This is a genomic window from Pseudonocardia asaccharolytica DSM 44247 = NBRC 16224 (assembly GCF_000423625.1).
GTDB lineage: Bacteria > Actinomycetota > Actinomycetes > Mycobacteriales > Pseudonocardiaceae > Pseudonocardia > Pseudonocardia asaccharolytica.
Genome location: NZ_AUII01000012.1, coordinates 52042 through 108171 on the forward strand (window position 1 = coordinate 52042; position 56130 = coordinate 108171).

Here is a 56130-nt window from a genome sequence, read left to right on the forward strand (position 1 = left end):
GCCTCCGGCGGCGCGGAAGCGGCGGCGCAACGCCGACCCGGTGCCGCAGCGGACCTTGCAGGCAGACAACCGGACCCGCGGCCCACGGCTGCCCGGCGATGTGCTTCCCGACGGGGAGGAGTGGCATCCGCGGACGCAGGAGTGGTGGTCGACATGGCGAAAGTCGGCGCAGGCGCGCGAGTTCACCGCCACGGACTGGGATTTCCTGCTCGACACGGCGTTGATGCACCACACGATGTGGGCGAAGGCGCGGTGGGAGTTCGCGGCGGAGCTGCGGTTGCGGGCGGCGAAGTTCGGGGCCACCCCGGAGGACCGGATGCGGCTGCGGATGACGGTGGAGACACCAGGCTCGAAGCCGCCCACGGCCCGACCGCCGGCCGGGGGTGACGGTTCGGTGACGGATATTCGGTCGCGCCGGGCCCGTTTGAGCGGATAGCCGGGTGCCGCGCACGTTGGTGCGCGCCCCCGAGCACGACCGGGCCCGGTCGCTGGGTTGGCTGGCGCTGGCGTGGATGGAGTTCTTCGTCGTCCACGGTCCCGGTGATGTGCAGGGGCAGCCGGTGCGGCACGGGGACGAGTTCTCCGGGTTCGTCGCGGACTGCTACGCGCTGTCGCCGACTGGGCGGCTGCTGTACGACTCGGCGTTCTTGTCTCGCCCGAAGGGGGCCGACAAGTCCGGGATGGGTTCGCGGCTGGGGCTGTTCGAGGCGCTCGGGCCGTGCCGGTGGGCCGGGTGGGCTGAGGGCGGCGAGGTTTACGAGGACCCGTGGGGCCTCGGGTTCGTCTACGAGTACGAGCCGGGCGAGCCGCTGGGCCGCCCGATCACCGCGCCCTATGTCCGGATCATGGCCACCGAGGAAGGCCAGACCGGCAACGTCTACGACTCGATCTACTACAACCTGACCGACGACGACGCGCCGCTGGCGCACGTCCCGGGCATCGACGCCGGGCTGACGCGGGTGTTCCTGCCCGGCGGTGGGGAGATCACCCCGTCGACGTCGGCGGCGGCGTCGAAGGACGGCGGTAAGGAGACCTTCGGCGTCTTCGACGAGACCCACCTGTATGACCAGCCCGAGCTGCGGCGCATGTACGCGACAGTGACCCGGAACCTGCGGAAGCGGAAACGGGGCGCCGGCACGTGGTACCTGGAGACCACGACGATGTTCGCGCCAGGTGCGCAGTCGGTGGCCGAGGCGACCTACGAGCTCGCCGAGGCGATCGGGGAGAAGCGGGTACGACGGCAGCGGCTGCTGTATGACCACCGGTGGGGCGAGTGCGAGGACCTGCGGGACGAAGCGGCGCTGCGCGCCGCGATCGTCGACGCCTACGGCGAGGCGATCGACTGGAACGACCTCGACGGGATCGTCGACGAGTTCTACGACCCTCGGAAGGACCCGACCGATTCGCGGCGGTTCTTCCTCAACGCGCGCACCTCGGCGGCGGACGCGTGGCTGGACTCGGGGGAGTGGGCGGCGTGCGCCGACCCCGAGCGGGCGTTGGCCGACGGGGACGTGGTGACGCTCGGGTTCGACGGCTCGGTGCGCTCGGACTCGACCGCGCTGGCGGTATGCCGGGTCACCGACGGGCATATCGAGCTGTTCACAGTCGGGGATCGGGTGGCGTGCTGGGAGTGCCCCGAGGACGCCCCCGAGGATTGGCAGGTTGACCGCGAGGAGGTCGACGCCGCGGTCGGAGTGGCGTTCGACCGGTTCAAGGTGGTCGGGTTCTATGCGGACCCGGCGCACTGGCAGGACTACCTGGACCGGTGGAACAAGCTGTACGGGTCGCGGATGCGGGTGAAGGCGACTCAGGCGCGGCCGCTGGAGTGGTGGACGAACCGACCGGCGGTCATGGTCAAGGCGCTCGAGCGGTTCCACGAGGCCGTGCTGGGCAAGGAGTTGACCCACGACGGCGGCAGTGTCCTGACTCGGCACGTGTTGAACGCGCGCCGGCGGATCGGGCGGTCCGGGCTGACGATCGCGAAGGAGACCCCCAGCTCGCCCCGCAAGATCGACGCGGCGATGGCGGCGGTGCTCGCTTACGAGGCACGCGCGGACGCGGTGGCGTTGGGGTTGGACCGGCCGGCGAGGAAACGCCGAGCCCACGGATTCTGAGCAGGGGGTGAGCGTTGGCCGAGTCCACCGACCTGTCCCCCGTCGAGTGGCTGGGGACGCTGGGCCCGAAGCTGCTGGCCCGCCGCGAGAAGGTCGAGGTGTGGCGCCGTTACTACGAGGGCGACCACGATCTGCCGGTCGGCCCGGGGCAGCACAAGGACGCGTTCATCCGGTTCCAGAAGCTGGCCCGGACGAACCTGTGTCGACTGTGTGCCGAGTCGATGGTGCACCTCACCCAGGTCACCGGGTATCGCGACGTCGACAGCTCGGATGATGCGGTGTGGCGGCTGTGGCAGCAGGCCCGGCTGGATGGGCGGCAGTTCGGGATCTGGCGGAAGGCGTACTCGCGGTCCGCGGCCTACGTGGTGGTCGGGGTGGATCGGCGGGACCGGCGGCGGCCGCTGGTGACGATCGAGGGCCCCGAGAACGTGATCGTGGAGACCGATCCGGCGGACGCGCGGCGCCGGTTAGCGGCGCTGCGGCTGTGGCACGACCCGCTTGCCCGCCGCTGGTTCGCGACCGTCTACCTGCCGGGGTGGCGCTACCGCTACCGCACGAAGGCGCAGTACAAGACCGCCGAGGTGGGCGGGCCGCTGCGGTTCACCCCGGATCGGTGGGAGGCCACCGCGGAGCCGGCCCGGTCGCTGGCGGAGGTGCCGGTCGTCCCGTTCCTGAATGGGGATGAGGGGGAGGAGCCGGCCGCCGAGTTCGCCGCCGGCATGGACGTGCAGGACCGGCTGAACCTGACGGTGCTCAACCGGTTGACCGCCGAACGGTACGGGGCGTTCCGGCAGCGTGGGTTGTTGAACTTCGACCCGGAAGAGGACCCGGTGACGGGTCTGCCGGTGCCGCCGTTCAACCCGGGCGCGGACGCGGTGTGGACGGTGCCACCACCGGAGCCGGGTGACCCGGAGCCGAAGCTGTTCGACTTCGCGCAGACCGAGACGTCGGGGATCCTGCGCGGCGCCGAGGCGGACATGCGGGCGTTCGCCGCGATTACGATCACCCCGGTCTATTACCTGCCGGGCGATCTGGTGAACATCGGCGCGGACGCGGTCGCCGCCCTCGCCGCCGGCCACCAGGCGAAGGTCCGCCAGCGGCACGCCCAGTGGGGGGAGGACCTCGAAGAGGTCATGCAGCTGATGGCGGACGTGGCCGGCCTGGACCGGGACCTGTCCAACAGCGAGATCGTGTGGGCCCGCCCGGAAAACCTGAACCCGGCGCAGGTCGCTGACTACGCGGTGAAGCTGGTGGGGGCGAAGTTCCCGATCACGATGGTGGCCGAGGAGATCGGGTGGTCGCCGCAGCGGGTGCAGCAGTTGCGGGCCGAGCTCGCCGCGGACGCCCTGCGCGCCGGGTTCGCCACCCCGCAGGCGGAACCACAGACCGAAGCATCCGGGTCTTCCGCAGACGACATTGCCAAACGTGTCACCGCTGCTGGCGCTCTGATCCGCGCCGGGTTCGCCCCGGAAGCGTCTCTGCGCGCGCTTGGGCTCGACCCGATCGAGCACACCGGGCTGGTCCCCGTGACGGTGCGGTCGGACGCTGAGTGACGATGGTGTCGGAGGGATTCGCGCAGCGGCGACGGGCGCTGTCCGAACGGCTGATTGACGCTCTGGTCGCCCTGTTCCTCGGGTTGGGGTCGTGGCGCGACGAGGACGCCGCCCGATTCGTCGCACAGGCCGTCCCGCTCGTCGAGGGCGCTCAGCACACCCTCGCCGGGCTGGTCGCGTACTTCACCGCGGTCCAGGCCAGCGAAGCGGTCGGCGTGCCCGTCGCGCCGCCGCCGATCCCGGCCGAGGACGTCACCGGCCTGCGGGCCGGGGTCACACCCGCGGAGGTGTACCGGCGGCCGTTCACGACCGTCTACACCGGCCTCGGCCGCGGCCTGGACCTGCCCACCGCGGTCGAGCGGGGCGCGACCCGGCTCCAAGAGATCACCGAGATGGACCTGCAGCAGACCTACGCCCGCGCGGCCCGTTCGGCCATGCGGTCCCTGCCCGGACGTGCGCGCCCGACGGGGTGGCGGCGGGTGCTGGTTGGCCCGGGGAACTGCGCGTTGTGCGTGGTCGCGTCCACCCAGCGGTACACCCTCGCTGACCTCAACCCGATCCACCCCGGCTGCGACTGCACGGTCGCGGCGCTGTACGGCGGCCAGGAGCACGTGATCGAGCCCGAGCTGCTGGAGCGGGTGCACGGCGCGGTGGAGGAGCTCACCGGACAGGCCGACCGGGGCGCCCGCGCCCCCGACTACCGCAAGCTCGTCGTGTCGATGACCCGTGAGCACGGCGAGCTCGGCCCGCTGTTGGTGCGCCCCCTCGACCGGTTCACCACGGCGGCCCAGCTGCCGACCTGAGTCTCCGCGCCCGACACGGGCGCGGTCACATCCCGACATGGGAGCGAACATGAGCGACGACAACACCACCCCCACCCCGCCCGCCGGCGATGGCGGCGGGACCACCCCGCCCAACGGCGGGGCAGCGCCGGGCAAGCCCGACACGGGCGGCGAGCCGGACTGGCAGGCCAAGGTCGCGGCGGCCGAGCGGGAGGTGGAGAAGTGGAAGAGCCTCGCGCGTAAGCACGAGGGCAACGCCAAGGCCAACGCCGATGCCGCGTCCAAGGCCAAGACCGTCGAGCAGCAGCTCGAGGAGCTGCGGGCCCAGCTGGCCGAGCGGGACGAGCAGGACCTGGTGCGCAACGGCCGGCTCGCGAAGGCGCAGGTGCGCACGAAGCTCGCCGAGGCCGGGATCCGCGGTGACGCCGCCGCCGGGCTGCTCGATCTCGTCGACGCCGCGGCGCTGCTGCGCGACGGCGAGCCGGACGACAAGGCCATCGCCAAGTTCGCGGACTCGCTGACGAAGCTCACCGGCCAGGCCGTGCCCGACCCCGATCAGGGGCGCAGGGGCGGTGAGGCCCCGGCGGACATGAACAACCTGATCCGGCGCGCTGCCGGGATCAAGACCAGCTGATCAAGCCAGCGGCACGTACGTCCGCTGCGCGAGTAAACGGAGGTAATCGTGCCGTTCGACAACGTCGTGTCCCGCACCGATGCGGAGGCGCTCGTCCCCGAGGAAGTGTCCAAGGTCATGCTCGGCAAGGCGGTCGAGGACTCGGCCGTGCTGAGCCTGTTCCGCCGTGTCCCGGTGTCGCGCAAGCAGCTGCGCTTCCCCGTGCTGTCGGCCCTGCCCGTCGCCTACTTCGTCGACGGCGACACCGGGCTCAAGCAGACCACCGAGACGGCGTGGGCGAACAAGTTCCTCAACGTCGAGGAGATCGCCACGATCATGCCGATCCCGGAGAACGTGATCGAGGACATGGACGCCAACGTGTGGGACGACGCCGAGCCGTACCTGCGGGAGGCGTTCGCGCGTTGCCTCGACAACGCCGTGTTCTTCGGGGTCAACGCCCCCTCGTCGTGGCCGACGAACCTCCGGGCAGCGGCCGTCGCGGCCGGCAATGTCGTCACCGAGGGCACCGCCTCGGCCGCCGAGGGCGGCTACATGGGAGACCTGGACAATCTGATCGCCACCGTCGAGGAGGACGGCCACGACGTGTCCGGGTTCGCGGCCGCCGTGTCGGCGCGCCGGAAGTTCCGCGCGGCCCGCAACACCCAGGGCGACCGGCTCGACCCGGGCCGCATCGGACCGGACCTGCGAAGCCTCGACGGCTCACCGATCATCTACCCGCTGCGGGGGCTGTGGCCCGACGGCGGCGCGGCGGGTGAGAACACCCGCATCATCGCCGGGGACTTCGCCGGCCAGTTCGTCGTCGGGGTCCGCCAGGACATCACGATGAAGATCCTCGACCAGGCGGTGATCACCGACAACACCGGTGCGATCATCTTCAACCTGCCGCAGCAGGACATGATCGCGGTCCGGTTGAAGTTCAGGGTCGGCTGGCAGGTCGCGAACACCATCAACAACGATCAGCCGAGCGAGGCGCAGCGCTACCCGGCCGCTGTGATGGCGTACTGATGGTCGCCGTCGCAGTCGCCGGGCGGGGCCCCGAGGCCCGATCCGTGGCGGGGGTCGTCACGACCGCCGACACGGATACGGTCACCGCACCGGCGGGGAGCTTCCAGGCCGGGGATGTCGGCCGCGCGGTCACCGGTGCCGGCATCCCGGACGGTACGACCGTGGCGTCGGTGCAGAGCGCCACCGCGGCCACGCTTTCCACCACCGCGACGGCATCCGGGACCGTGACCGTGATGCTCGGCGCGGGAGCACCGGCGGTGTACGGGTTCCGCGGGTGGGCCCCCGAGTCCGCCGCCGAAGCGGGCACCTACTCCATCGCCGGCGGGGCCGGGGCGAGTGCCCCGGACCGGATCACCGACCCCACGACGCCGATCACCCGGCGAACCAGGAGCAGCTGAGATGGCCGACACGACGCAGGACCACGGGGCCACGCGGGTGGTGCCGCCCGCCGACGGGGCGGTCCACGGCTACGTGGGGACGGTCCCGGACAACACCCCGAACGCCGCCTACACGCACCCCCGCGAGGAGCCCGCTGCCCCCACCAAGGCGGGGGACAAGCCCAAACCGGCGCGGGCCACGACCCGCACCTGACCCAGACGAGGGGAGGTGGGGCTGATGTCGAGCTACGCGCAGATCGAGGACGTCGCGCTCCGCCTCGACCGGCCGATCCCGCCGACCGAGCAGTACCGGGTCCAGGTGCTGCTCGACGAGGCCGAGGTCGAACTCGCCCTGGCCGCCGGGGACATCGCCGCCCGGATCGCGGCCGGGAAGACAACCGCCGAGCGGGTGCGGCGCGCGGTGTGCGAGATGGTGCTGCGGGTACTGCGCAACCCGTCCGGGTTCCGCCAGCAGTCGGTCGGCCCGTTCTCGGTCACCGCGGACCGGCAGGTGGCGTCCGGGCTGCTCACGGTGTCACGCCGGGAGCGTCGGCTGCTCGGGCTGCGTGTCGGCGCGGCCACGGTGTCACTGTCGGACGCCGACAACGGGCTGGCCGTGCTCGGCCGGACCCCGCGGCGGTGGCCGGCCGAGACCACGCTGCCGCTGCCGTGACCATGTTCCGGTACACCCAGACCGTCACGGTGTGGGTGGAAATGCGTGACCGGACCGGGGACTTCGTCCGCTCCGGCGAACGGGACCTCCCAGGCTGCGTGATCTCCCCCCGATCAGTGTCCGAGGTCGGCAGCACCGAGCTCGACACCGGTCGCCGCGGCACCGTGAGCACCGGGCTGAACCTCTACGTCCCACCCGGGTCCGGGCTGACCCCCAACCATCGGGTCCGGCTCCCCGACGGCACCGTGTGGTCCGTCGTCGGCCACCCCGCGCTGTGGCAGTCCCCGTTCACCGGCTGGCACCCGGGCGACCAGGTCGAACTGCAACGCGTCGAGGGGTGAGAGCTGTGGCCGTCGAGTACCGGGCGAACGTCCGGAGCATGGGCGCCTACCTGCGCCGCTCGGAGGCGCTGCAGACCGCGACGATGGAGCTGGCCGCCGACATCGCCGCCGCCGCGCGGCGGATCGCCCCGGTCGACTCCGGTGACTACCGGGCCGGGATCCGCACCCAGCCACGTGCCGGCCGGGACCGGGTCGGCGCAGCGGTGGAGGCCACCGCCGCGCATTCGGCGGCGCTCGAGTTCGGCACCAAGCGCACCGGGCGCCGCGGCCAGCATGTGCTGTCGCGGGCGGCGGAGTCGACGTGACCCTGCCGCCGTTTCCCGATGCCGAGCTGCTGCTGCTCGACCTGCTCGAACCGATCGCCGGGGACGGCACCACGGTCACGCACACCGATACCGATCTGGCCGCGCCGTGCGTGCAGGTGATGCGCACCGGCGGCCGGGACGACGGGGTGACCGACCGGGCCCGCATGCAGATCACCTGCTACGGGGCCGACCGGCGGGCGGCGTGGGAGCTGAGCGCCCGGGTCGCGCAGGTGGTGCTGGCGGCCGGGGGGACCGCCGTGACCGGTGACTACGTCACCAACGTGTTGATCGACTCCACGGCGACGATCATCGCCGGGCGGGAGCTCGGGCAGCGGAACCCGGACCTGCGGATCGTGATCTCCGAGTTCTGGGTGTCGTTCCGCCGTCCCTGGTCGGTCTGACCGCAATCCGATTTCAAGCCGCCCCTGTTGGGGCTGTTCACCAACGCCCTGGGAGAGGGAGGAACCTGCTGTGCCGCTGCTCGAGGACATCCAGCAGAAGCAGAACGAGTTGATCCGTAAGTGGGTCGCCGCGTCCATGTTCGTGGCGCCGGAGACGGCGGCTGTGCCGACGACGCTCACCACCTACACCGCCGGGCCGCCGGAGACGATCGAGCTGGCCGCGCTGCCGGTCGGACCCCCGGCCTACGTGGACCTCGGCCTGGTGACGAAGGACGACGGCTACTCGTGGGGTAACGAATGGGACGTCTCCGAGACGACCTCGCACGGGTACGCCGACCCCACCCGACGCGACATCCTCACCAACACGAGCACCGTGGGTTTCACCGCGCAGGAGACCAAGAAGACCGTCCTGGAGATGTTCCACAACGTGGACCTGTCCGCGGTCACCCCGGACACCGACTCGGGTGAGGTGACGTTCGCCAAGCCGCTGCAGCAGGCGACCCGCTACTACCGGGCGTTCTTCATCGGCCGGGACGGGGTGGGCCCCCAGACGATCTACATGGGGGCGCTCTACCCGCGGGCGATGGTGTCCGAGACCGGGGAGCAGACCGGGTCGGAGGAGTCGGAGTACGCCTACCCGATGACGTTGACCGCGACCCCGGACCAGGCGTTGGGAACGTCGGTGCGGTTCTTCTTCGGTGGCCCGGGCTGGAAGGCGCTGCTGACGAAGATGGGCTTCACCCCGTGACCGACCGCGACGTGAGGAGACGACAAGTGGCAGACAACAACAGGCCGGTGACGCTGGTCGGGCCGGGCGGGGACGAGGTCACCGTGACCTCTCCGGCGGCGATCAACCAGTACCGGTACGGGCTGGGCTACCGGGTGAAGAACGAGCTCGCGCCGCAGCCGGCGGTGGTGCGGCGGAAGCCGGCCGACGCGGACGCGTCCGGGAAGCAGGGCTGATGGCCAGGGAATACGACTTCGACTCCTACCTCGCCGAGGCCCGCCCGACCGACTTCGTGCTCAAGGCCGGCGACGAGCGGATCGTCATCGAGCCGCCGGACGGTGAGACGGTGGTGCTGCTCGACGAGGCCACGACCGGCCGCCGCGTCCTGGAGCTGATCTGCGGTGACCAGTTCGGGGCGGTCTGGGAGTTGGTGCGGCACCGGCACTCCGGGGTGCTGAACAAGCTCGCCCGTGACATCGCCAAGCACTTCGGGTTGGACCAGCCCCCACCGGGGGGTGGAAGGGCCTCGTAGAACTGATCGGCCGGTTCGGCGAGGCCATCGAGTACGACCTGTTCGAACGCGGCTGGGACCTCCTCGACTACTTCCGGGGGGTCCGGCCGTGGCCGCAGCTGCTGCGGCTGATCGAGAAGCTGCCCCAGCACTCGCGCTATCAGCTGGCGGTGGCCGACGACGACGAGCTGCATGACGCGCGCGCCCCCGCCGCCGGTCGGGGTTCGGGTCGGCGGGGACCGGCGCTGGAGTCGTGGTCGGCACTGGATGAGCTGCGCGCCGACCTGGCCGACGGGTTCAACCTCGTGCAGCACGCGATCGTGGCGGTGAACACCCCGAAGGGGAAACCGCGGCCGAAGTTCACACCTGCGCGCCGGCCGAAGACCGCGGCGGATCGGGCGTTGCGGCGTCAACAACTACAGGTGCACGAGGAGATCGTGGCTGCGGTGCTGCCGTCGAGGGGGTGACGCTTCGATGGCCCAGTACCAGGCGGGCACGGCGTTTCTGCAGGTGCTGCCGTCGCTGAAGGGATTCCACCAGGCGGTCCGCAGCGAGCTGCGGGGGGTCGGGTCGTCGCTGGGGCAGGCGGCCGGGCAGGAGACCGAGAAGGCTCTTGCCCCAACGTTGACGAAGATCCGTTCCGATCTGTCGTCGGTGGGGTCGTCGGCGGAGTCGGCGGGTAAGACCGCCGGGCAGGCGTTGGGGTCGCGGCTGGCGTCCGCGGCCGCGCCGGGGCTGGCCGCGCTCGGCCGGTTCCGCGACGGGTTCACCAACGCCTCGACCGCCGCATCGGGGCTTGCCGGGGCTGCCGGGACGGTCGGTGGGGCGACCCGCCGGGCGATCGACCCGGTCCTCGGCGCCCTTGGCAAGGTTCGGGACGGCTGGAGCTCCTCGACCGCCGCCGCATCAGCGTTCTCCGGGGTCGCCGGGACGGTCGGTGGGGTGGCGCGCCGCGCGTTCGACGGGGTCACCGGCACCCTCGGGCGGGTCCGTGACGGGTTCGTGTCCGGAGAGGCCGCGGCGTCGGCGTTCTCCGGCCGCGCCGGCACCCTCGGCGGGGCGCTGCGGTCCGGGCTGGACGGGGCCCGGTCGGCGGTGGGCCGTCTCGGCGGCGGGTTCACCGAGCTGTCCGGGCACGCGTCCGGGGTGTTCTCCCGCATCGGCGAGTCGATCAAGTCCGGGATCCAGGCGCCGATCGTCGCCGGGATCGGGCTGCTGAAGCAGTTCGGGGCGCTGGCCGGGGTAGCCGGGGCCGGGTCGGCGGTGTTCGCCGGGGTCAACCGGCTCTCCCAGATCGAGCAGGCCAACGTCGCGCTCAAGACGATGATGGGCAACGCGGAGAAGGCCAAGGGTTTCCTCGACGAGGTCCTCGCCTTCGCCAAGACCACCCCGTTCGCGTTCCCCGACCTGGCGAACGCCGCCCGCAACCTCGTCGCGTTCGGCATGGACGCCCGCAACGTGATCCCCACCCTGGAGGCGGTCGGCAACGCCGCAGCCGGCGCCGGGCAGGGCTCGGCCGGGCTGACGATGATCGCCGACGCGTTCGGCGCGATCCAGGTCGCCGGGCGGCTGTCGCTGGAGGAAGTCAACAGGCTCTCGGCCAACGGCATCCCGGCGCTGCAGATCCTGGCGAACCAGGCCGGGATCACCGCGAACGAGATGCGCGACCAGATCAGCAAGGGCGCGGTCGACTCGAACACCGCGATCTCCGGGCTAGTCAAGGGCATCCAGGAAGGCACCAGGGGGATCGCGGGGGAGACCCCGCGCTTCGCCGGCCTGATGAACCAGATGAAGGACACCTGGGTCGGGTCGATCGACTCGCTCAAGTCGTCCATCTCCTCGACCATGGCGACGCTGATCGAGCCGGCGCTGCCGCACATCCGCGCCGGCATGAAGATCGTCGGCGACGAGTTCAAGAAGCTCCCCGACCTGGTCAAGGCCATCGGCAGCAACGAGATCTTCCAGGAGATCACCGGCGGAATCCAGGCGTTCTTCGGGGCGCTGCGCGACGGCGGCAACGACATCACCAGTTCGGGGCTGGCCGGGTTCCTCGAGGCGGTCGGGTTGGCGGCGCGGAACATGTGGGAGGCGCTGTGGCCGGCGGTCAAGTTCCTTGGCTCGATCGCGATCGGGGCGGCGGTGACCGCGTTCCGGCTGCTCGGGGCCGCCCTGGATTACGTGTCGCCGATCGTGGTGAAGCTGTCGGAGTGGCTGCGGCCGCTCACCCCGATCATTGTGGGGATCGCTGTCGCGGTCGGTGGGTTCTACGCCGTCGCGGGCACCGCGACGCTGGTGGTGGCTGGGTTCACCAAGGCGGTCGCGTTCGCCAAGGGCGTGATCCTGTCGGTGCGCACGGCGGTGTGGCTGCTCAACGCCGCGTTCGCGGCGAACCCGATCGGGCTCGTTGTCGCGTTGATCGCCGGCCTGGTCGCCGGGGTGATCTACGCGTGGCACAACTTCGAAGGCTTCCGTAACGTCGTTACGGCGGTGTGGGGGGCGATCAAGACCGCGGCGCTGTGGGCGTGGAACAACGCGCTCAAGCCCGCGTTCGACGGGATCGTCACCGCCGCCAAGGCGGTCGGCGCGGCCGCGGTGTGGCTGTGGGAGAACGCGCTGCGCCCGGCCTGGGACGGGATCGTCACCGCCGCGCGGGCGGTGGGGGCGGCGTTTTCCTGGCTGTGGAGCACGATCCTCAAGCCGGTGTTCGGGTTCATCGGCGACGCCGCGCTGTTCCTCGCGAAGCTGGTCATCGCGCTCGTCGTCGGCCCGATCGTCGCCGCCTGGGAGCTGCTGGGCGCCGCGTTCTCCTGGGTCTGGTCCGCGATCTTGAAGCCGGTGTTCGACGCCGTCGCCGCGGCCGGGCTGTGGCTGTGGACCAACGCGCTGCTGCCCGCGTTCCGCGGAATCCAGGCGATCTGGGACGGCCTGGTCGCGGCCATGAAGTGGGCCTGGGAGAACATCCTGCGCCCCGCCTGGGACGCCATCTCCGCCGCCGCGACCTGGCTGTGGACCAACGTCCTGTCCCCCGTGTTCGGCTGGATCAAGGACACCTGGGACCGGCTGCTGCTGGGTATGAAGGTCATCTGGGAGAACGTGCTCAAGCCCGCCTGGGACGCCGTGGCCGCCGCGGCGACCTGGCTCTGGTCGAACGTGCTGCGGCCGGTCTTCGACTGGATCAAGGCCGGGTGGGATGCGCTCGGCGCGGCGTTCCGCTGGATCTACGACCACATCATCAAACCCACATTCGACTTCTTCGCCTCCGCCGCCGAGGGGTTCAAGAACACCTTCGACCGCATCGTCGGCGGCATCAAGCGCATCTGGGAGGGCATCAAGGAGGCCTTCAAGGCACCCGTCCGGTTCGTGATCGAAACCGTCTGGAACAAGGGCATCGGCTGGCTGTGGGACAAGGCCAAGTCGGTGTTCCCGCTCGGCGACTTCCCCCGTGTCGACCTGTCCGGGTGGGCCACCGGCGGCAGCGTCCACGGCCCCGGCACCGGCACCTCGGACTCCATCCCGGCGCTGCTGTCGGACGGCGAGCACGTGTGGACCGCGCGCGAGGTACGCGCCGCCGGCGGCCACGGCTACGTCGAATCGCTGCGCCAGGCAGCACTGGACGGGAACCTGCCCCGGTTCGCCAAGGGCGGCCCGGTGCGCTGGGACGAGCTGTGGGATGTGGTCCGCCGCGCCTTCCCGACCGCCCGGCTCACCTCCGCGGTCCGCCGCGGCGACTCCGGCGAGCACGGCGCCGGCCGGGCGATCGACGTGGCCGGGCCCCGGCCGATGGACAAGCCGTTCATGCTGAACGTGAACCGGTGGATCGCGGCGAACTACCCCGACTCCCACGAGCTCATCCACACCCCGGGGATCAACCTGTTCAACGGCCGTCCCCACACCTACAACGCCGCCACCCGGGCCGGGCATCACGACCACGTGCACTGGGCGCGGGTGGAGAAGGGCGGCATGCTCGACGTGCTCGGGCTGTTCGCGCGCCGCCCCGGCCTGGCCGCCGACATCGCCTACTACACCGCCCGCGACCAGATCCAGCAGATCCTCGACGAGGTCGTCGGGGTGGTCCGCGGCTGGGTCACCGCCGCGTTCCCCGGCAACGGCACCATGGTCGGCGACTTCCCGCTCAAGGCGTTCGACTGGGCGTGGGGCAAGGCCCGCGACTTCCTGTTCGGCAAGGCCGACGAGGCCGACGCGGCGAGCAACTCGGCCGCCGCCGGCAGCCCCGAGGTCATCGCCGCGGTGCAAGCCGTCGCGAGCCGGTACGGCTGGGGCTCCGGACCGCAGTGGGACGCGCTGTCGAAGCTGATCCAGGGCGAATCGTCGTGGAACCCGAACGCCGCCAACCCGTCGAGTTCGGCGCGGGGCCTGTTCCAGAAGATGACCTCGATCCACGGCCCGGTCGAGCCGACCCCGGCCGGGCAGGCCGAGTGGGGCCTCAACTACATCCGCCGCGCCTACGGCGACCCTGTCACGGCGTACTCGCGGTGGCTGTCGCGGTCGCCGCATTGGTACGACCGTGGTGGGCTCGCGGTCGGGCCTGGTCTGCTGCCGAAGCTCACCGCGAAACCGGAGCGGGTGCTGTCGCCGCGGCAGACCAGCGCGTTCGAGTCGCTCGTCGCGGTCCTCGGGGACGGCGCCTACCGCGGTGGTGGCGGACCCCGCCAGGTGTACGCCGACCAACAGCTGGCCGACGGGGTCCGCGGCGGCGACGGCGCCGAGACACTCAAGGTCGAGGTGCTTGCCCGGGAACCGCTGTCCAGCACGGAGATCGACCGGTTGGCCGCCGAGGTGGTCCGCCGCCAGCAGTGGGCGAGGCGAAGCCGGTGACGATCCTGACGGTCACCCTGGACACGCTCACCGCCTCGCACGGCTCCTATGGCCAGCACGTCGACGACACCGGCACGGCGTGGATCCTCACCGGCCTCAAGGGCTGGACCGCGGGGCCGGGCCGGCGTACCGCGCACAGCGAGCGGCCGACGGCGGACGGGGCGCACCGGTCGGCGGCCTACCGCGGCACCCGCACCCTGGAGCTGGTCGGGCGGATGTTCCCTCCGACTGTGGAGCTGGGGTGGGAGCACGCGGACCGGTTGGCCGCGTTGTGCCCGGACCCGGGGGAGCGGTACCCGCTGGTTGTGCAGGGCGCTCACCGCACTCTGGTGGCCTATGTGGAGCAGGCCGGGGACATCCTGATCGATCCGGTGTCACCGCGGATCTGGGACTGGTCGGTCCCGTTGGTGGCGGCCGACCCGTACCGGTACGACCTGGCCTGGACGTCGGCCTCGGCGGCGGGTGGGGACCCGGGGTCGGGGGGGATCGACTTCGGTGGGTCGGGCGCGGACTTCTCGTCGCCCGGCCTGGACATGGGCACTGCGCCGGCCTACATCGACGCCACTGTGGCCGGTGCTGGGACGGCGGAGGCGCTGCTGGTGCTGCAGGTGACCGGGCCGACGAACAACGTTCAGGTTGAGGGTCTCGGTACACCGTCGGTGGTCGGGGTGCGCGGCGCGGTCGCCGCCGGGGAGGCGTTGTTCGTCAACTGCACAGGCCGGGTGGCGTTCGATGTGCCCGGTTGCGCGGTGCCGATCCCGGCCCGGGGGGCGGTGCTGGGTGGGCAGAACGCCCGCGGCGCGATCTGGGTGTCCGGGGGCTGGCCAGCGCTGCTGCCGGGGGAGTTGCGCACCTTCCGGATGTCCGGCGCGACCGGCCCGGGTTCAAGCCTGACCGTGCATGCGAGGGGAGCGTGGGTCTAAGTGGGCACCGTCAAGAGTCTGATCAGCCCGTGGGCGGCCACGCTCAAGGTCACCGAGAATGAGGCCCGGCTGGCGCTGGGCGCGGGCTGGGCCAAAGCGCCCGGGTCGGCCTACCAGGCCGAGACCGGGGTGGTCGAGTCCGCCGGGCCGACCGCGACGAAGAGCAGCAACAACATCGTGGTGACCGCGCATCAAGCGATCGTGGAGAACGCCTCGGGGACGTGGGTGTGCACGTCGACGGCGTCACTGACCTGCCCGCTGGAGACCCCGCTGCCGGCCGCGGGCCAGTCGCGGTGGGATCTGATCGTCGGCGAGGTGGTGTCCGGGGACTATCAGCTGCGCTCGGTGACCGGCACCGCCTCGTCGAACCCGTCGGTGCCCGGTACTCCGATCAACACCATCGCGCTGTTCCGGACCCGGGTCACCAACGCCGGTCCCCAAGAGGTCATCGCGCTGTACTCGTGGACCCGGGCGCCGGGTGGGATCCGGTTGTGCGAGGACTGGGACACCCGTGTCGGCTCGTTCGAGGGCGACCTGCGCCGGTTCAAGAACGGGCAGATCGAGGCGTGGGTCGGCGGGGTGTGGGTGCCGATGGTGTCCCCGGCCGCCTGGACCCAGTGGAACCCGGTCCTGTCCTACGCCGGGCAGGGCGGGAACCCGTCGGGCACGGTGAACCTGGGGGTGAACGGGCAGGCGTTGGGCCGCTACCTGGTGTCCGGGAAGCGTCTGGACCTGGCCTACACGTTCTTCTTCGGCAACAGCGGAATCAACGCGGGCACCGGCACGATCTCCACCACGCTGCCGCCGGGGATGACCTCGCGCACCGGGCTGGAAACCCACGTGCTGTGCGTGCTCTACACCGGCAACGAGGGCGCGCAGAAGCTGTTCTCCGGGGCGTGTTTCCTGCCGCCCAACTCCACGGTGTTGCAGCCCCGGTTCCCGATGAACGAGTCCTACACCGGGCTGGGCAACCTGAAGGCGGCCAGCGCCCCGGGCGCGGCCGGCACCGGCATCCCGCAGCTGCCCGGCAAGTACCCGATCACCACGGCGTCGGTGCTGTCGATCACCGGGACGATCGAGATCCAGTGACCGCCCCCGAGTTTGAGGTGCTGGTGGCCCGCACCCGCACCGGGGAGATCGTCGACGGCCTTGATCAGCCCAGCTGGGCGTTCGACGAGCCCCTGGCCTGGGGCGAGGCCGGCCGGGCCGACGTCACCGTGGACCTCCCCGGCCGGGACCGGGCCGGACAGATCCTGCGCTCCACGCTGCGCGGCATCGCCGCTGGCATGTCCAGCCTCTCCCTGGCCGTGGTGCGCGACCGCACCGTGCTCTGGGCCGGCCCGGTCACCACCCTCGGATGGGACGCCACCGGGGTGCGGATCGGCGCCGCCACCCTGGACTGGGTGTACGAGCGGCGGATCGTGGTCGCTGACGGCTACTGGCACGACCCGGCCAATGAGGCAGCCGACCTCGTCCGCGACCTGCTGCCCCGGGACCTGGTGCTCGAGCTGCTGGCCCGAGCCACCGCCGGCCCGGGCCGGTCCCTGCCGGTGAGCCTGCCGGCACAGTCCGGCGCGGAAGGCAGCACCGTCACCTACCTGGGGGCGGACCTGCGCACCGCGCGGGAGACGGTGGCCGAGCTGGTCGACGCCGACGGCGGCCCGGACGTGCTGCTGCGCCCCCAGTTGTCGGACGACATGGCCACGCTGTCCTGGGATGTCGCGATCGGGGACCCGCACCTGGGAGGGCCGAACGACGACGCGGTCTGGGACTTCCCGCTGGTCGCGATCGCCGGGGAGTTGGACGACTCGGAGACCCGCACCGTCGCCTACGCCGCCGGGGACGCCCCCGACGGTGACGGCGGCGAGAAGCAGCGGCTGGTCGGGGTGTACGCGGTCGACCGCGGCGACCCGTGGCTGGTGTTGGAGCGCGCCGACCGGGACAACGTGTCCAACGCCTACCCCGATCAACTGGCCGCATTGGCGCGCTCCTACCAGCAGCAGTACGCGCAGGCCGTGGAGGAGATCACCCTGGCCGCCCCGTCCGACGCCGGCCCGCCGTATCGGGACACCTGGGGCCTGGGGGACACCTGCGGGTTCACGGTGACCGGGCATCCGTGGCTGGACGATGTGGCCACCCGTCGGCGGATCATCGCGGTGTCGATGACCCCCGCCGAGCTGAAGCTGACCACGATCGGCGAGCGGTTGACGCCGGGGAGCCCGTGATGGCCCGGATCGCGCGGACCACGAAGGACGTCGAGCCGCAGACCGAGCGACGGCTGCGCGAGTTGGACCGGCAGGCCCGGCACCCGGCGGACCGGGTCGCCCGCGGCGCGGCCGCCGCCGCGGCCCAGGGCGTGGTCGGCTACCGCACCCGGGCCGGGGGGAACATCCACCCGTTCGCCGGTGGCACCCGGCGGATGGTGCTCTCGGCCAGCGCGCCGGTGGTGGCCGACCGGATCTATCTGGTCTCGGCCCGGGTCGGGGTGTGGACGGACGGCGCGGACTCCGGCGCCGACCTGTTCCTGACCTACACCACCAGTGGTGTTGAGCCGACCACGTCCAGCCCCGATCTCAAGCAATCGTGGGTGATTTTCCCCGGTGGCGGCTTCGTCAACGAGGGCGTGTTGGACAAGTTGTACGCCCCCACGACCGACCACGTGCTGTCGGTGCTGCTGTCCGCGCAGGGGTTCTCCGCCGGGCAGAACTACGGGGTGTGGTCCTCCGGTGCCTCGCGCCCCGAGCTGTGGATCACCGACCTCGGAATGGACCTCGGCCCGTCCGGGGTCGATTACTGACCGGAGGCCCGCATGACCGCCCGCGACCCCCAGCAGTGGATCACCGACCGGCAGCGGGTCATCGCTACCCCGAAGCTCGGGGTGAGCGTCCGCGGCCGAGTCGTCGGCTACCAGCCCGAGCAGGTGATCGTCGAGCTCGACGACGGCGGCCGCGCTGGCTTCCCGGTGGAGCAGGTGTCTCCGCTGGTCGACGAGCAGACGCAGATCGAGGCCCAGGCGGTCGCCGCGCTCGGCGGCGGCACCGCCGGGCGGGATCGGCTCGCCGCGCTGCTCGACGCTGGCCTGCAGGTCGTCGAGACCAGCCGGCCGCGGCTGACCCGGCCGGATCTCCGCACGCAGTAGCCGCGCGGCGCGGCCCTGAGACCCCCACGGACTGACCGCATCAGTAACCCGGAGGAGGGTCTTTGACCACGCTGCTCGCCCGCTACCGCTACCGCGGCCGCCACCGCAAACCGACCCACACCGCCCGCAACGTCGCCGCGGCCGCCGCCACCGGCGTTGTGGTCGCCGCGCTGGCCACGCAGACCGCTGAAGCCACCGAGCTCGCACCCGCGGTGGACTGGGGCCCGATCATCGCGTGTGAGTCCGGTGGGGACCCACGCGCCCAGAACCCCCGATCCTCGGCGTCCGGGCTGTACCAGTTCATCGACTCCACCTGGCTTGCCTACGGCGGCGGCCAGTACGCGGCCCGGGCGAAGGACGCCACCCCAGCCCAGCAGACCGAGATCGCCAACCGAGCCTACGCGGCCGAGGGGCTACGTCCCTGGGCCGCGAGCAAGGGCTGCTGGGCCGGCAAGACCGGGCCGGCCACACCGAAGCCCGCACCAGCCAAGACCAAGGCGGAGCCGCCGCTCACCACACCGGCCCCGAAGGCGGCGGGGAAGCACCACCAACCGGCGGGCGTCGGGACCGGCGTCTACACGGTGCGGCCCGGCGACACCCTCTCCGAGATCGCCGTCCGCCACGGCACCACCTGGCCGCTGCTGCACGCCAAGAACCGCGCTGCCGTCCCGAACCCGCACCTGATCTACCCCGGTCAGCGGCTGGCCCTCTGACCGACCCACATCCTCGCTGTCCCAATCCCGAGAGGACCCTCGCTGTGCGACGACGACTCTGGTTGATCATCTCGGCGTGCGCGGCGCTGCTGCTGACGGTTGCTTGCCAGCCCGGCTCCTACGACATCTCGGTGACCGGACCTGGCGTGGACGGCTCAGGCACGGTGATCGTGGACGGCTCAACGTCTCCGCCGCCGACCACCGACCCCACATCTCCGCCGCCCACGACGGAGCCCCCGCCGACGGCGGGCGACACCACACTGACCGCGACCCCCCTGGACGGGCAGGTCCGCCTCGACTGGACGACCACCCGCACCGACATCACCGGGCAGCACATCTCCCGGGACGGCACCGACACCGACGGCACCGGCTACTGGGGCACCGACCTGGGTCCCGAGGTGCGCACGTTCACGATGGACCTGCTGCGCCCCGGTGACAGCTACACGTTCACGCTCAAGACGTGGTCGGCGACCGAGGCGTTCCCGGATGTGACGGTCACCGCGACCCCGCTGGGGGACGCGCTGCCGCCCACCACCGACCCGACCAGCCCGCCCCCGACGTCCGGGCCGCCACCGCCGGGTGGGGACCAGACCGAGGCCGCGGTCAAGTACGGGTGGGGCACCCCGATCTGGGCCGACGAGTTCAACTACACCGGCGCCCCGGACCCGAGTAGGTGGTCGGTCTACGGCGAGGGCGGCAGCGGCGGCTGCTGGCCTGGGCACGCCGGTAACGGCCGCCGTTGTGTGCACGCGGCCACCGTGAACGGGTCGGCGTTGGTGCAGACCGGGTTCGCCAACGGGGACAGCGCCGGGATGGCGGCCAAGCTGGACCGCCAGTACGGCCGCTGGGAGGCCCGGGTCAAGTCCTACTCGACCGGGCCGGGCAGCAACACCTACCACCCGCTGCTGCTCATCTGGCCGACGAGTGACATCTGGCCCGAAGATGGCGAGTACGACTTCTGGGAGAACGCCGCCCCGGACGGCACCTGCGCCGGGCATTTCATCCACTACCCGCACCCGAACATGCCGGTGCAGCAGGAGGGCGGTTGGTGCATGACCCCGGGCGTGGATCTGGGGCAGTGGCACAACGTGGCGGTGGAGTGGACCCCGGAGTACATCGCCGGGTTCATCGACGGGGTCGAGGTGTACCGCTATTCCGGGGGCGCCGGCCCCGGCGGGCGGTCGTGCATCCAGTGCATGCCGTCCGGGCATCTGACCATCCAGCTGGACAACTTCTCCGGCACCAGTATGCAGCCAGCCAAGTACGAGATCGACTGGGTCCGGGTCTACGGGATCTGAGCCGGAGGACTGATGTGGGTGCCCGATGCGCGTGAAGCCCGGAGCGATACGCGACGCCGTGCTGCTGATCGGGGGCCTGGCGCTGCTGGGCTACGAGACGGTCATCGCCGCGGAACCACGGATCGCGATCCTCACCATCGCCGCCGCGATGATCGGCCTCCCCGCGACGGTGCTGGCCGACCGCAAGCTGATCTCCCGAAACACCACACCATCGGAGTCGGACCCGTCCCCGGGTCCGCCGTCGGGGAGGCCACCACGGTGACCCAGCTCGGCCAGATCGTCGAATCACACCCAATCAGCACCGCCTACCTGACGCTGTGCTCGCTGTCGTGGCTGATCGCGATGGTCGGTCTGTGGTGACCGGCCGCCACCGCCGACGACCCGTAGATCGGAGAACCCCTGTGAATCCTGCCCGGATCCTGGTCGGGGCCGCGGTCGGCGCGCTGCTGGCCGTCGCGCCGACGACCGCGCTCGCCGCCCCCGCCGCGGACTGCCGCGCGGAGGCCGCCGCGGTGACCACGGCGCAACGTGACTACGACGCCGCGCTCGCCGACGCCACCGCTCGGCTCACCGCGAAGGGCGTGACCACCGGGCAGATCGCCCAGGCCCGCCGCATCCTCGAAACCGGGGTGTCCAGTCAGGGACTCGCCGGTGGCACTGTGGACCAGCTGCGCGGCCTGTACGAGCAGGCGAACCTGCGGTTCGGGGCCGCGGATGTGCCGGTCGCGATGGCCGTGCTGAACACCCGCATCGCCTTGGAGAAGGCGGTGGTGGAGCGGGCGAAGTGCGTCCCGGCCCCCGCAGCATCCGGCCCGGGCAGCACCGTCACGCCGCACCCCGACACCGGCGCCGCGAAGACGACCAGCCCGCGCCACACCCCAGCGGACCGCGGCGGCGGCTTCACCCAGGTCGAACGGGTGCCGGTCGGCGCCCCGGAGACGGGCGGGCTGTGAGGCGGCTGCTGCCCACGCTCGGGCTGGCCACGATGCTGGTGGTGGGCTGCGGCCAGCCCGAACCCCCCGCCCCACCCTCGCATCCGGTGGCGCCGGTCGAGGTGGCCGATCCGGTCGCAGTGACCATCCCCGCCATCGGCGCCCACAGCTCGCTGATCCCGCTCGGCGTCGACCCCGACGGCGCCGCCGAGGTCCCACCGGTACACACCCCAGAGCAGGCCGGCTGGTACGAACCCGGGCCCGAACCGGGCCAGCCGGGCCCCGCGGTGCTGCTCGGCCACGTCAACGGCGCCGGCCGCCCCGGGATCTTCGCCCGGCTGCACGAGCTCCGGCCCGGGGACGACGTCACGGTGGACCGCGCCGACCACACCTCGATCACCTACCGGATCACCCGCGTCGAGCAGCTCCCCAAGCACGACTTCCCGACCGCCGCCGTGTTCGGGGACCAGCCCGAGACGGTGATCCGCCTGGTGACCTGCGGCGGCACCTTCGACCGGACCGCCGGGTCCTACATCGACAGTGTGATCGCCTACGGGGAGGCCACATGATCAGCGTCCCTCGGGATGCGCAGTCCCGCGCCTACCGCGAGATGGACAGCTGGGAGCGGTACGCCGACATCGAACTCGGCGCGCACGGCGAGGCCGAACACCCTCCCGCCACCGGACTGGACGGGATCCGGCTGCCCGAGCAGTACGAGGCGGCGATGTGGGACGCCGGCCGCCAGCCACCGCCCACCCCTGGCGAGGCCCGGGTCCAGCTGGCCGAGCGGATCGCCGACCCGGCCGCGCCGGACGGTCCCGAATCCGCCGGCGCCTACGACCACCTGGAGGACTGATGGGGGTTCGGGCGCTATGGCTGGCCGACGCGGCGCGGCTGACCGGTTACCCGGTGCTGGAGGTCGCCGGGTGGCGCACCCGCGGGCACGGCGACTTCCGGCAGCTCGAGGGTGTGGTTCTGCACCACACCGCCGACGGCCCGACCGGCAACTATCCGAGCTTGGGTGTGGTGCGCGATGGCCGGGCGGGCCTGCGGGGCCCGCTGGCCAACCTCGGGCTCGCCCGCGACGGCACCGTCCTAGTGATCGCCGCTGGGGTGGCCTGGCACGCCGGAGCCAGCCGCTGGGCCGGGTTCGCCGATCTCAACTGGACATTCCTCGGCATCGAGGCCGAATCCCGCGGCACCGTCGACGACTGGACCCCCGCGCAGCGCGACGCCTATCCGCGGCTGGTGGCCGCGCTGCTGCACTACATGCGCCGCGGCGCGGACCGGGCGTGCGGCCACAAGGAGTGCGCGCTACCACCCGGCCGCAAGATCGACCCGGCGTTCTGGGATCTACCCGCGCTGCGCCGCCGCGTCGACTGGATGCTCGCCGACCCGCTCGCCCGTATCCCGCGTTTCGCACAGGAGGACACCATGCCCACCGCCCGAGAGATCGCCGACGCGATCCTGGACACCCCGATCGACCGCCACGGTGACATCACCGAGGCCCAGCGGGAGCGGCCGACCACGCTGCGCGCGGTGCTGGCCTGGTCCGACCACAACTTCGTGCACGGCCCTTGGTCGTCCCCGGTGGGCGCCGACCTGACGCAGAAGATCGGCGAGGTGCACCGCACGTTGCAGTTCGGCCAGGCCGGGGTGCGCACCCCCGGTGACCTCGTCGCCTGGTTGCACGAGCAGTTCGGCCGGCTGAGCTCGGTGGGGGACGCCGGGCAGGTCGCCGACGCGCTGCTCGAGGCCGGGCTCGGCCGGCAGGTCGCCGCGGCCTTGGTCGCCCGGCTCGGCCCCGACCCCGACCCTGACCCCGAGCCGGAGCCGGGGACTTCGGCGGCGTGACCCGTCGGCGGGCCTGGGATCTCGCGTGGGCCGCGTGGGCCGCCGCCACCCTCTCCTCTTTCGCCTGGTTGGAGGCCGCCGCGCTGCGCCGCGCCCGGCATCCGACCCTGTCGCGCACGCTCGCCCGGTGGCTCGGGGTGCACCCGCGCCGGCCGTGGGGCCGCGCCGCGCCGCTCGTGTTCCTCATGTTCTGGGCGTGGCTCACGGTCCACGTGACCCGGATTCGATGATCACGAAGGGAAGATCCGGATGACTACTATCGCGTTCTGGCGGTCCGCTGCTGAGCGGTCCGTCAAGACCATGGCACAGTCGCTGCTGTCGCTGTGGCTGGTCGGGGACGTCCTGTTCAACCTGCTGGCCGTCGACTGGCCGCTCGCCGGCGGGGTGTCCCTGGGCGCTGGGGTGATCTCGCTGCTCACCTCGATCGCGTCCGCCCCGGTGCACGGCGACGGCACCCCGTCACTGGTCGGCGAGGGCGACCACCGGCCGCGGCACGCCGTCTGATGCCCGCCGTCCGGGCCGACCTCATCGTCGAGGCCGGCTCCTACGAACCCCAGTACTGGGTCATCACCGACCCCGACTCGGGCCAGCCGCTGGACCTGACCGCACCCGGCTACCTGGTGCATGCGGTCGTCTCCTCCCGGGAGGACGGCACCGGTGATGTGCTGCTCGACCTGCCTGACACCTCGGTGTGGCGGCGCACCGCCGACGGCCGGATTTATTTCGAGCCGCCGTCTGCCCTGTCGGCCGGATGGGGGGCGGTGCGTGGCTTCTACCAGGCCGAACTGTCCCATCCGGCGGGGGAGACCGTCCGGTTCTCCCAAGGCCGGTTCATTGTGGACCCCGAGCTTGTGAAGGACTGACAAATATGCCAACTGACATTGTTTCTGGCAGCTATCACGTTTTCCGAGGAATCGGAGCGTTCGTTGCAGTGGACACTCAGACAGTGGAGACGCGCTACGCTCCCCCCGGGAAAGATTATCATTAGCGTCCAGGCGTTCGTGGAGCATCCCGTAACCGGAGAGCGTAGACCTCTTGTGGCAGAAGTAAATAACGATGCCACTAGTTTCGATGTGTACGTCAAGAGTTTTGAACAGGGCGTCGCAATGAATGGTTATGCATGGATGATCTGCGCAAGCCTGCCCGCCTGAGCCTGAGGGACTGATGACTCATGGAGATCTTCCCCAACGAGGGGCTGGACTACCTGCTGGGCATCGTCCCGCGGGGCGGGGCCGCCCCGTCCACGCTGTACCTGTTCCTGTTCACCTCGCAGACCGCGGCCACGGTGCCGGCCGCGGACGCGGTGCTGGCCACCGAGACCGGGGTGACCGAGGCCGCCTACCCCGGCTATGCCCGGGTGGCGGTGGCCGCCGCAGACTGGGGGGCGCCGGTGTCCGAGACCCTTTGGTCGCAGGCGGTGCGCGCGGTGACCGCCGAGCAGAAGGTGTTCCCCGCGGCGACCGGCGCCGACGCCACCCCGATCCACGGGTTCGGGGTGGCCACCGCGGCCACCGGTGGGGTGGCGTTGTGCTACAGCAATTTCGACGACGAGGTCGCGATCCCCGAGCTTGCGCTCGGGGACACCATCAAGGTCACCCCGAAGTTCGGGTTCAGCGACTGAGCGGGGGCTGAGCGGTGCCCACCACCGGCCCGGTCTACGCGGGCGCCGCCGCCGCGGTCGCCCAGACCTGGGCCGGGCTGGGTAACGCCACCGGCGGCCCGGACAACGCCACCGCGACGTGGACCTCCGGCACCGGCAACACCACCGGCACCGTCGAGCTGTCGGGCTTCGGGTTGCACGCGGTGCTCCCGCCCGGCGGGGACGCCACCAGCGTCACGGTCACCGTCCGCTCCTCGGTGTCCGACACCTTCACCCTCCGCATCGCCAGCCACACCGCGCAGCTGTACCTCGGCGGTACCCCGGTCGGGTCGCCGACCACGCTGACCAAGAACACCGGGCTCACCGACCAGGCGTTCGTCGTGCCCGGGCCGATCCCGTACGCGCAGCTCGCGGATCTGCGGGTGCGGGTGTCGGGCACCAAGGGGGTGCAGAACACCACCACCACCGTCGCGGTGGACGCGGTGTGGGTGGAGGTCAGCTACGAGCAGCCGTCGACGACCCACGAGCAGACCGGCGGCGCCGCCGCCCGGGCCGCGGCCGGCGGGTGGCGGCTGGTCACCGGCCCCACCAGCTACGCGCTGTCCGGGGCCGCGGCCACCGCGACGGCCGCCGCCGGGGCGAAGACCGTCACCCCGGCGGCGACCCACGTCACGGCGGGTGGGGCGGCGGCCGCCGCGGCCGGGTCCGGCACCAGGACCGTGACCCCACCGGCCGTCCACATCCGCGGCGGCGGCGCCACGACGGTCGCCGGCGGCGGCGGGGCCGCGGTGCTCACCCAGCCGGCCACCCTGGCCCGGACAGGCGGGGCCGCCGCGACCGGCGCCGGCGCTGGTACCACGGCCGTGGAGCGGGCCCGGACAGGCGGGGCCGGCGGCCGCCCGGCCGGCACCGGTTCGGTCACCGTCACCCCGGCCGCAACGCACCCCCGCACCGGCGGGGCCGCGGCGCGGGGCGTCGCGGCCGGGGCCCGGGTCATCGACGGTCCCGCGACGATCATCAAGACCGGTGGGGCGGGTTGCCGCCCGGCCGGCTCCGGCGCCCGGGCGCTCGCGCATCCCGTCGTGCACCCCCGCCTCGGCGGCGGATCGGCGACCGCGGTCGCCGGCGGGCCCGCGACCGTCACCAGCCCCGGAACCAGCGCGAAATCCGGCGGCGCGGCCACCGGCCTGGCCGCCTCCGGCCAGCAGGTGGTCACCCCTCCCGCGACCCATCACCGCGGCGGCGGGGCCGGGTCGCACGGGGCCGGCGCCGGCGCGGCCGCCGTCACCTCGGCCACCACCCTCACCACGCATGGTGGGGCCGCGGCCGCCGCCGGCGCCGGCGGGGCCGCGACCGTCGCCCGGGCGGCCGTCCACCAGCGGGGCGGGGGAGCCGTGACCGTCCCGGTCGCGGCGGGCGCGGTCGTTGTCGCCTCGCCGAGCGCGGCGGCGCGGACCGGTGGCGCCGCCGCGGCGCCCGCCGCGGCCGGGACGGTCACGGTCAAGTCCTCGGTTGTGCACCGCAAGTCCGGTGGCGCCGCCGCGGCCGCAGCAGGCACAGGGCAGCACACGATCACCCACCCGACGACGCACGCCCGGACCGGTGGTGCGGCGCCGCTGGCGATCGCCGGGGGCACCAAGACCGTCATCCACCCATCGGCCATCAGCAAGACGGGTGGCGCCGCCACCGGCCCCACCGCCATCGGGCGGTGGACGTACCCCAGCAGTCACATCGTCACCGGCGGCGCGGCCGCGGCCGGGGCTGCTGCCGGGGCGTTGACGCTGCGCCGGGCGCTGGCCGGCTGGCCCCCCGACATCAGCGGACCACACCGCCACCCGCTCCTCGACCTCACCGCCCCGACGGCAGACCCGCTGATCACGACGAGCGGCCCCCACCCGGAGCCGCCGTTGAAAGCCGCGGCGCCGGCCGCCGACCCGCTGGTCTCCGTCACCGGGCCGGCCACGGAGCCGCTCGTGCGGGCCACCCGCGGTTAGGTGTCCATCCAGGCGGCGTCCATCACCGCCGCCCCCTCCGGATGCAACTCCCCCCGGGCGATGTAGACATCGGTCAGCGTCGACAGCTTCGCGTGCCCGGTCAGGTCACCGATCTGCCGGGTCGACAACACCCCGGCGTCGTGCCAGATCGTCGCTGCGGTCTTGCGCCACGCGTGGCTCGACATCCAGTCCAGCCCCACCCACCGCCGGGCCTCCCGGATGTAGCGGCCGGTGTTGTTCGGGTGCTTGTAGCCGACCCCGCCACCCCGGCGGGCTACGGGGAACACCGGGTCGGTGTCGGCGCCGCGGTCGCGGGCGGCGAGCGCCTCGACCACGAACCGCGGCAGCGGGATCACCCGCAGCGACCTCTCCGTCTTCCCGCGGTGCACCTGAAGTCCCTCCCCCTTGACCGCGACGACGTTCCCCGAGATGGCCACGATCGGCACCAGCCGCATCCCATCGAGGCCGTCGATCGGCACCCCCTCGAGGTCGACATCGCACCAGCGCACCGCGAGCGCCTCACCGAGCCGGACGCCGGTGCCGAGCATGAACCGCACCAGATCGGGCAGGTCGCGGCGCCGGGCCGCCTGCTGCGCCCTCCGCTCCTTGGGGTCGTCGGACTCGCCGTCGAGCCAGTCCAGCCAGCGCCGCCGCTCCTCCGGGGTGAGCGCCCGCGGCCGCTTCCGCGCGCCACCGCGGATGTCTTCGACGTCCCGGACCGGGTTCGACGGCAGCGCCTCGTGCCGCACCGCCAGGCCCATGATTGCGCTGACGACGGTCCGGACCCCCTTGCGGGTGCCACTGGCGTAGCGGGTGCCGAGCCCGGTGAAGAAGTTGTCCAGCCGGGCGACGGTGCACTCGACGAGGCGGAGGTCCCCGATCTCCGGGAGCACGATCTTCTCGAGCCGGTGCCGGTAGCGGTCAGCGCTCGTGCGAGTCAGGGCGCCGTCCGCGACCCTCGCGTCGACCTTCAGCAGCCACAGCTCCGCGGCGCGGCGGACGCGGTGGTGCGGCTTGAGGTCCTCGTCGGTGACGCCGCGGCGGTCGGAGAGCTTGTGCTGCAGCGCCCGCCGGGCGGCGGTCTTCGACGGGCCGCGGGCCTCGACCTTGACGGTCTTGCCGGTCATCTCCCGGTAGCGGCACCGCGCCACGAACCGGCCGGGGGAGAGTTCGCGGACGGTGATGTTCCCGTGGTGGCCGAGGTCGAGCGGCGGGCGCGGCATCAGGCTCTCCATCAGGGGTAAACGCCGAGTTTACGGTGGGTGATCTTGCTTTTTGGGATCATACCGTAGGCGGAGCCATGCCCTGACCTGCTGTGATGTGTGCCCCCGGTGCGACTCGAACGCACACTGGACGGATTTTGAGTCCGTTGCCTCTGCCGATTGGGCTACGGGGGCCCGGACGTGTCACCGCACACGACGCCGGGGATCACATCGGGACGCCCAGCCTAGCCCGGTAGCCTTTCCCTTTGTATCCGACCCACCGCTGAAGGAGAACGCCTGGTGACCCAGCAGGTTTCCGAGGACCCCGAGGCCGCCACCGCGGCCGGTCCGGCCGAGGGCTGGCGGGTGCTGGTCGTCGAGGACGAGGCGCTGATCCGGCTCGATCTCACTGAGATGCTGACCGAGGAGGGTTACCGGATCGCGGGGGAGGCCGCCGACGGCGAGGCCGCGATCGACCTGGCCCGGGAGCTGCGTCCCGACCTCGTGATCATGGACGTCAAGATGCCCAAGCGGGACGGGATCGAGGCGGCGGCCACGATCGTCGAGGAGAAGATCGCGCCGGTCGTCATGCTGACCGCGTTCAGCCAGCGCGACCTCATCGAGCGCGCCCGCGATGCCGGTGCGATGGCCTACCTCGTCAAGCCGTTCGCGCGGCACGAGCTGGTGCCGGCGATCGAGCTCGCCGTCTCCCGGTTCGCGGAGAAGCGCGCGCTGGAGGACGAGGTCGCCAGCCTCAACGAGCGTCTGGAGACACGCAAGGTCGTCGACCGGGCCAAGGGCCTGCTCATGACGCGCCAGCAGATGACCGAACCGGAGGCCTTCCGCTGGATCCAGCGCACCGCGATGGATCGCCGGACGACCATGAAGGCGGTGGCCGACGCGGTCATCGAGGGGCTCGCCGTGCCCCATAACTGACTGTGGTGACCATCATATTGGGTAATCGTGCCCTGAGCTCGCCTTTTAACCCTCAGGCGGCCTTGTGGATGGCGGGGTGGCGTGGCGCTGGTCCTCGGCGGCTGCCTTTGGGTCGTCCGGGTGATCGGCCGCAGGGTTTCGGTGGACTGGCCGGGGAGCCCAGCAGCGGCAGCCGCCGGGGGAATCCCCGGCGGATGCGGGTCGGGGTCAGCCGGGAGGTCGGCAGCCGGCGTTCCCAGGGCAGCCGGGTGTCGGCGGCGATCGGTCGGGCCAGCCGCAGCTGGGTGTCGGCGGCGAGGATCAGCCAGGTCCAGCGATCGGCCTGCTCGGGGGTGCGGATCCGGGGTGTGGTCCAGCCCAGGGCCTGCTTGCAGAAGCGGAAGGTGTGCTCCAGGTCGAAGCGGCGGAGGTAGGCGCGCCAGCACAGGTCCAGGTCCGGCGCGCCGGGGCCGGCCCACCACAGCCACAGCGTCTTGACCGCCCGGCCGCGGGGGCCGGGCAGGTGCTCGACCCGGACCCGGATCACCGTGCCGGTGATGATCGGGGGCCCCGCGTCGCCGGCCCAGCGGCCGCGGCCGGCCAGCTTGGGATGCAGGCCGGGCCAGGCGGCCACCTGCACGTGGCCGTATTGGTCGTCGCGGGTGGCCAGGGTCTGCGCCGGCGCCGGTCCACCGGCCGGGTCCGCGCAGCGAAAGCGGGCGCCGTGCCGGCGCGGCCGGCCCCGCTGGCCGGGAGCCCGCGTCCCCGGGTCGGTGTAGAACACCCGGTCGGAGCGGATCCGCACCAGCACCGCCACCGGCAGGTCGGCCAGGTCGACGGTGAGCGCGATCGGGTCGTAGCCGGCATCGAAGACGAACAGCGGCACCGGCCCCCGGCACGCCCAGCCGACCGGTCAGCGCCCGGACCTGGGCGGCGGTGGCCCGCCCGAGATCCTCACCCGGAGACAGGCGGCGGACGTCGAGCGGCGCGGTCCAGGAGTCGCGCGCCCCATCCAGCCGGGCGATCCAGGAGTAGCACCAGCCGGCCACGATCGGCTGGCCAGCCGAGTGCCGGGTCGGCGAGTAGTCGAACCCCCGCCCGGGGGAGCACTCGGCGTCGCAGCGGGCCCAGGTGCTGGCGTCCACCGCGAAGGTGGGTGTCCCCTCGCCGCCGCGGTGCGCGACCAACACCTCGGCCAGCCGCGCGGCGTCGATCTCTCCGGCGGCGAGGGCGGCATACACGCTGCCCCAACCGCGCCGGTGCACCGGCAGCAGGCTCAGATGCGGGAGCGACGGCATCGCCTCGGCCGCGAGCAACGCATCGACCAACTCGAACAGCGCATCCCCGCGCCGGCCCAGACACCCGTGCAGTTCCCCGCGGAAGCCCCGCAGCCGCTGCCGACCCGCGGCGATCAGGCCCTGGTCAACCTCATCCGTCAGCGTCAGACTGTCCATCGCGGCCACCGCCGTCGCTTCGAAGCGTCGCAACCTCGAAGGATTCCGCGGTGGCCGCCCTCACGCCAGACCCCGCATCACACTCGCGCAACCCCGACCGCCTGAGGGTTAAAAGGCGAGCTCAGGGAATGCAAGATTCCGGTTGCGGTCTGGTAGAGGCCCACCCGTCCTGATGGCTCGGGTGTGATCAGTCCCATAACGTCCGCTACGCTCTCGGCAGCGTTGAGAGTGCGGCGGCCCCCCGGGGCTTGATCACCATGGAAGGACATCAGGATGAGTCGGAAGCGGGCGGTCGTCGCGACCGCTGCGGTTCTCGCCGGGGCGCTGGTGCTCACGGCCTGCGGTACGAACCGATCGGAGACCGGTGGCACCGCCGGAGGGTCGTGCGATACCAGCAAGGGAACTCTGGTCATCGGGATGATCGCACCGCTGTCGGGTGGGCTCTCCGCGCTCGGTCTCGGGATGCGCAACTCCGCCGAGCTGGCGGTCGACCAGGCGAACCAGAAGTGCACGGTGCCGGGCTACCGGCTGGCCTTCCAGGCCGAGGACGACCAGGCGACCGCCCAGATCGCGGGCCAGGCCGCGACCAAGCTCTCCTCGGACCCGAACGTCGTCGGCGTCGTCGGCACGCTGAACTCCTCGACGTCGCAGTCGGTGCAGCCGATCCTGGCCGGTAAGAAGATCGTCCAGGTCTCGCCGGCCAACACCAACCCCACGCTCACCCTCGGTGAGGCCCCCACCACCGATCCGAAGCGCCCGTTCCCCGGCTATTTCCGGGTCGCGACCACCGACCTGGTGCAGGGCCCGTTCGCCGCGCAGTACATGGTGCAGAAGGCCGGCAAGAAGAACATCGCCGTGATCGACGACGGCAAGACCTACGGCGCAGGCCTCGCCGAGCAGTTCGCCAAGGAGGCCACCCGGCTCGGCGCCACCATCGTGGCTCGCGAGAAGGTGGGGGAGAAGGACACCGACTTCTCCGGGGTCATTGCCAAGATCCGCCCGCTGAACCCGGACGCGGTCTACTACGGCGGCGAGTACCCCGTCGCCGGTCCGCTGTCGGCGCAGCTCGCCGGCGCCGGTCTCGCCATCCCGCTGATGGGCGGCGACGGCATCGTCGACGCGGACTTCGTGTCCCTCGGCGGTCGGCCGGGCGACCTGGCCACCAACGTCGGGGCGCCCGCGGAGAGCCTGCCCAGCGCGACGGCGTTCATCGCCGACTACGAGGCGGCCGGCTTCGCCGAGGAGTTCAGCGCCTACGGCGTGCTGACCTATGACGTGACCAACGTGATCATCAATGCGCTGGCGAAGGTCGCCGACGGCGGCGCCTTCGACGACGCGAAGCGCCAGGAGCTCATCGACGCCGTGCAGCAGACCAGCCTCGACGGGGCCAACGGCAAGGTCGCCTTCGACCAGTACGGCGACACCACCAACATGCTGCTGACCATCTACTCGGTCGAAGGTTCCGACTTCGCCCCGGTCGAGACCGGCACCTTCCGGTCGAGCTGAACCCGGGCCCCGGCCGGGCAGGACAGTCCTCAGGCATGCCGCGGCGGGGGCGGGTGACCATCCGCCCCCACCGCGCATGCCCTCGTCGGAGGAAGCACGTGCTCCCCACTCTTCTGTCGCAAGTGGCCAACGGCCTCGTGCTGGGTTCGCTGATCGGCCTGATCGCGCTCGGCTACACGATGGTCTACGGCATCATCCAGCTGATCAACTTCGCGCACGGCGAGATCTTCATGGTCGGTGCCTACGGGGGTCTCGCCGCCCTGACCTACCTGCTGCCGGCTGCGATCGCGAACCAGTGGTATCTCGCGCTGCCGATCGCGCTCGTCGCCGGCGCCGTCATCGCCGCGCTCGTGGCCGTCGCCGCCGAGCGCTTCGCCTACCGCCCGCTGCGCGACGCGCCGCGACTCGCGCCGCTGATCACCGCGCTGGGCGTCTCGGTGGCGCTGCAGGAGGCGGTCCGGGTGTTCTACCCGGACGCGACCGCGGCGCTGCCCTTCCCGAGCATCTTCATCGAGGGAACGCTGGAGATCCCGGTCCCCGGCGGCACGGTGCCGATCAAGTACGCCGGGATCCTGCTCGCCCTCGTCTCGCTGGCGCTGGCGGCCGGGCTGCAGGTGTTCGTCGACCGCTCCCGCACCGGCCGTGCGATGCGGGCCACCGCGCAGGATCGCGATATCGCGCGACTGATGGGCATCGACCCGGACCGGGTCATCGTGCTCACCTTCCTGATCGGCGGGGCGCTGGCCGGCGTCGGCGGCGTCCTGTACGGCGGCTATCTCAACAACATCAACATCGATATGGGTTTCCAGAACGGGATCTTCGCCTTCACCGCTGCCGTGCTCGGTGGAATCGGCAGCATCCGGGGTGCCGTCGTCGGGGGACTGGCGATCGGGCTCGTCAAATCCCTCGGCGGGCAGTACCTCCCCGGCGGCACCGCCTACGACTACGTCTGGATCTTCGTGGTGCTGATCGTGGTACTGGTGTTCCGGCCGCAGGGCTTCTTCGGCGAGACGGAGAGGGTCCGCGCATGACGACCGTCCAGTCTCCGGTCCCGGCCTCGGCCGCGCCGGTCTCCGGCCGGGCGCGCGGCGCCGGGGCTCGGGGCGCCGCCTGGCTGCGGGTGGCGGGCGGGCTCCTCGCCGTGCTCGGCGCGCTGCTGCCGTGGGCCACGTTCGTGCTCAACGAGGGCCCCTACCCGGAGAAGGCGACCCTGCAGTTCTTCGTCGCGCCGCTGGGCCTGACGGGGTTCCGGCTGCATCTGGCGCTGCTGGGGCTCGCAGCGATCCTGGTGTCGGTGCGGGCGGTGCGCGGCAGGGCACGTATCGTGCGCGCGCTGGGCTGGGGCATCGTCGCGACGAGCCTGGTCAACGGGCTCTACATCACCGTCGAAGGCGGTGGCCTCGGCGCCATCACCGCGTCCGGCGGCTCGGCCGCGTTCGGTGCGGTCGTCGCCCTGATCGGCGGCGCGTTCGCGGCCGCGGGCGCCGTCGGGGGCGGCATCGAGCCGCTGCCGGTCCGGGAGTGGCGAATGCCCTGGTGGGCCGAGTGGCTGTTGCTGCTCGTCCTGTTCGGGCTGCTGTTGCTCGTCGTGTCCGCGGTGCTCACCAGCGGCGGGCAGGGCGGCGTGGTGAACCCGTATGCCGGCGCGGTGTTCCTGTCGTTCCTGGCCGCGGCAGGCGGGGCGTTCGCCGCCCTGCACGCGTCCGGGCTGCTGACCTGGCTCGCGGCCGTCGCGGAGCGGCACCGGGTGTTCAGCATCGTGGTGCTGCTGGTGATGGCGCTGCTGCTGCCGCTGACCGGGGCCGGCACCGAGTACTGGATGACGGTCGCGGCCAATATCGGCGTCTACGCCGCCACCGCGATCGGGCTGAACATCGTGGTCGGACTGGCCGGCCTGCTCGACCTCGGATACGTCGCCTTCCTCGGGATCGGGGCCTTCGTGGCGGCCAACCTGTCCGGCGCGGCGGCGTCGGAGATCGGGATCAGGCTGCCGTTTCCCCTCGTCATGATCATCTCTGCGGTGGTGGCCGGGCTCTTCGGTGCGGTCGTCGGATCCCCGACGCTGCGGGTCCGCGGCGACTACCTGGCCATCGTGACGCTCGCCTTCGGCGAGATCTTCGTGCGCAGCGCCCAGAACAACATCGGCGGGCTCACCGGCGGCGCGAACGCGATCCCGAACATCCCGCAGGTCAGCGCGTTCGGCACGGCGTTCAACGAGTCGATCGCGATCGGCGCGGTCACCCTCCCCGCGGGCGTCCTCTACTACGTCCTGATCGTGCTGCTGGTCGCCGTCGTCATGCTGGTGTTCGGGAACCTGAAGAACTCGCGGCTCGGGCGGGCCTGGATCGCGATCCGGGAGGACGAGGACGCCGCCAGGGCGATGGGCATCCGGACCGGTCCGATCAAGATCCTCGCGTTCCTGATCGGGGCCACCCTCGCGGGGCTCGCCGGGGCGTTCTTCGCGCACAAGACCGCGGTCGTCGCCTACGACAGCTTCCGGTTCCTCGAATCGGTGACGCTGCTCGCGGCGGTCATCCTCGGCGGTATGGGGACGATCCCGGGTGCGGTGTTCGGCGCGTCGATCCTGTTCGTGCTGCCGGAGAAGCTGCGCGAGTTCGCCGACTACCGGCTGCTGCTGTTCGGGCTCGCGCTCGTGGTGATCATGCGGTTCCGCCCGCAGGGCATCATCCCCGACCGGCACCGCAGGACCGAGCTCGCACCGGTGACCGCGCAGGACCCGCCACCGGCGAAGGGAGCCGAGGCATGACCGCGCCGATCCTCGAGGCGGCAGGCGTCACCATGGTGTTCGGTGGGCTGACGGCGTTGAAGGACGTGTCCTTCACCCTCCGCGATGGCGAGATCATCGGGCTGATCGGGCCGAACGGAGCCGGGAAGACCACCCTGTTCAACTGCCTGACCGGGCTGTACGCGCCGAGCCGCGGCGCCGTCGCGCTGCGTGGGACCCGGCTGGCGTGCGACCCGGCGCGGGTCACCGCGGCAGGTGTCGCGCGGACGTTCCAGAACATCCGGCTCTTCCCGGGCATGACCGCGACCGAGAACGTGCTGGTCGGGCGGCATGTCCGGATGACGCAGGGGCCCCTGTCGTCGCTGCTGCACGGTCCGCGTTTCCGGCGCAGCGAGGCCGAGGCGGCCGAACGTGCGGAGAAGCTGCTGGCGTTCGTCGGGCTCACCCGGTTCGCCGACGAGCTTGCCCGCAACCTGCCCTACGGCGACCAGCGCCGGCTGGAGATCGCCCGCGCGCTGGCCACCGAGCCCTCGGTCCTCCTGCTCGACGAACCGACCGCGGGCATGAACGCCCAGGAGACCCAGTCGACCCGGCAGCTGATCCTCGCGATCCGCGATCTGGGCGTCTCGGTGGTCGTCATCGAACACGACACCAAGTTCATCTTCACCCTGTGCGACCGGGTGCTCGTGCTGGTGCAGGGCGAGCTGCTCGTGGCGGGCACCCCCGACGAGGTCCGCGGCGACCCGCGCGTCGTGGAGGCCTATCTCGGTGCCCCACCCGAGGAGATCGAGGCGCAGATTCATCGGAGCGAGGTCTGATGGCGTTTCTCGAGGTTCGCGACCTCACCGTCGCCTACGGCGCGATCCAGGGCGTCCGCGGCGTCACCTTCGCCGTCGAGCAGGGCCAGATCGTCAGCCTGATCGGGAGCAACGGCGCGGGCAAGACCACGACGCTGCGGACGCTGTCGGGGCTGCTGCGGCCGGTCTCGGGTGAGGTGTGGCTGGACGGGACCCCGCTGCACCGGCTGCCCGCGCACGAGATCCTCGCCCACGGCGTGGCGCACAGCCCGGAGGGACGGCGGCTGTTCGCCCGGATGACCGTCGAGGAGAACCTGCGGCTGGGCGCCTACACCCGGCGCGACGAGGCCGGCGTCGTCGCCGACCTCGACCGGATCTATGACCTGTTCCCGGTGCTGGGGCAGCGGCGGCGGGCCAAGGCAGGCCTGTTCTCCGGCGGCGAGCAGCAGATGCTGGCGATCGGCCGGGCGCTCATGTCACGACCGCGGCTGCTCATGCTCGACGAGCCGTCCATGGGACTCTCGCCGATCATGACGCAGAAGATCTTCGACACCGTCCGCGACCTGCGCGCCGAGGGCACGACGGTGCTGCTCGTCGAGCAGAACGCGTTGGCCGCGCTCGCGCTGTCCGACCGAGCGTACGTGATCGACCTCGGCCGCACGACGCTGTCCGGGACCGGGGCCGAGCTGCTGGCCGATCCGCGGGTGCAGGCGGCCTACCTGGGCGAGGGCGTCACGAGCTGAGGCTCACACCTCGGGGCGGGTGTCGCGGTGCAGGCAGGTCAGCTTCGCGGTGCAGGTCCGGCGGCCCTGCTCGTCGGTGAGGACGATCTCGGTGGTGGAGGTGCTGCGGCCGATGTGCAACGCCCGGGCGACACCGGTGATCCAGCCCGCGGTGGCCGCCCGGTGGTGCGTGCAGGCCAGTTCGAGACCGACGGGGAACCGCTCGGGCAGGGCATGCAGGGCCGACAGCGTGGACCCCAGCGTCTCGGCCAGCACCGCGCTCGCCCCGCCGTGGAGCAGGCCGTAGGGCTGCCGGTTCCCGGTGACGGGCATGCGTCCGACGACCTCCTCCAAGGTCATCGACGTGATCTCGATGCCCATCCGGCTCGTCAGCAGCTCGGCCGTGTCCAGCGAGGGGAAGTCGGCGAGGTCGGCGGGGTTGATCGGCACGCCCTGCACTGTATGCGACGGCGTGGGGCGATCGGCAAATGAGGGATGCCCCGCCGGTCCGTGATCAACATTTGCGGGACATCGGCCCCGGATTCAGCACGAGCGACCCGATCTTCTTCTTGCTCGTGCGGTGATGCAGCAGCGCGACCTGCGCGGTCCGGCCGCCGGGCGCGGCGTAGTCCAACGGCACCGCTGGCCTGCGATGGCTCAGCGCGCGACGGCCCGTCCCGGGATCAGGCCGCAGCGACGTGCCCGGACGGATTCTCCACCACGGCCCCGACACCGGGGCCGCGGTGGCGGCCGCCGGGGCGGTGGCGTTGCGGCTCACTGCCGTACGCAGTCCGGAGCGAAGCACATGTCGTAACCGATGGATATGGTGTTCCCTGCGCCCGTCGCTACTGTCAGGACCGTGACCAGCCCAACAGCGAAGGTGGATGCCTTCCGCGCGCTCCACGTGCCCGGCCGTCCGCTGCTCATGCCCAACCCGTGGGATGCCGGCTCGGCCCGGCTGCTCGCCGCGCTCGGCTTCCCCGCGCTGGCCACCACGAGCAGCGGTTTCGCGGCGACCCTCGGCAGGCTGGACGGCACGGTCACCAGGGACGAGGCGCTGGCGCACGCCGCGGCCATCGTCGCCGCGGTGGACGTCCCGGTGTCCGCCGACCTGGAGAACGGGTTCGCCGCCGACCCCGGCGCCGTCGCCGACACGGTCCGTGGGGCCGTCGCGGCGGGGCTGGCGGGCTGCTCGATCGAGGACTTCAGCGGTGACCCGCAGTCCCCGATCTACGACCTCGGGTTCGCCGCCGAGCGGGTGGCCGCCGCCGCCGTAGCGGCGCACCGCGACACCGGGCTCGTCCTGACCGCGCGGGCGGAGAACTTCCTGCACGGCAATCCCGATCTCGCCGACACGATCGCCCGGCTGCAGGCCTACCAGGAGGCGGGTGCCGACGTGCTCTACGCGCCGGGCCTGCGCGACCTCGACGACATCCGGCGGGTGATCGCCGCGGTCGACCGGCCGGTCAACGTGCTGGCGTTTCCCGGGCTCGCCGGCGTCGCCGGGCTCGCCGCGGCCGGCGTCGCCCGCATCTCGGTCGGCGGCGCGTTCAGCGCGGCGACGATCGGCGCGCTGAACCGGGCCGCGCGCGAACTGCTCGACGCGGGCACCTTCGGGTTCCTGGAGCTCGCCGCCGAGGGCCGGGTGCAGGCGGCCGCGGTGTTCGGCCCCCGCTGAACCGCCGGGGCCAGGGGTGCCGGGGAACTCATGGCCGGTGCGTCACGAAGATCGCGGTGCCGGGGAAGAGCGCCCCTCGCAGCGGCGACCACTGCCCCCACACGGTCTCGCGGCCCTCCGGCCATTCCGGCTCGACGAGATCGTCGAGCACCAGTCCGGCCAAGACGATGTCGCGCACCCGGTCGCCGAGCGTGCGGTGGTGCTCGACGTAGGTCGCCGCACCGGTGGCGTCCACCTCGACGTAGGGCATGCGGTCGAAATAGGACTGGATGACCGTCAGCCCGTCCGGTCCGGGGTCGTCGGAGAACATCCAGCGCATCGGGTGGTTCACCGCGAACACCCAGCGCCCGCCCGGCCGCAGCACCCGCTTGACCTCCCGCATGACCCGCGACGGCTCGGCGACGAAGGGAATCGCGCCGAAGGCGGAGCACGCCACGTCGAACGACCCGTCGGCGAACGGCAGCCGCTCCGCCGCGGCCTGGACGAGCGGTACCGCGACGCCGGTGGACGCGCCGAGCGCGGCCGCGTGTCGCAGCATGCCCGCCGAAAGATCGAGGGCGACCGGACGGGCGCCTTGGGTGGCGAGCCAGCGGGCACACGGCGCGGAGCCCGCACCGACCTCCAGCACCCGCTTGCCGGCCACCTCGCCCAGCAGCCGGGCATCGGCCTCGCGCAGCCCCTCCGGGCACCAGACGAAGTCGATCTCGCCGATGTCGTCGCCGTGTTCGGCCAGGTAGTCGTCGGCGTCGGCGTCCCACCAGGCCCGGGCCGCGCGCCGGGACTCCGCGGAGCCGACGGTGCGCCGGGCCATCCCGGTGGTCCCGAGGACCTGCTCGGCGCTCATGACTCCTCCCTTGCCGTCGGATCGCACCCCCGTGCACCCGTCATCGTTTCGGTGTCATCGTCGCAGTTCGGACCCGGGCCCCGCGTTGCCCTGCTGATCGGGGGCCGCGTAGCATCGGCCCCGCACTGTGGTCAATGTGGCGCCCATGTGGCTCTGCTCGCGGGCCGCCACTGTCCGCACGGCCACGGGATCGACGAACGAGGGTGACTGTACGCAGGTCACAGCGACACCGAAGCACAGCGACACAGCCAGCACGACTCATCCATACCATTACCGGAGCACCCCACTACATGTCCACCGACACCACCGCCGCCCCGACCACACCTCAGGTCGCCGTCAACGACATCGGGTCGGAGGAGGATTTCCTCGCCGCCATCGATCAGACGATCAAGTACTTCAACGATGGCGACATCGTCGAGGGGACCATCGTCAAGGTCGACCGTGACGAGGTCCTGCTCGACATCGGCTACAAGACCGAAGGCGTCATCCCGTCGCGCGAGCTGTCGATCAAGCACGATGTCGACCCCGCCGAGGTCGTGGAGGTCGGCGAGCACGTCGAGGCCCTCGTCCTGCAGAAAGAGGACAAGGAGGGCCGGCTGATCCTGTCCAAGAAGCGCGCCCAGTACGAGCGCGCCTGGGGCACGATCGAGGCCCTGAAGGAGGCCGACGAGCCGGTCGAGGGCACCGTCATCGAGGTCGTCAAGGGCGGCCTGATCCTGGACATCGGGCTCCGCGGCTTCCTGCCCGCCTCGCTGGTCGAGATGCGCCGGGTACGGGATCTGCAGCCGTACGTCGGCCGCAAGATCGAGGCCAAGATCATCGAGCTGGACAAGAACCGCAACAACGTGGTGCTGTCGCGGCGTGCCTGGCTCGAGCAGACCCAGTCCGAGGTCCGCAGCGAGTTCCTCAACCAGCTGCAGCGCGGCCAGGTCCGCAAGGGCGTCGTCTCCTCGGTCGTCAACTTCGGCGCGTTCGTCGACCTCGGCGGTGTCGATGGTCTGGTGCACGTCTCCGAGCTGTCCTGGAAGCACATCGACCACCCGAGCGAGGTCGTCGAGGTCGGCCAGGAGGTCACGGTCGAGGTCCTCAGCGTCGAGCTCGACCGCGAGCGCGTCTCGCTGTCGCTCAAGGCGACGCAGGAAGACCCGTGGCGGCTCTACGCCCGGACCCACGCGATCGGGCAGATCGTTCCCGGCAAGGTCACCAAGCTGGTTCCCTTCGGCGCGTTCGTCCGCGTCGAGGAGGGCATCGAGGGCCTGGTGCACATCTCCGAGCTGGCCGAGCGGCACGTGGAGATCCCCGAGCAGGTCGTGCAGGTCGGCGACGACTGCATGGTCAAGGTCATCGACATCGACCTCGACCGGCGCCGCATCTCGCTGTCGCTCAAGCAGGCCAACGAGGGCATGACGGTCGACACCGAGTTCGACCCGACCCGCTACGGCATGGCCGCCGAGTACGACGACCAGGGGAACTACATCTACCCCGAGGGCTTCGACGTCGACAGCGGGGAGTGGAAGGAAGGCTACGAGGCCCAGCGCGAGGCGTGGGAGAAGGAGTACGCCGAGGCGCACGCCCGCTACGAGCAGCACATCGCGCAGATCCGCAAGGCCGCCGAGGCCGAGTCGACCGCTGACGCCGGGACGAACTACTCGTCCCAGGGCGGCGCGCCCGCCGAAAGCGGCAGCGGTTCGCTGGCCAGCGATGAGCAGCTCGCCGCGCTGCGGGAGAAGCTCTCCGGCGGTGCGTGAGCGCTCCGGCGCCGAGAGGTGACCTGGGAGGCCCCGGTGACTGCGGTCACCGGGGCCTCCCGGCGTTCCACGGAGCATGCGGATGCGGGGACTCCGGAAGGTCTGAGTTCGGTCACCAACCGGCCACGTTGGGTGAATTGATCTCTATGCCGAACTAAGTTGGAGGCATGGGTGATCGGGGGGCGCATCGGGGGATCGCCGTTGCCTGCAGAGTTCTGTTGTTCGGTCTGCTGCTCGGGGTGACGGTCGCGTGCGGTACGGCGTCGGGGGACACCAGGGCCCCCGCGATCCCCACGTTCGCGCCACCGACGACGAAGGCGGCGGGAACCGATGCGGCCGCCGAGGCCGGCAAGCTCCCCACCGACTGTGAACGGGTGCTCACCGCCAATGATCTCGGTGCCCTGTTCGCCCTGCCGCTGGACACGGTCTCGGTACGCAGCATCCGGGGGGTGCCGCAGCCGGCCGTCGACCGAACCGAGCGGATCGGCTGCACCTACACCCGCACCGGCCCCGGCGCTCCACCGCTGATGGAGCTGAACATCAGCCGATACACCGACGAGGCCGCGGCGGCCAACCAGTGGCGGATCAACAGCGACGCCCAGCGAGCCGGCAGTGAGAGCCGCGACGTGCCGATCGGCGCCGCCAAGGGGGTGTTCGTCGAGCGTCCCGGTGAGGCCGTGCTCCTCGTCGCCTACGGCGTGGACAATCTGACCTTCGTGCTCCCCAGCACAGCCGCGACCGACCGCCCCGCCGCCGACGTCCTCGTCGACCTCGCCCTGCGGGTGATACCGCAGGTCAGAGCGACGATGCCGGCCTGATCCGGCAGGTGCGCTGATCGTGCTGCGGGTGGGGCTGACCGGTGGGATCGGATCGGGGAAGTCGACGGTGGCGCGCAGGCTCGTCGAGCACGGCGCCGTGCTCGTCGACTCCGACGTCCTGGCCCGCGAGGTCGTCGCGGAGGGGAGCGAGGGTCTCGCCGAGGTCGTCGCGGCGTTCGGAGCCGAGGTCGTCGGACCGGACGGCGAGCTGGACCGGCCGCGGATGGCGACGCTGGTCTTCGCCGACCCGGCCGCACGCGACCGGCTGAACGCCATCGTCCACCCCCGGGTGCGGCGCCGCTCCGAGCAGTTGGTCGCCGCGGCGCCCGCGGGGGCGGTCGTCGTGCAGGACGTCCCGTTGCTCGTCGAGGGCGGGATGGCGCCCACCTTCCCGATGGTCGTGGTCGTCCACGCCGAGGCGGAGGTACGGGTGCGCAGGCTCGTGGCCGGCCGCGGCATGCCGGAGTCGGATGCCCGCGCCCGGATCGCCGCGCAGGCCGACGACGCCGAACGCCGCGCCGCCGCCGATGTCCTGCTGGACAACAGCGGTTCGCCGGCCGACCTCGAGGCGGCCGTCGACGCGCTGTGGGCCGGTCGGCTCGTCCCGTTCGCGGAGAACATGCGCCTGCGCAGACCGGCCCGCGGCGGCTCGCCGCGGCTCGTCGACCCCGACCCCGGCTGGCCCGCCGACGCCGCCCGGATCGCCGCGCGGATCGAGCCGGCCGCGGGGAAACGGGGGCGCGGGGTTGCGCACATCGGCTCCACCGCGATTTCTGGGCTGCCCGCCAAGGACATCATTGACGTGCAGCTCGCTGTTGACACGCTCGCCGACGCCGACGCGATCGCCGGTGCCCTCGCCGACGCCGGATTCCCCAACCGGCCGGAGATCACCAGGGACAACCCGAAGCCGGCGCAGCCGGATCCGCAACACTGGCGCAAGCGCTACCACGCGAGCGCGGACCCCGGCCGGCTCGTCCACGTGCATGTCCGTGAGCTCGGCTCGCCGGGCTGGCGCTACGCGCTGCTGCTGCGCGACTGGTTGCGCGCCGACGGCGCCGCGCGCGTCGAGTACCTCGCGCTCAAGCGCCGGGCCGCCGCCGAGTTCGCTGCGGACCCCGACGCCGCCCGCTACGCTGCGGCCAAGGAACCGTGGTTCGATGCGGCGCTGCCGCGCGCCGAACGGTGGGCGAGCGACTCCGGCTGGAGCCCGGCCTGCTGATCGGCGATGGCGCATCTGTAACACCGCTCGATCGTTGTCCGATTGAGGGTCGGGGGTGCGCACCGGCTGCACGAGGTGTGTGACAGCAGTCTGCTCCGCCGCGCCTGCCAGACGACCGGAGGGACGAGGGTTGAGCGCGCTGGCCCAGCACCGCGCCGATTCCGGCGACCGAGAGAGCACGGTGTCCGACGAGCGGGATGCCGCCGAGACCGCCGCGTCCGGGGATGCCGGCGCCGCCGAGACCGCCGCTGAACCCGCGGACGTGCAGCCCGAAGCCTCCGAACCGGACGCCCCCGAACCGGACGCCGCGGAGCCGGCCCTTGCCGCGCGGGACGCCACCGGCCAGGGGGACTTCGCGACCCCGGCCGAGCTGCGCGCCGACTTCGGCGCCCACCTGGAGGCCAACTACCAGCGGCTGGTCGCCCAGCTCTACGCGATCACGCTGAACTCCGGCGAGGCGCACGAGGTGGTCCAGGACGCGTACTCGCAGGCCTGGCGGGACTGGGGGCGGATCAGCCGTTCGGAGGACCCGACCACATGGATCCGCCGCGTCGCGGTGCGCTCGACCATGCGCAGCTGGCGGTCGGTGCTTGCGCGGATCGGGATCGGCCGGTCCACGGGCGCCGGCACCGAGGCCGCCGACCCACGGACGGCCGCACTGCTGGGCGCGCTGCGTCGGCTGTCCCCGGCGGAGCGGCGCAGCGTGGTGCTGTTCCACATGGTCGGCGTTCCGATGACCGAGATCGCCGTGTTGGAGCGGGTGTCGCTGGGCACCGTACAGGCCAGGCTCTCCCGGGCACGGCAGGTTGCGGCCGAGGGTTTGGCGGACGTGCTGTCATCCGAGTTCGGGCCGTACGACGACGAGGACACATCGTGACCGACCCGCTGGCTCAGATGACCGCGGAGTTCCGCAGGCTGGACGACGAGCTCTCGGCCGGGGTCACGCTCCCCGCGGTCGATGACGTCATCCGGCGGGCGAGCTGGTTCAACCGGACGAGCTCCGCCGCCGCGGCCGCGATCCTGACGGTCGGCGCCCTCGGCGGGATCACCGTCATCGCGCAGGGCGCCGCGCCGCCCGGCGCCGCCAATCCGCCGCCGGTCGCGGTGCCCGGCGCATCGGAGGTGACCACACCCGAGCCGACCCGGGTACCCGCGCCACCCGTTGCAGAACAGTCCGCCCCGGCCGCCTCGCCCGCCGACCGTCCGGTGCAACGGACCCGGGCCCGTCCGTCCCGGACCACGGTCGTTCCGACCCCGTCCGTCCCGCCGTCCGCCGAGCCGACGACCACCGACCCCGAGCCATCCGAGACGACGCGGCCAAGCCCGACCGGGACCTCGACCGGATCGCCGGCTGGCTCGTCCGCCCCGGCGGGCGTCGCGGAGGGGACCCCGGACCCGATCACACCCCCGCAGGCCAGCTCGTCGTCGACGACGCGGACGAGCCCGCCGTCGACCACCGGCACCACCGCACCCACCAGCGCGACGCCGCCGTCGTCCGGCGAGCTACTGCCGGTGGCCTGACCTGGGGCGGCTGCGCCAGCTCAGCGTGATGCCCTCGGTGGCGAGCCACCGGTCGAGATCGTGGCCGTGGGCCGCCAGCGCGGTCACCGTGTCGTGGGTCCGGTGCATCGCGTACTCGGCGAGCGCGGGTTCCAGCAGCCCGCCCGCGACCGCCTCGACGAACTCGTCGACGTCGATCACCTGGGAGCTCCGCCCGGTACGGACCACGACGTCGAGGTAGAGATCGGTGAGCCGCCACCGCTCGGGGCCGCGCTCGATGGCCGCGATATCGACATAGAAGTCCTGGTCCCGCTCATGACCCGGGTTCCACCACCAGTCGGTCACGCAGATCCCCAGATCGGGCAGCAGCCACGACTCCACCCAGTGGGTCGTGACCCGGTTCACCATCGCCCGGCTCATGTAGAGACCGAACGGCTCCACCCGGAACTCGTCGACGGCCCGGACGGTCCCCTTGTTGTCGATGTTGGTCTTCGTCGGGACGTCGAAGGTCTGGATCTTCGGCGGATGCACCGGCCCGATCCTGGCAGACGTCGTCGACGGGCGCCGCTGGTGCCGCGAACTGTCGGTGGTGGCTCGTACCCTGGGTTCGTGGCATTCGCGACAGAGGTTCCGGGTAGCGCGCACGCACGCCTGGCCGGCGCCGAGCCGGAGACCCCGCTGGCCCATTCGGAGTACCGGCCGGTCGGGGAGATCCCCCGCACCGGGGGGCGGTTCGAGGTCGTCAGCCCCCACGAGCCCGCGGGTGACCAGCCCGCCGCCATCGACGAGCTGGAACGCCGGATCAGGGCAGGCGAGCAGGACGTCGTGCTGCTCGGTGCCACCGGTACCGGCAAGTCGGCCACCACCGCATGGCTGATCGAACGGCTGCAGCGGCCCACGCTGGTGATGGCGCCGAACAAGACGCTCGCCGCACAGCTGGCCAACGAGCTGCGGGAGATGCTGCCGGCCAACGCCGTCGAGTACTTCGTCTCGTACTACGACTACTACCAGCCCGAGGCCTATATCGCGCAGACCGATACCTACATCGAGAAGGACTCCTCGATCAACTCCGATGTCGAACGGTTGCGGCATTCGGCCACCCAGAACCTGCTGTCGCGGCGCGACGTGGTCGTGGTCGCCTCGGTCTCGTGCATCTACGGCCTGGGCACCCCGCAGTCCTATCTCGACCGGTCGGTCGAGCTGAGCGTCGGGGACGAGGTGGAGCGCGACGCGTTGCTGCGGGCGCTGGTCGATGTCCAGTACACCCGCAACGACGTGGCGTTCAACCGCGGGACGTTCCGGGTCCGCGGCGACACGGTGGAGATCATTCCCGCCTACGAGGAGCTCGCGATCCGGATCGAGTTCTTCGGCGACGAGATCGAGGCGCTCTACTATCTGCATCCGCTCACCGGCGAGGTGCTCAAGCAGGTCGACAAGGTGAGGATCTTCCCGGCCACGCACTACGTCGCGGGTCCGGAGCGGATGGAGCGGGCCGTCCGCGACATCGAGGCCGAACTGGAGGAGCGGCTGGCCGAGCTGGAACGCCAGGGCAAGCTGCTCGAGGCCCAGCGGCTGCGGATGCGCACCCAGTACGACGTCGAGATGATCCGTCAGGTCGGGTTCTGTTCAGGTATCGAGAACTATTCGCGGCATATCGACGGGCGCGGTCCCGGTTCGGCCCCGGCGACCCTGCTGGACTACTTCCCCGACGACTTCCTCCTGGTCATCGACGAGTCGCACCAGACCGTCCCGCAGATCGGCGGCATGTACGAGGGCGATATGTCGCGCAAGCGCAACCTCGTGGAGTTCGGGTTCCGGCTTCCCTCCGCGGTCGACAACCGGCCGCTGACCTGGGAGGAGTTCGCCGACCGGATCGGGCAGACCGTGTACCTCTCGGCGACACCCGGTCCCTATGAGCTCTCGCGCACCGGCGGCGAGTTCGTCGAGCAGGTCATCCGCCCGACGGGTCTGGTCGATCCGAAGGTGGTCGTCAAGCCGACCAAGGGCCAGATCGACGATCTCATCGATGAGATCCGCACCCGGACCGAGCGCGACGAGCGGGTGCTGGTCACGACATTGACCAAGAAGATGGCCGAGGATCTCACCGACTATCTGCTGGAGCTGGGCATCCGGGTCCGCTACCTGCATTCGGAGGTCGACACCCTGCGCCGGGTCGAGCTGCTGCGCCAGCTGCGGCTCGGCGAGTTCGACGTGCTCGTCGGCATCAACCTGCTGCGCGAGGGCCTCGATCTGCCGGAGGTGTCGCTCGTGGCGATCCTCGACGCAGACAAGGAGGGCTTCCTGCGCTCGGGGACGTCGCTGATCCAGACCATCGGGCGCGCCGCGCGGAACGTCTCCGGCGAGGTACACATGTATGCCGACACGGTCACCGATTCGATGCGGCATGCGATCGACGAGACCGACCGGCGCCGGGCCAAGCAGATCGCCTACAACACGGAGAAGGGGATCGATCCGCAACCGCTGCGGAAGAGGATCGCCGACATCCTCGACCAGGTCTACCGCGAGGCCGGCGACGCGGAGGTGCCGGTGGGCGGGTCGGGCCGCAACGCCTCACGGGGCAAGCGCGCGGCCGGCGAGCCGGGCCGGGCCGGCACCAGCTCCGGTGTGGTGGCGCGGCGCGATACGAAGAACATGCCACGCGCCGAGCTGGCCGATCTGATCCAGCAGCTGTCCGACCAGATGCTCGCCGCCGCCCGCGACCTGCAGTTCGAGCTCGCCGCCCGGTTGCGCGACGAGATCGCGGACCTGAAGAAGGAGCTGCGCGGGATGGACGCGGCCGGAATCAGCTGATCCGCTGCGACCCACCTCGGTCCGGCGGGCTACCGTGTGTCCGGACCAGGACCGCAGGATCGGCCGGAGGACCGCTTGTCCGTCTCGAGCACCTCGACGCCCGCCGCCGTGCTCGCCCGACGATTGCGCGCTCGGCTCACGGCACCCCGCTCGATCCTTGTCGTCACGCTCCCGGCGCTGGCCCTGGTGCTCACCTGGTTGCTGGTCCGGACCCACGGCTACCACATCGACCTCGAGGTCTACCGGCTCGGCGTGCAGACCTGGCTGGCCGGGGAGGACATGTACGGCAGCCTGCCGCCGACCGTCAGCGGGCTGGCGCTGCCGTTCATCTATCCGCCGTTCGCCGCGATGGTGCTCACCCCGCTGGTGCTGCTGCCATGGACGCCGTCCTGGATCGTGTTGTTCGTGCTGTCACTGGCCAGCCTGGCCGTGACGCTTTACGCGGTCGCGCTGCGGAGCTGGCCGGCGGGCGGACGGGCCGGGGCGCTGGCCGTCGCGTCCGCCGCGCTGCCGCTCGCGCTGCTGCTCGAACCCGTGCGGGAGACGTTCGAGTTCGGCCAGGTCAACCTGGTGCTGATGGCGCTGGTGGCCCTCGACTGCCTGGTCGCGCGGCCGCGCTGGCCCCGCGGGCTGCTCGTCGGCCTCGCGGCCGCGATCAAGCTGACGCCCGCGGTGTTCGTGCTGTACTTCCTGCTGCGCCGCGACCTGCGCGCCGCGATCGTGGCCGCCGCCGCGGGTGCGGCCGCGACCGGACTCGGTTTCCTCGTCGACCCGGCCGCGTCGGTCCGCTACTGGTTCGACGGCCCGGCCTCGGGGATCAGCGGATCGGTGTTCTACACCAACGAGACGATCGAGGCGGTGCTCGCCCGGATGGGCCTCGACGGGACGGCACTCACCGCGGGCTGGCTGGCGGTGGCCGCCCTGCTGCTGGTCCTCGCGATCCCGATGGTGCGCAGCGCCGACGCACCGTTGGCGCTGGTCACCGTGGCCACCCTCGGGCTGCTGGTCTCGCCGACATCGTGGTCGCACCACTGGGTGTGGATCGCGCCGGCCCTGGTCGTGACGGTCGGGCACGCGCTGCGGGAGCGCTCGCCCGGTTGGGCCACGGCCACCGGCGTGCTGCTCGTCGCGTTCTACCTCGCGCCGTTCCAGTTCCTGCCGCACAACCACGAACGCGAGCTCGGCTGGAGCGGGTTCCAGCAGGTGGTGGGCGCAACCTACGTCATCGTCGCGGTCGCGTTGCTGGTGGCGGGCTGGTGGTGGTACGGGCCTGCGAGGCGCCGCGGTCGTCAGACCATGTCGAACTGCTCGGTGTGAATCCGCTCGTCCGCAACGCCGAGGGCGCCCAGGGCATCGAGCACGTCCCCGAGCAGCGACGGCGAGCCGCAGATGAAGTAGTCGAGGCGGTTGCGGTCCCGGTCGTCGTGGCCAAGGCCGGCGAGGACGGCGGTGAGCAGGCCGACGTCGATCGGCCCGGTGGCCCCGGTCCAATCCGGGGGCGGGCGCCGCAACACCTCGGTGACCTCGAGATCGAGCTCCTCGTGCAGCACGGTGAGCTCATCGCGAAACAGCAGCTCGCCGCCGTCGCGGGCGAGCACAACGAGCCGGAACGGCCGCGGGTCACCGCACTGTCCGGCCGTGCGCAGCATGCTCATCATCGGAGTGATCCCGACCCCGCTGGCGATCATCACCACCCCCGCGGAGGTCGCGGGATCGCTGGTGAACGCGCCGTAGGGTCCATCGACCCACACCGGACTGCCCGGCCGGAGCGCACCGAGCGTGGCGGTGAAGTCGCCGGTGTGCCGGATTGTGAACTCGGCCCGCGTCGGGTCGTGGGCACCCGAGGCGATGGTGAACGGATGTTCCTCGACGGCGGCCCGGTGCAGCCGAAGCCAGGCGAACTGCCCCGGCGCGAAGTGCAGACCCGCCGAAGGCGCATGCCGCGCGCGTGGCTCGAGAACCAGGGTGCTCACGCTCCGGTTCTCCGGCCGCACCTCGCGGACCACGAACTCGCTGCTCTCGTCCAGCCACGACCGCCACACCCATCGCTGCCCCAGCACGATGAGCAGCGCGCAGCCCAGCGCGACCAGCATCGGGCCCACGATCGGATCGGCGAGGACATGTCCGAGCAACAGTGTGTGCAGCGCGGACGCCCCGAGCGCCGCGGCGGCGAACAGCAGGTGCAACCAGCGCCAGAGCTCGTATCGAGAACCCAGCCAGGTTCGGTTCAGCGCGAGCGCCAGCAGCACCGACAGGGTCACCACGCCGGCGACCGCGGCCCGCGCCCGACCCGGCGCCGTCGTCACGTCGAGCAGGGCGACCTGCGCCGGGTCGGCCGCCACGACGCAGGCCAGGTGCAGCGCGACGAACAGCCCGGTCAGCATGCCGAGCTGGCGGTGGACGCCGATCACGTTCTCGATACCCAGCACCCGGGTCACGCTGCGCAGGCGGGAGGGCAGCACCGCGGCGCACACCATCGCCGACAGGGCGACGAGACCGGTGACGATCGACAGCTGCCGCCACAGGCTCAGCGGCTCGGACCGGACCAGCCAGATCAGCGCCGGTCCGGCAAGTGCGGTGATCAGGACGGCGGTCCATCCGGCTCGGGCGAGCGTCCTGCGTTCCATGCCGCAGGACGGTAGGGACGCGCCCGTGCAGGCCCCGCAAACCTGAGGATGACCCGGCGCCGTCGTCGCCCATCGGCCCGCAGACCATCGGCGAGCGGCAGTAGATTGCTCTGTTCACCAGGAAAGTTGCTCTGTTCGCCGAGCAACCTTTCAGGAACTCGCGCGTCCATGATCGTCCCACTCGGATGGTCCGCTCGGCGGCGTCGGATTCGTCGTTGCGGGGCTGCCCTGAATGTTCTCTGAGGACTCTCTGAGACGGATCCATCGCGTTCGGTTGTCCCGATTGGGCGGAACGGAGCAAACCCGCGCCACTCGTCGCGCCCCGATCGACGCGTGCCGTCAGGACCTCTCAGATTCGCAACCTCGGTGGTGCTCGGGTCCCTACGGTCTTCCCGTCTTCTGCGGGACCCATGCCCGCCGGAGCCGCTCCCCAGCGAGAGAAGGACCCCCGATGAACGACCACGGCCCTCGACGGCCGGTGCGCACCCTCTGCGGCCTCGCCGCGGCCGGGCTGCTGCTCGCGGTCAGTGCCTGTGGCTACACGCCGGGTATCCCGGCCAGCCAGGCCGCCCCGGTCGGTGACGCCGCGCCCGGCCCGGCCCCCACGCCGGCGCCCGGCGGGCTCGGCACCGCCGTGACACCGCTCGGCACGGTCGTGACCAGCGACGGCTTCACGCTCTACCGATTCGAGAAGGACACCCCGAAGCCCTCGAAGTCCACCTGCAACGACACCTGCGCGACGAGCTGGCCTCCCGTGCTGGGTGACGGTCTCCCGGCCCTGCAGGGGATACCGCCGAGGTCGGTCGGGACCGTCGGTCGAGCCGACGGTAGCCAGCAACTGACCCTGAACGGCTGGCCGCTGTACCGCTTCGCGCAGGACACCGCGCCCGGTGAGGTGAAGGGAGAGGGCGTCGACGGCACCTGGCATGCCGTCGGCGTCGACGGGAAGCCGGTCGCGACGGCCTCGCCCCCGGGAGGCTCGTCCGGCGGAAGCCATGTCACGGCCCCGACCCACGGCACGAGCCCGTCCCTGGGTGGATCCGGCTCCTGAGCCGCGCTCGCACGGTCCCACCGCCACGTATCGCCTCTCCGGGTCCGGCCACGACGTCCGGGCTCGGCGGCGTGACGGCGGCGTTCGTGCCTCCGCTCCCCGATCACGAGAGGTAATACCCCCAGATGCTGCGCCGGATTCCCGCCTACCTCCGCTGGTCCATCGTCATCGCGCTGGTCGCCGCGGTCTCGATATCGGTGGTCCAGTCCTGGGTTGCCGCCGCACCCGGTACCGGCGGCTGGACCCAGACGCAGTTCGGCCCGCTCGGCCCCGCCGACCGCGACCTGCTGGTGAAGGTGCGGCTCGCCGGACTGTGGGAAGGGCCGACCGGCCAACAGGCCCAGCAACAGGCCTCCTCCCCCGCGGTCAGGGAGGCGGGTGGCCACATCGCGGCCGAGCACGCCGACCTCGACCAGAAGGTCCGCGACGTCGCGGGCCAGCTCGGCGTCCTGTTGCCCAGCCAGCCCAGCAGCCAGCAGCAGGGCTGGATGGCCGAGATCTCCAGTAAGACCGGGTCGGACTACGACCGGCGGTTCGTGCAGCTGCTCCGGCAGGCGCACGGGGCCGTGCTACCGGTCATCGCCGAGGTCCGCAGCGGCACCCGCAACGACCTGGTCCGCTCCTTCGCCATCACCTCCGAGGAGTTCGTGAGCAGGCATATCGGCTACCTGGAGAACACCGGTCTCGTCGACTACGCCGCGCTGCCCGAGCCGCGATCCCCGGGCCTGCTCGCCGGGGCGACCAGCCCACTGGACCTGCTGGTGCCAGGCCTGGTGATGGTCGCCTCGCTGCTCGCCGCCGTCGGCGTCGTCGTCGCCCTTCGCCGGCGAGGCCGGCCCGCCGACAAACCTGCCCGGAATCGGCGCCGCCAGCCGCCGACGATCGCGATGCCCGCCGGCCGCGCACCCCGGCTCGACCACGGGCCACGGCACGCCTTCCGGAGGAGATCCACGGATGTCGTCGCCGCCTCGGCCCGCCGCTCCCCGAATGGAGGATGAAAGATCCGATGACCACCCGATCTGCACCCCGCACGAAGCTCCGCACCGTGCTCGCGTCCTCGGCCGCGGCCCTGGCGGTGATCCTGGCCCCGGCCGCCTGCGGCTACGCGGAGGCCGCCCCGAGCCTGACCGCCGCCGAGGACGCCACGAACGGTGACCAGGGCGGTGATACCGATGGTGCCAATGGCGCCAGTAACACCGACCCCGCCACCGGCGCCGACCGCGGCAATGCCGCCGACCGCGGCAATGCCGCCGACCGCGGCAATGCCGCCGACCGTGGGAACGGCGCCGACCGCGGCAACGCCGGGGAGGCGAATGGCCAGGGCGGTGACGTGACACCCCCTCCGGCCACCGACGCTCCCCCGCCCGCGCCCCCTGCCGACAACAACAACGGGCTCGACGTCCTGGCTCGCGACTGCACCGAGAGCAATCTCGAGCCGCACGATGGGCTCCAGAAGGCCCCGCGGTGCGTCGATACGAGTTTCGGCGAGGTCGCGGCGGCGGCGCAGAGCCCGTCGCTGCTGATCACCGACGCGCCCACCGAGGTGACGGCGGGCCAGCCGTTCCAACTCGAGGTGAGCACCCGCAACCTGGTCCGCGACCGCTTCCTCTCCGCCGCCGCGGGCGGCTACTACCTCGAGAGCTCGCTGCTCGACGGCCAGGGTCTGCAACGCGGGCACTTCCACACGGCCTGCCGGGTGCTGCCGAGCACGGACGTCGCTCCCGACGCGGCGCCGGCGCCGGAGTTCTTCGTCGCCACCCAGGACAACGGCGGCGGCGCCGCCCCCGACACCGTGACGATCGACGTTCCCGGCCTGCCGACGGCCGGGACCGCGCAGTGTTCCTCCTGGGCCGGGGACGGCTCGCACCGCATCCCGATGATGCAGCGCGCGAACCAGACCCCCGCGTTCGACTCAGTGCGCATCACCGTCCGATGACGAGCGGAGCAACGATGACAACGACCGATCAGACGCCGATCGCCGCGCCGGACCCGCTCGGTGCGGCACTCGCGACGGTGGTCGCCGAGGGCGATGCCCATTCCGTCCGGCGGATCGGCGAGGCGTGCCTTGCCGCGCTGCCGACGACCCGGGTGGCGATCACGGTGCGGACCGGGGACGGCCGCCGTGAGTCGGTGTGGGCCTGCGACGAGGCGGCCCGCGATCTCGACGGGCTGCAGTTCCGCCTCGGCGAGGGGCCGTGCCTCGACGCGTTCGCCGGACCCGACCCGGTGCACGTCCCCGATCTGGCCGAGGTGCCGCCGCATCGCTGGCCGGTGTTCGCCGGGGCCGCGCTGCGGTCCGGGGTGCGGGCGGTGCACGCGTTCCCGCTGCACGTCGGCGCGCTGACCGTCGGGATCCTCGCGCTCTACCGCGACGAGCCCGGAGAGCTGGCTCCGGAGGATCTCGCCGGGGCGCGGCGGGCCGCTGACGCGGTGCTGTGGACCCTGCTCGCCCGCCGCGGCGACGGCCCGGCCGTCGGGCGCTGAGCCCGCGCGGCGTTCAGAACAGGGCAACGGCGATGCAGCAGGCGACGAACAGCAGCTGCATCGCCGCGCGCGGGACCAGCGGAGTGACGGCCCGCCCGCCGATCGAGGCGCCGGCCCGCGCGGCGTGGACGTTGGCCGGGAACATCAGCACCAGCAGCAGCGCAAGGCAGGCGGCTGCCGGCCGGTAGGTGGCTGGCAGCAGCAGCCCGATGGCGCCGGCGGCCTCCCCGGCCCCGGTGACGCTCACCAGGGTGCCCCGTCGGGGAAGACCGGGGGGAACCATCGCGATGAGGTCGTTGCGCCGCTTCGGTGAGAAATGTGCCGCCGCGGTGAGCAGGAACATCGCCGCGATTCCCCCGCGCAGTGCCGGATGCCAGCCATCGAGCGCAGCGACGCCGAGCAGGCCGATCACGCGGAGCACGAGCCAGGTACCGACCAGGGTGATCAGGGGTGCCATCGCGAACCTCCGGTCCGTTCGGATGCCATATCTGGACATTGACAAGATGCTCCGGCGCGGCATGTCTTGTCAATGTCTAGATGGGTTTCATAGGCTGCCACCGTGAGTGACCGGCCCTACCATCACGGCAACCTGCGCCGCGCGCTGCTCGACAGTGCCGTGGAGCTGATCGCCGAGCGCGGACCCGCATCGCTGAGCCTGCGCGAGGTGGCGCGGCGCGCGGGGGTGTCGCATGCCGCGCCCGCCCACCATTTCGCCGACAAGACAGGCCTGCTCACGGCGGTGGCCGCCGAGGGCTGGCGGCTGCTGACCGCCGCCCTCGCCGACCGCGCCGCCACCGCGGACTTTGGTGAGCTCGGCGTGAGCTACGTCGTCTTCGCGACATCCCACCCCGCGCATTTCGCGGTCATGCGCACGCCCGGTCTCGTCCACCCCGACGACCCGGAGCTCGTCGCGGCCCGCGACGGCGCGGGAACGCTGCTCTATCGCGGTGCCGGAGTCCCGGGCGAGGACGCCGGCAGGCCGGCCGCGTCGAGCGGGCGCGGGCGGGTACTCGCGGCCTGGTCGCTCGTGCACGGGCTTGCGGTGCTGCTGCAGGAGGGACTCGTCGCACCGGGCCCCGGGGAGGACATCGAGACGCTGGCCAGGGCCGTCACCGCGCAGCTGGCCCCGGCCTGATCGCCGGGCCCGCGCGGCTACCCCTGGCCACCACCGCCGCGGCCTCCTCGCACAGCGCCTGCAGCACCGCGCGCACGGCGGGCCGCACCGCGGTGCTGCGCCGGGCCACCGCCTCGATGAGCCGGACGGCGCGGACCCCGGCCAGTGGTCTGCGCGCCAGCCGCCGCCCGCCGCGGTCGTCGGTGCAGTAGCGGGGGAGCAGGGCGATGCCGTGCCCGGCGGCCACCAGCTGCTCCGTCACCGAGAAGTCGTTGATGCGCTGGACGATCCGCGGTTGCGCGCCCGTCGCGGCGGCCAGCGAGCGCAGCACCTCGTCGACCGGCCAGCCCACCCCGACGCTGATCCACCCTTCGTCGGTGAGGTCGGCCAGGCGCAGCGTCCGGCGGCGGGCCAGCCGGTGCCCCGGCGGCAGCACGACGTCGAGGGGCTCGCGCAGCAGTGGGGTGAGGGTCCATCGGCTCGGCGTGCCCGCGTCCGGGGCGGGGCTGCGTTCGTCGCGATGCGTGACGACGATGTCGGCGTCGGCGGTGAGCGCGGGGACATCGGCCGGGGTCATGTCGACGTCGCGGCAGACCAGATCGATGTCACCGATCGCGACGACCCTGGTGAGCAGGCCGGGAAGCAGCAGCCGGGCGCCGGAGGGGAACAGCACCACCCGGACGGTGCCCCGCGGGCTCGACCGCAGCCGATCGAGCGCGGCCTCGGCGTGGGCGAGGGCGGCCAGCACCTGCTCCGCTTCGGCCACGAGTGCCTGCCCGGCGTCGGTGAGCCGCAGCCCCCGCCCGGCCGGCTCGGTCAGCGCCATCCCGGTCTCGTCGGCCAGCGTCTTGAGCTGCTGGGAGATCGCGGAGGGGGTGAACGACATCGCCTTCGCCACCGCGGCCACCGAGCCGCGGTCGGCCAGCTCACGGAGGATCCGCAGCCGCTGGACGTCCATGTAGCAACTCTAAACAGATGTTTCACATCTTTTCGCTCGACTTCCTCCTCGTCGCCGCGAACCGTGAGGTTATGACGCCCCGCGACCGCGTACTGGGCGCCCTCGTCGCTCTGATCTGGGGGATCAACTTCGTCGCGATCCATATCGGACTGCAGCATTTCCCGCCGCTGCTGCTGGCCGCGCTGCGGTTCGGCCTGATCGCGCTGCCCACGGTGCTGCTGGTGCCCCGGCCGCAGGTGCCGGTGCGCTGGCTGATCGGCTACGGGCTGGGCTTCGGCACCGTGCAGTTCGTCTTCCTGTTCATCGCGATGGACATCGGAATGCCCGCCGGGCTGGCGTCACTGGTGCTGCAGGCCTCGGCCCCGTTCACGGTGCTGCTCGGTGCGCTGCTGCTGCGCGAGCGGCCGACCGTGCGGCAGGGCGCCGGGATCGGCCTTGCCGTGCTGGGGCTGGCCGCCATCGCGGTCAGCCGCGCCGAGAGCGCGGCGCTGTTGCCGGTGCTGCTCACCCTGGTCGGCGCGCTGGGATGGGCGTTCGGCAACCTCTGCGCCAGGCTCGCCGCGCCACCCGACCCGCTGCACCTGACGCTGTGGATGACGGTGGTCCCGCCGGTGCCGCTGCTCGGGCTGTCGCTGGTGCTGGAGGGTCCGGCGGCCGACTGGGCGGCGCTGCGCGCGGCGTTCACCCCCTCCGGGGTGCCCGGGCTGGTGGCGCTGGTCTACCTGGTGCTGCTGGCGACCGTGCTCGCCTCCGGGATCTGGACCGCGCTGATGCGCCGCTACCCGGCCGGTGTCGTCGCGCCGTACTCGCTGCTGGTGCCGGTGGTCGGGATCGGTGCGGCCGCCGCGGCGCTGGGGGAGCGGCCGACCATCGTGGAGTTGGCCGCCGGGGTCGTCATCATCGGCGGGGTCCTGCTCGGCACCCCGCGGGTTCCGCGTCGGCCGCGGGCCGGGGCGGCGCCGGCCGGATCAGGTCTATGGCGTCTGCCACAGCGCTCACCCTAGGCTGGCCAGGGGAGATGCGGAGGGCGGGAGTGGACGAGGGCGTCTGCGCGATCCGGCCGGGGATCGACCTCGACCTCGACGAGCCGCCGGACCCGGTCGCCGCCGCGGGGGCCGAGCGCCAGCGGACGCAGTCCCCCCTCGCAACTCTGCTGCAACCGTTGCCCGCCGCACCCGATTCCGGTGAGGTGGGTCACGGGGCAGCTGCCCCGTGACGCGGACC

The 56130-nt window shown here is 72.0% G+C and carries 63 protein-coding genes, 1 tRNA gene and 1 pseudogene (1 of these 65 only partly in view); 55 read left to right on the forward strand and 10 right to left on the reverse strand.

Annotated elements, in window-relative coordinates:
- The 34 genes from G567_RS0114605 to G567_RS32155 all read left to right on the forward strand — a co-directional run.
- Nucleotides 1-436: the 3' portion of a phage terminase small subunit gene (locus G567_RS0114605; protein ID WP_028930580.1), read on the forward strand. It extends 17 nt beyond the left edge of the window; 436 of the gene's 453 nt are visible here — the last part of the coding sequence; the start codon falls outside the window, past its left edge; its stop codon occupies nt 434-436.
- A gap of 4 nt (nt 437-440) precedes the next feature.
- Nucleotides 441-2114 carry a terminase gene (locus tag G567_RS0114610; RefSeq protein WP_028930581.1) on the forward strand — a complete coding sequence of 558 codons (1674 nt, stop codon included), beginning with the start codon at nt 441-443 and terminating at the stop codon, nt 2112-2114.
- 14 nt (nt 2115-2128) lie between these two features.
- Nucleotides 2129-3667: a phage portal protein gene (locus G567_RS0114615; RefSeq protein ID WP_028930582.1), complete on the forward strand. Its 1539-nt coding sequence runs from the start codon at nt 2129-2131 to the stop codon at nt 3665-3667.
- Between the two features lie 2 nt (nt 3668-3669).
- Entirely contained in the window at nt 3670-4470 is an 801-nt protein-coding gene (locus tag G567_RS28925; protein WP_051233060.1) for a hypothetical protein, read from the forward strand.
- A gap of 49 nt (nt 4471-4519) precedes the next feature.
- A complete protein-coding gene (locus G567_RS0114625) occupies nt 4520-5083 on the forward strand; it encodes a hypothetical protein (RefSeq protein WP_147201160.1) in 564 nt (187 codons plus the stop codon).
- 48 nt (nt 5084-5131) lie between these two features.
- Complete coding sequence (locus tag G567_RS28930; RefSeq protein WP_037057291.1) at nt 5132-6088, forward strand: phage major capsid protein; 957 nt, start codon at nt 5132-5134, stop codon at nt 6086-6088.
- Entirely contained in the window at nt 6088-6486 is a 399-nt protein-coding gene (locus G567_RS0114635) for a hypothetical protein (protein WP_028930584.1), read from the forward strand. Before G567_RS28930 ends, G567_RS0114635 begins: the two co-directional genes overlap by 1 nt.
- 1 nt (nt 6487) lies before the next feature.
- Nucleotides 6488-6679 carry a hypothetical protein gene (locus tag G567_RS0114640; protein ID WP_028930585.1) on the forward strand — a complete coding sequence of 64 codons (192 nt, stop codon included), beginning with the start codon at nt 6488-6490 and terminating at the stop codon, nt 6677-6679.
- Between the two features lie 24 nt (nt 6680-6703).
- Nucleotides 6704-7138, forward strand: a complete 435-nt coding sequence (locus G567_RS32135) for a Gp19/Gp15/Gp42 family protein (RefSeq protein ID WP_147201161.1) — start codon at nt 6704-6706, stop codon at nt 7136-7138.
- The gene (locus G567_RS0114650) at nt 7135-7479 is read left to right on the forward strand and encodes a hypothetical protein (RefSeq protein WP_028930586.1); all 345 of its coding nucleotides are present in this window, start codon (nt 7135-7137) and stop codon (nt 7477-7479) included. Before G567_RS32135 ends, G567_RS0114650 begins: the two co-directional genes overlap by 4 nt.
- A 5-nt stretch (nt 7480-7484) precedes the next feature.
- Entirely contained in the window at nt 7485-7784 is a 300-nt protein-coding gene (locus G567_RS0114655) for an HK97 gp10 family phage protein (protein ID WP_028930587.1), read from the forward strand.
- A complete protein-coding gene (locus G567_RS28940; RefSeq protein WP_037057297.1) occupies nt 7781-8185 on the forward strand; it encodes a phage tail termination protein in 405 nt (134 codons plus the stop codon). Before G567_RS0114655 ends, G567_RS28940 begins: the two co-directional genes overlap by 4 nt.
- A 70-nt stretch (nt 8186-8255) precedes the next feature.
- A complete protein-coding gene (locus G567_RS28945; protein ID WP_037057299.1) occupies nt 8256-8933 on the forward strand; it encodes a phage tail tube protein in 678 nt (225 codons plus the stop codon).
- Nucleotides 8934-8959: 26 nt separating this feature from the next.
- Nucleotides 8960-9148: a hypothetical protein gene (locus G567_RS0114670; protein ID WP_028930588.1), complete on the forward strand. Its 189-nt coding sequence runs from the start codon at nt 8960-8962 to the stop codon at nt 9146-9148.
- Nucleotides 9148-9444, forward strand: coding sequence for a hypothetical protein (locus tag G567_RS0114675; protein WP_028930589.1), 297 nt, complete (start codon nt 9148-9150; stop codon nt 9442-9444). The genes G567_RS0114670 and G567_RS0114675 overlap by 1 nt, the downstream gene beginning before the upstream one ends.
- A 149-nt stretch (nt 9445-9593) precedes the next feature.
- Entirely contained in the window at nt 9594-9890 is a 297-nt protein-coding gene (locus G567_RS0114680) for a hypothetical protein (protein ID WP_028930590.1), read from the forward strand.
- A 7-nt stretch (nt 9891-9897) separates the two neighbouring features.
- Nucleotides 9898-14259, forward strand: coding sequence for an aggregation-promoting factor C-terminal-like domain-containing protein (locus G567_RS0114685; protein ID WP_028930591.1), 4362 nt, complete (start codon nt 9898-9900; stop codon nt 14257-14259).
- Nucleotides 14256-15182 carry a hypothetical protein gene (locus tag G567_RS34260; RefSeq protein ID WP_147201162.1) on the forward strand — a complete coding sequence of 309 codons (927 nt, stop codon included), beginning with the start codon at nt 14256-14258 and terminating at the stop codon, nt 15180-15182. Before G567_RS0114685 ends, G567_RS34260 begins: the two co-directional genes overlap by 4 nt.
- On the forward strand, nt 15183-16271 hold the full coding sequence (locus tag G567_RS0114695; protein ID WP_028930593.1) for a hypothetical protein: 1089 nt from the start codon (nt 15183-15185) through the stop codon (nt 16269-16271). It begins immediately after the preceding gene.
- Nucleotides 16268-17407 carry a hypothetical protein gene (locus tag G567_RS0114700; RefSeq protein WP_028930594.1) on the forward strand — a complete coding sequence of 380 codons (1140 nt, stop codon included), beginning with the start codon at nt 16268-16270 and terminating at the stop codon, nt 17405-17407. The genes G567_RS0114695 and G567_RS0114700 overlap by 4 nt, the downstream gene beginning before the upstream one ends.
- Nucleotides 17407-17979, forward strand: a complete 573-nt coding sequence (locus G567_RS0114705; RefSeq protein WP_028930595.1) for a hypothetical protein — start codon at nt 17407-17409, stop codon at nt 17977-17979. Before G567_RS0114700 ends, G567_RS0114705 begins: the two co-directional genes overlap by 1 nt.
- A 12-nt stretch (nt 17980-17991) precedes the next feature.
- Nucleotides 17992-18321, forward strand: coding sequence for a hypothetical protein (locus G567_RS0114710; RefSeq protein ID WP_028930596.1), 330 nt, complete (start codon nt 17992-17994; stop codon nt 18319-18321).
- A gap of 62 nt (nt 18322-18383) precedes the next feature.
- A complete protein-coding gene (locus G567_RS0114715; protein ID WP_028930597.1) occupies nt 18384-19034 on the forward strand; it encodes a LysM peptidoglycan-binding domain-containing protein in 651 nt (216 codons plus the stop codon).
- Between the two features lie 44 nt (nt 19035-19078).
- Nucleotides 19079-20332, forward strand: coding sequence for a glycoside hydrolase family 16 protein (locus G567_RS32145; RefSeq protein WP_147201337.1), 1254 nt, complete (start codon nt 19079-19081; stop codon nt 20330-20332).
- A 25-nt stretch (nt 20333-20357) separates the two neighbouring features.
- A complete protein-coding gene (locus G567_RS0114725; protein WP_028930598.1) occupies nt 20358-20594 on the forward strand; it encodes a hypothetical protein in 237 nt (78 codons plus the stop codon).
- A gap of 139 nt (nt 20595-20733) precedes the next feature.
- Nucleotides 20734-21285: a hypothetical protein gene (locus G567_RS0114735; RefSeq protein WP_028930599.1), complete on the forward strand. Its 552-nt coding sequence runs from the start codon at nt 20734-20736 to the stop codon at nt 21283-21285.
- On the forward strand, nt 21282-21833 hold the full coding sequence (locus tag G567_RS0114740; protein ID WP_307724176.1) for a class F sortase: 552 nt from the start codon (nt 21282-21284) through the stop codon (nt 21831-21833). The genes G567_RS0114735 and G567_RS0114740 overlap by 4 nt, the downstream gene beginning before the upstream one ends.
- Nucleotides 21830-22120, forward strand: coding sequence for a hypothetical protein (locus G567_RS0114745; protein ID WP_028930601.1), 291 nt, complete (start codon nt 21830-21832; stop codon nt 22118-22120). The genes G567_RS0114740 and G567_RS0114745 overlap by 4 nt, the downstream gene beginning before the upstream one ends.
- The gene (locus G567_RS32150; protein ID WP_051233066.1) at nt 22120-23118 is read left to right on the forward strand and encodes an N-acetylmuramoyl-L-alanine amidase; all 999 of its coding nucleotides are present in this window, start codon (nt 22120-22122) and stop codon (nt 23116-23118) included. The genes G567_RS0114745 and G567_RS32150 overlap by 1 nt, the downstream gene beginning before the upstream one ends.
- Entirely contained in the window at nt 23115-23348 is a 234-nt protein-coding gene (locus G567_RS0114755) for a hypothetical protein (RefSeq protein WP_028930602.1), read from the forward strand. Before G567_RS32150 ends, G567_RS0114755 begins: the two co-directional genes overlap by 4 nt.
- A gap of 19 nt (nt 23349-23367) precedes the next feature.
- Nucleotides 23368-23622 (forward strand): holin, encoded by a 255-nt coding sequence (locus G567_RS0114760; RefSeq protein WP_028930603.1) that lies wholly within the window; start codon nt 23368-23370, stop codon nt 23620-23622.
- Complete coding sequence (locus G567_RS0114765; RefSeq protein WP_028930604.1) at nt 23622-23981, forward strand: hypothetical protein; 360 nt, start codon at nt 23622-23624, stop codon at nt 23979-23981. The genes G567_RS0114760 and G567_RS0114765 overlap by 1 nt, the downstream gene beginning before the upstream one ends.
- A 308-nt stretch (nt 23982-24289) precedes the next feature.
- Nucleotides 24290-24739, forward strand: a complete 450-nt coding sequence (locus G567_RS0114770; protein ID WP_028930605.1) for a phage tail fiber protein — start codon at nt 24290-24292, stop codon at nt 24737-24739.
- Nucleotides 24740-24753: 14 nt separating this feature from the next.
- Nucleotides 24754-26712, forward strand: a complete 1959-nt coding sequence (locus G567_RS32155) for a hypothetical protein (protein WP_028930606.1) — start codon at nt 24754-24756, stop codon at nt 26710-26712.
- Here G567_RS32155 and G567_RS0114780 read toward each other — a convergent pair.
- Together G567_RS0114780 and G567_RS0114785 are read right to left on the reverse strand one after the other, a co-directional pair.
- Nucleotides 26709-27935 carry a tyrosine-type recombinase/integrase gene (locus G567_RS0114780; protein WP_028930607.1) on the reverse strand — a complete coding sequence of 409 codons (1227 nt, stop codon included), beginning with the start codon at nt 27933-27935 and terminating at the stop codon, nt 26709-26711. The genes G567_RS32155 and G567_RS0114780 overlap by 4 nt on opposite strands.
- A 100-nt stretch (nt 27936-28035) precedes the next feature.
- A tRNA-Leu gene (locus G567_RS0114785) sits at nt 28036-28109 on the reverse strand.
- Nucleotides 28110-28214: 105 nt separating this feature from the next.
- Here G567_RS0114785 and G567_RS0114790 point away from each other — a divergent pair.
- The gene (locus G567_RS0114790; RefSeq protein WP_028930608.1) at nt 28215-28850 is read left to right on the forward strand and encodes an ANTAR domain-containing response regulator; all 636 of its coding nucleotides are present in this window, start codon (nt 28215-28217) and stop codon (nt 28848-28850) included.
- A 52-nt stretch (nt 28851-28902) separates the two neighbouring features.
- Here G567_RS0114790 and G567_RS35530 read toward each other — a convergent pair.
- A pseudogene (locus G567_RS35530) lies at nt 28903-29718 on the reverse strand (transposase); the annotation flags it as partial.
- Between the two features lie 838 nt (nt 29719-30556).
- Between G567_RS35530 and G567_RS0114800 the strand changes: the two are divergent.
- From G567_RS0114800 to G567_RS0114820, 5 genes are all read left to right on the forward strand, one after another.
- Nucleotides 30557-31789 (forward strand): branched-chain amino acid ABC transporter substrate-binding protein, encoded by a 1233-nt coding sequence (locus G567_RS0114800; protein WP_028930609.1) that lies wholly within the window; start codon nt 30557-30559, stop codon nt 31787-31789.
- A 122-nt stretch (nt 31790-31911) separates the two neighbouring features.
- Nucleotides 31912-32820 (forward strand): branched-chain amino acid ABC transporter permease, encoded by a 909-nt coding sequence (locus G567_RS0114805; RefSeq protein ID WP_245585655.1) that lies wholly within the window; start codon nt 31912-31914, stop codon nt 32818-32820.
- Nucleotides 32817-34556 carry a branched-chain amino acid ABC transporter permease gene (locus G567_RS28975; protein WP_051233073.1) on the forward strand — a complete coding sequence of 580 codons (1740 nt, stop codon included), beginning with the start codon at nt 32817-32819 and terminating at the stop codon, nt 34554-34556. Before G567_RS0114805 ends, G567_RS28975 begins: the two co-directional genes overlap by 4 nt.
- Nucleotides 34553-35353, forward strand: a complete 801-nt coding sequence (locus tag G567_RS28980) for an ABC transporter ATP-binding protein (protein WP_051233075.1) — start codon at nt 34553-34555, stop codon at nt 35351-35353. Before G567_RS28975 ends, G567_RS28980 begins: the two co-directional genes overlap by 4 nt.
- On the forward strand, nt 35353-36075 hold the full coding sequence (locus G567_RS0114820) for an ABC transporter ATP-binding protein (RefSeq protein ID WP_245585656.1): 723 nt from the start codon (nt 35353-35355) through the stop codon (nt 36073-36075). Before G567_RS28980 ends, G567_RS0114820 begins: the two co-directional genes overlap by 1 nt.
- 3 nt (nt 36076-36078) lie before the next feature.
- Here the strand turns inward: G567_RS0114820 and G567_RS0114825 are convergent, their stop codons facing one another.
- Nucleotides 36079-36465, reverse strand: a complete 387-nt coding sequence (locus G567_RS0114825; protein WP_373865913.1) for a PaaI family thioesterase — start codon at nt 36463-36465, stop codon at nt 36079-36081.
- Between the two features lie 103 nt (nt 36466-36568).
- Entirely contained in the window at nt 36569-36832 is a 264-nt protein-coding gene (locus tag G567_RS35190) for a hypothetical protein (protein ID WP_147201181.1), read from the reverse strand.
- 81 nt (nt 36833-36913) lie between these two features.
- Here G567_RS35190 and G567_RS28985 point away from each other — a divergent pair, with 81 nt between their 5' ends.
- Nucleotides 36914-37732 carry an isocitrate lyase/PEP mutase family protein gene (locus G567_RS28985; RefSeq protein ID WP_245585657.1) on the forward strand — a complete coding sequence of 273 codons (819 nt, stop codon included), beginning with the start codon at nt 36914-36916 and terminating at the stop codon, nt 37730-37732.
- 28 nt (nt 37733-37760) lie between these two features.
- On the opposite strand, the gene G567_RS0114840 is transcribed toward G567_RS28985, so the two are convergent.
- Complete coding sequence (locus tag G567_RS0114840) at nt 37761-38576, reverse strand: class I SAM-dependent methyltransferase (protein ID WP_051233079.1); 816 nt, start codon at nt 38574-38576, stop codon at nt 37761-37763.
- Nucleotides 38577-38866: 290 nt separating this feature from the next.
- Between G567_RS0114840 and rpsA the strand changes: the two genes are divergently transcribed.
- The 5 genes from rpsA to G567_RS34270 all read left to right on the forward strand — a co-directional run bounded on the left by rpsA (nt 38867) and on the right by G567_RS34270 (nt 43882).
- Nucleotides 38867-40324 (forward strand): 30S ribosomal protein S1, encoded by a 1458-nt coding sequence (gene rpsA, locus G567_RS0114845; protein ID WP_028930614.1) that lies wholly within the window; start codon nt 38867-38869, stop codon nt 40322-40324.
- Nucleotides 40325-40491: 167 nt separating this feature from the next.
- Nucleotides 40492-41142, forward strand: a complete 651-nt coding sequence (locus tag G567_RS0114850; protein WP_147201180.1) for a hypothetical protein — start codon at nt 40492-40494, stop codon at nt 41140-41142.
- A 19-nt stretch (nt 41143-41161) separates the two neighbouring features.
- Complete coding sequence (coaE, locus tag G567_RS0114855) at nt 41162-42361, forward strand: dephospho-CoA kinase (protein ID WP_028930616.1); 1200 nt, start codon at nt 41162-41164, stop codon at nt 42359-42361.
- A gap of 130 nt (nt 42362-42491) precedes the next feature.
- A complete protein-coding gene (locus G567_RS32160; protein WP_051233082.1) occupies nt 42492-43238 on the forward strand; it encodes an RNA polymerase sigma factor in 747 nt (248 codons plus the stop codon).
- On the forward strand, nt 43235-43882 hold the full coding sequence (locus G567_RS34270; protein WP_028930617.1) for a hypothetical protein: 648 nt from the start codon (nt 43235-43237) through the stop codon (nt 43880-43882). Before G567_RS32160 ends, G567_RS34270 begins: the two co-directional genes overlap by 4 nt.
- Here G567_RS34270 and G567_RS0114870 read toward each other — a convergent pair.
- Nucleotides 43865-44401 (reverse strand): ribonuclease FAU-1 family protein, encoded by a 537-nt coding sequence (locus G567_RS0114870; RefSeq protein ID WP_028930637.1) that lies wholly within the window; start codon nt 44399-44401, stop codon nt 43865-43867. The two genes, G567_RS34270 and G567_RS0114870, sit on opposite strands and share 18 nt — an antisense overlap.
- 111 nt (nt 44402-44512) lie before the next feature.
- Between G567_RS0114870 and uvrB the strand changes: the two genes are divergently transcribed.
- The gene (gene uvrB, locus G567_RS0114875; RefSeq protein WP_037057357.1) at nt 44513-46672 is read left to right on the forward strand and encodes an excinuclease ABC subunit UvrB; all 2160 of its coding nucleotides are present in this window, start codon (nt 44513-44515) and stop codon (nt 46670-46672) included.
- A gap of 75 nt (nt 46673-46747) precedes the next feature.
- A complete protein-coding gene (locus G567_RS0114880; protein WP_028930619.1) occupies nt 46748-47989 on the forward strand; it encodes a glycosyltransferase 87 family protein in 1242 nt (413 codons plus the stop codon).
- Here G567_RS0114880 and G567_RS0114885 read toward each other — a convergent pair.
- Nucleotides 47962-49299 carry a ferredoxin reductase family protein gene (locus G567_RS0114885; protein ID WP_028930620.1) on the reverse strand — a complete coding sequence of 446 codons (1338 nt, stop codon included), beginning with the start codon at nt 49297-49299 and terminating at the stop codon, nt 47962-47964. The two genes, G567_RS0114880 and G567_RS0114885, sit on opposite strands and share 28 nt — an antisense overlap.
- 451 nt (nt 49300-49750) lie before the next feature.
- Between G567_RS0114885 and G567_RS28995 the strand changes: the two genes are divergently transcribed.
- The 4 genes from G567_RS28995 to G567_RS29010 all read left to right on the forward strand — a co-directional run bounded on the left by G567_RS28995 (nt 49751) and on the right by G567_RS29010 (nt 52834).
- Complete coding sequence (locus G567_RS28995) at nt 49751-50350, forward strand: COG4315 family predicted lipoprotein (RefSeq protein ID WP_051233084.1); 600 nt, start codon at nt 49751-49753, stop codon at nt 50348-50350.
- A gap of 125 nt (nt 50351-50475) precedes the next feature.
- On the forward strand, nt 50476-51348 hold the full coding sequence (locus G567_RS32165) for a DUF4142 domain-containing protein (RefSeq protein ID WP_051233086.1): 873 nt from the start codon (nt 50476-50478) through the stop codon (nt 51346-51348).
- 8 nt (nt 51349-51356) lie between these two features.
- Complete coding sequence (locus tag G567_RS32170; RefSeq protein WP_051233088.1) at nt 51357-52286, forward strand: hypothetical protein; 930 nt, start codon at nt 51357-51359, stop codon at nt 52284-52286.
- A gap of 14 nt (nt 52287-52300) precedes the next feature.
- Nucleotides 52301-52834, forward strand: coding sequence for a GAF domain-containing protein (locus tag G567_RS29010; RefSeq protein WP_051233090.1), 534 nt, complete (start codon nt 52301-52303; stop codon nt 52832-52834).
- Nucleotides 52835-52847: 13 nt separating this feature from the next.
- Here G567_RS29010 and G567_RS0114910 read toward each other — a convergent pair whose 3' ends face one another.
- Entirely contained in the window at nt 52848-53291 is a 444-nt protein-coding gene (locus tag G567_RS0114910) for a DoxX family protein (RefSeq protein ID WP_028930621.1), read from the reverse strand.
- 102 nt (nt 53292-53393) lie between these two features.
- On the opposite strand from G567_RS0114910, the gene G567_RS0114915 reads away from it, so the two are divergent.
- Complete coding sequence (locus tag G567_RS0114915) at nt 53394-53969, forward strand: TetR/AcrR family transcriptional regulator (RefSeq protein WP_028930622.1); 576 nt, start codon at nt 53394-53396, stop codon at nt 53967-53969.
- On the opposite strand, the gene G567_RS0114920 is transcribed toward G567_RS0114915, so the two are convergent.
- Nucleotides 53944-54906, reverse strand: a complete 963-nt coding sequence (locus tag G567_RS0114920; protein WP_028930623.1) for a LysR family transcriptional regulator — start codon at nt 54904-54906, stop codon at nt 53944-53946. The two genes, G567_RS0114915 and G567_RS0114920, sit on opposite strands and share 26 nt — an antisense overlap.
- A 71-nt stretch (nt 54907-54977) precedes the next feature.
- Between G567_RS0114920 and G567_RS0114925 the strand changes: the two genes are divergently transcribed.
- On the forward strand, nt 54978-55910 hold the full coding sequence (locus G567_RS0114925) for an EamA family transporter (protein WP_028930624.1): 933 nt from the start codon (nt 54978-54980) through the stop codon (nt 55908-55910).
- 29 nt (nt 55911-55939) lie between these two features.
- Entirely contained in the window at nt 55940-56122 is a 183-nt protein-coding gene (locus G567_RS0114930; protein ID WP_028930625.1) for a hypothetical protein, read from the forward strand.
- Nucleotides 56123-56130: the final 8 nt, after the last annotated feature.

What these genes read in the sequence shown, in the direction of transcription:
- G567_RS28925 (WP_051233060.1), top strand. Translation starts at nt 3,670, where the DNA reads ATGGTGTCGGAGGGATTCGCGCAGCGGCGACGGGCGCTGTCCGAACGG.
- G567_RS0114625 (WP_147201160.1), top strand. Translation starts at nt 4,520, where the DNA reads ATGAGCGACGACAACACCACCCCCACCCCGCCCGCCGGCGATGGCGGC.
- G567_RS0114635 (WP_028930584.1), top strand. Translation starts at nt 6,088, where the DNA reads ATGGTCGCCGTCGCAGTCGCCGGGCGGGGCCCCGAGGCCCGATCCGTG.
- G567_RS0114640 (WP_028930585.1), top strand. Translation starts at nt 6,488, where the DNA reads ATGGCCGACACGACGCAGGACCACGGGGCCACGCGGGTGGTGCCGCCC.
- G567_RS32135 (WP_147201161.1), top strand. Translation starts at nt 6,704, where the DNA reads ATGTCGAGCTACGCGCAGATCGAGGACGTCGCGCTCCGCCTCGACCGG.
- G567_RS0114675 (WP_028930589.1), top strand. Translation starts at nt 9,148, where the DNA reads ATGGCCAGGGAATACGACTTCGACTCCTACCTCGCCGAGGCCCGCCCG.
- G567_RS0114685 (WP_028930591.1), top strand. Translation starts at nt 9,898, where the DNA reads ATGGCCCAGTACCAGGCGGGCACGGCGTTTCTGCAGGTGCTGCCGTCG.
- G567_RS0114705 (WP_028930595.1), top strand. Translation starts at nt 17,407, where the DNA reads ATGGCCCGGATCGCGCGGACCACGAAGGACGTCGAGCCGCAGACCGAG.
- G567_RS0114710 (WP_028930596.1), top strand. Translation starts at nt 17,992, where the DNA reads ATGACCGCCCGCGACCCCCAGCAGTGGATCACCGACCGGCAGCGGGTC.
- G567_RS0114725 (WP_028930598.1), top strand. Translation starts at nt 20,358, where the DNA reads ATGCGCGTGAAGCCCGGAGCGATACGCGACGCCGTGCTGCTGATCGGG.
- G567_RS0114745 (WP_028930601.1), top strand. Translation starts at nt 21,830, where the DNA reads ATGATCAGCGTCCCTCGGGATGCGCAGTCCCGCGCCTACCGCGAGATG.
- G567_RS32150 (WP_051233066.1), top strand. Translation starts at nt 22,120, where the DNA reads ATGGGGGTTCGGGCGCTATGGCTGGCCGACGCGGCGCGGCTGACCGGT.
- G567_RS0114760 (WP_028930603.1), top strand. Translation starts at nt 23,368, where the DNA reads ATGACTACTATCGCGTTCTGGCGGTCCGCTGCTGAGCGGTCCGTCAAG.
- G567_RS0114765 (WP_028930604.1), top strand. Translation starts at nt 23,622, where the DNA reads ATGCCCGCCGTCCGGGCCGACCTCATCGTCGAGGCCGGCTCCTACGAA.
- G567_RS0114770 (WP_028930605.1), top strand. Translation starts at nt 24,290, where the DNA reads ATGGAGATCTTCCCCAACGAGGGGCTGGACTACCTGCTGGGCATCGTC.
- G567_RS0114780 (WP_028930607.1), bottom strand. Translation starts at nt 27,935, where the DNA reads ATGCCGCGCCCGCCGCTCGACCTCGGCCACCACGGGAACATCACCGTC.
- G567_RS0114800 (WP_028930609.1), top strand. Translation starts at nt 30,557, where the DNA reads ATGAGTCGGAAGCGGGCGGTCGTCGCGACCGCTGCGGTTCTCGCCGGG.
- G567_RS28975 (WP_051233073.1), top strand. Translation starts at nt 32,817, where the DNA reads ATGACGACCGTCCAGTCTCCGGTCCCGGCCTCGGCCGCGCCGGTCTCC.
- G567_RS28980 (WP_051233075.1), top strand. Translation starts at nt 34,553, where the DNA reads ATGACCGCGCCGATCCTCGAGGCGGCAGGCGTCACCATGGTGTTCGGT.
- G567_RS0114820 (WP_245585656.1), top strand. Translation starts at nt 35,353, where the DNA reads ATGGCGTTTCTCGAGGTTCGCGACCTCACCGTCGCCTACGGCGCGATC.
- G567_RS0114840 (WP_051233079.1), bottom strand. Translation starts at nt 38,576, where the DNA reads ATGAGCGCCGAGCAGGTCCTCGGGACCACCGGGATGGCCCGGCGCACC.
- rpsA (WP_028930614.1), top strand. Translation starts at nt 38,867, where the DNA reads ATGTCCACCGACACCACCGCCGCCCCGACCACACCTCAGGTCGCCGTC.
- G567_RS0114850 (WP_147201180.1), top strand. Translation starts at nt 40,492, where the DNA reads ATGGGTGATCGGGGGGCGCATCGGGGGATCGCCGTTGCCTGCAGAGTT.
- G567_RS0114885 (WP_028930620.1), bottom strand. Translation starts at nt 49,299, where the DNA reads ATGGAACGCAGGACGCTCGCCCGAGCCGGATGGACCGCCGTCCTGATC.
- G567_RS28995 (WP_051233084.1), top strand. Translation starts at nt 49,751, where the DNA reads ATGAACGACCACGGCCCTCGACGGCCGGTGCGCACCCTCTGCGGCCTC.
- G567_RS32165 (WP_051233086.1), top strand. Translation starts at nt 50,476, where the DNA reads ATGCTGCGCCGGATTCCCGCCTACCTCCGCTGGTCCATCGTCATCGCG.
- G567_RS32170 (WP_051233088.1), top strand. Translation starts at nt 51,357, where the DNA reads ATGACCACCCGATCTGCACCCCGCACGAAGCTCCGCACCGTGCTCGCG.
- G567_RS29010 (WP_051233090.1), top strand. Translation starts at nt 52,301, where the DNA reads ATGACAACGACCGATCAGACGCCGATCGCCGCGCCGGACCCGCTCGGT.
- G567_RS0114910 (WP_028930621.1), bottom strand. Translation starts at nt 53,291, where the DNA reads ATGGCACCCCTGATCACCCTGGTCGGTACCTGGCTCGTGCTCCGCGTG.
- G567_RS0114920 (WP_028930623.1), bottom strand. Translation starts at nt 54,906, where the DNA reads ATGGACGTCCAGCGGCTGCGGATCCTCCGTGAGCTGGCCGACCGCGGC.
- G567_RS0114925 (WP_028930624.1), top strand. Translation starts at nt 54,978, where the DNA reads ATGACGCCCCGCGACCGCGTACTGGGCGCCCTCGTCGCTCTGATCTGG.